The organism is Streptomyces sp. NPDC047886 (assembly GCF_043204435.1).
Taxonomy (GTDB): Bacteria; Actinomycetota; Actinomycetes; order Streptomycetales; family Streptomycetaceae; genus Streptomyces.
Window position 1 is genome coordinate 111578 of sequence record NZ_JBIDCF010000011.1, and the last position, 52738, is coordinate 164315.

Sequence of the window (52738 nt, forward strand, 5' to 3'; positions counted from 1 at the left end):
GGCCAGGGCCTGTGTGCCCATGCCCAGTCCCCTGTCCTCGATCTCCAGGGCGTAGCCGTTGCCGACGGGTTCGCCACTGACCCGGACCTTGGTATGGGGCGGCGAGAACTGGGCCGCGTTCTCGATGAGTTCGGCGAGCAGGTGGGTGAGGTCGGCGACGGCCGCACCGACGACCGCCGCCTCGGGCAGCGGACGGACCTCCACGCGCGCGTAGTCCTCGATTTCGGAGACGGCCGCGCGGACGACGTTGGTGAGAGGGACGGGTGTACGCCACGCCCGGCCCGGTGCGGCCCCGGAGAGGATGATGAGGCTCTCGGCGTGCCGGCGCATCCGGGTCGTCAGATGGTCCAGCCGGAAAAGGTCGCCGAGTTCTCCGGGATCGTCGGCGCGGCGCTCCATGCTGTCGAGCAGATTGAGCTGGCGGTGGACCAGGACCTGGCTGCGGCGCGCGAGATTGACGAAGACTCCGGAGATGCCGTTGGCGAGTTCCGCGCGTTCGGCGGCGGCGCTCAGCGCGGCACGGTGGACGGTGCCGAGCGCCTCGCCGACCTGGCCGATCTCGTCCACCGCCGGCGGGCCCGGCGGCGCCTCCGCGTGGATGTCGATCTCCTCGCCGGCCCGCAGCCGCCGCATGGCCTGCGGGAGCTTGTGACGGGCGATCTCCAGGGCGGTGTTGCGGAGGCTGACGAGTTCGACGACGAGCGCGCGGCCGATGCGTACGGAGATGACGAGGGACGCGGCGACGGCCACGAGACCGAGGAGGACGGCCGCGCCGGCCGGGGTGAGGGTGCCGCCCGTGAACGGGTCCGCGTGGTCGGCGGCGGCGCGGCGGGCGTCGGCCTCCAGGTCCGTCATGGCGGCCCGTACGGTGTCGTGGGCCTGGTCCCAGGTGGCCGCGGGTACGGCGGTCGCTGCCGCGCGGCCGGGTGGTGCGGTGACGATCCTGTCCTCGGCCGCCGTGATCCGCCGGTAGGCGTCCTGTTCGGTCAGTCGACGCCAGGTGGCGCGTTCGGCGGTGCCCAGGTCCGCTGTCGCGGTTTCCACGAGCGTGCGGCGTGTCGCGGCGGCGCCGCCGAACGCCCGCAGACGCGGCGCGGTGAACGATCCGGTCAGCCTGGCGGAGGTGAGCAGGGTGTCCTCGCGGGCGAGCATCTCGCCGGCCCTGGCGAATTCCAGCAGCACGCGCGCGCGGGCGCCGCCTTGTACGTCCTGGATGCCGGTGAGGGCGCCGTGCACGCCGAGGCCCGCCGAGATGGCGGTGGTGTACCGGTCGTAGACGGCGTCCCAGTCGGCCTTCGTTCGCTTCGGCGGTTTCCTCCCGTCCGGGTCGGCGGTGGATGCCGGTGTGATCGCGGTCCGCACGGAGGTCAGGCCCTCCGCGCGGGTGACGAACTCCCGGAGGCGTGAGGCCACTTCGGAGGGCATGTCGCCGGTGTCGGCGACGGTGTGCCCTTCGCCGAGCCGCAGCCGGGCGACCGCCGCGTCGGTGTCGCGTGCGCGCTGCCCGAACTCGCCCGCGTGGACGGTACCGGGCGCCGTCACCTGCCGTGCGGCCGCTCGGCGTTCGGCCTGGAGCGCGCTGACGGCGGCGGTCACGGGCGCCCGTACGCGGTCGTCCACGCGCTCGGCGTCCCGCAGTCGTGCCACCTCCTGGGCGGTGGTCACCGTGGCGAAGCCCCACAGGGCGAGCAAGGAGATGACGGGCACCATCAGCAGCGAGATGATTTTCGCCCGCACCGTCCGGGCTCGCCCGCCTCCGTATCGCACCGATCCCGTCCGCACGGAACCCGTCCGTACGGAACCCGTCCGTACGGAACCCGTCCGTACGGAACCCGTCCGTGCGGATCCCGTCCGTTCGGTCCCGGCATTGCCGGGCTCGGAACGTGGTCGTGGGCCGTCCCCGTGCGGGGGCTGCCTCCTGTGGTCACCCGCGGGGGCTTCGTCGGCAGCCGGTCGGCCGGCGTGCGCGCGGCGCCCTCGGGCCGATGCCGCCGGAGGGTGCGGTGGCGGTGGTGCGCCCTGGGGTGTACGGGGAGTGGGCATGGCCTCCTCGTTCCGGAGAGTGGGTGGGACGCGGTGTCGGGTGGTCCGGTTACGGCACGGCCGCCGGTTCGGTGACGCGCTCGGCGGAGGCGGAGGCGGCGCGTTCCCCGGCCGTCGGGGACAGGGCGACGAAGGCGGCGGTGACGAAGAGGTAGGAGCCGAGGCCGACCGCGAGGGGGAAGATGAACTGCGTCGCGGTCGCCCCCGGCAACCCGCCGCCGGACGGGACGACCGTGACCTCGACGGCGAGCATGCCGGTGTAGTGCATGCTGCTGACGGCGGCGCCCATGACGAGGGACGCGACGGCGACCGCGGCGGGGGACGTGATGTTGAGCGCCGCCCAGAGCGCGGCGGTCGCGGCCACGACGGCGATGACGATGGAGAGCGCGACGAGGAGCGGGTCGTACCGCACGCCGCCGTGCAGCCGCAGGGCCGCCATGCCGAGGTAGTGCATGCTGGCGACGCCGAGGCCGGTCGTGAGGCCCCCGATCAGCAGTGACAGGACGCGGTCACGGCCGTACCCGACGGCGAACACCCCGGCGCCGACCACCACCATGGCGACGAGCAGACTGAGCAGGGTCAGGGGAACGTCGTAGCGGATGTCCGTCCCGGTCACGGCGAAGCCCAGCATGGCGACGAAGTGCATCGTCCAGATGCCGGTGCCGATGGCGGACGCGGCGGTGAGCAGCCAGTTGCGGCGGGCGGCGCCGGTGGTCTGAAGCGCGCGTACGGTGCAGCGCAGTCCGAGGGCGGCGCCGATGCAGGCCATCGCGTACGACAGCACGGGCGTCAGCCAGCCGAACGCGGCGTGGTCCAGGTGTCCCATGGGCCCGGGACGCTAGTCCTCATGGGGGCGCACACTGGGGGCGCGTTTCGAAAGCTGATGGAATATGACAGAGAGACGCTTTCGAGCGATCGAAGCCCGGTCGAACGTGTGCACCTCGGTTCCCACGAACGAATGCGGTGGGATCCCACCGACGAGTGAAGGATCATGTGTGTATGGCCGACGACCACACAGATGTCCAGGAGTTCTTCGCCGCGCGGGCGGACGCGTGGGACAGCCGCTTCCCGGACGACGGCCCGGCGTACGCGTCGGCCGTCGCGGACCTGGGTCTCCGGCCGGGTGACGTCGTGCTCGACGCGGGCTGCGGCACGGGACGCGCCCTGCCCGCGCTGCGGGCCGCCGTCGGCCCGACGGGCACGGTCATGGGCCTCGACCTCACGCCCGAGATGCTGGCGGCCGCCGTCCGCGCGGGGCGGAATCGCAGCGGATCGCTGGTGGCGGGGGACGTCGCGCGGCTGCCCCTGCGCGACCGCGCATTGGACGCGGTCTTCGCGGCCGGGCTCCTGTCCCATCTGGCGCGACCGGCGGAGGACCTGCGGGAGTTGGCCCGGGTCGTACGGACGGGCGGGCTGCTCGCGCTGTTCCATCCGATCGGACGGGCCGCGCTGGCCGCGCGCCACGGGCGGCAGATCACCGACGAGGATCTGCGTGCCGAGCCCAACCTCGGCCCCCTGCTGGCCGGTTCCGGCTGGCGGCTGATGTCGTACGTGGACGAGGACACCCGTTTCCTCGCCGTCGCGGTACGCCAGGACTGACGGCCCCCGCGACCCCGACCGGCCCGGGGGTCGGGCCCTCTCGGCCCTCTTCTGCCGGGGCCCCGGGGACTCTACGTTGGAGGTGCACGCCAAGAGGCCGGCGGCGGTGCGCACCGCCGCGCACGGGGAAGGTGGGGCCGATGCTCAGCAGACTCCGTACGATCTTCACGTTCCCCTCGCGGGCGATGGAGGCCCGCGCGGCACGGCACGACGGTTCCGCGAAACGCCCCCACAACATCTTCGAGGCGGCCTCCGCCTATGTGGCCGCGTGCGCCGAGGACGATCAGGAGGCGATGGACGAGGCGGCGTCCTGGGTGTCGCCGGAGGCCCTGTCCTTCGGGGTCGGCGAGCTCGCCTGCCGCGCGGTCATCACCCTGGCACGCGAACGCGACGAATCCCCGCAGACCGTCGCGCGCAGTCTCCTCGGCCTGCCCGCCGCCTGACCCGGTCCCGACTCCCCCGGCATCACCCGCGCCTCACTCGGCCATACCGGTGCCTACCCGCCCCGCCCCGGTGATGGCCGCCGTTTACGCCGGCCCGATTTCGATTGCCCCGATTTCGGGCGTGCGGACCCTCGACGTCCGGGTTACCCGCTGGTTAGGGTGCGCCGACGGACCAACGGAATCGGACGGGAGGGCACCGTGGCCGGGACGGACGACGACGACCCGCTGTACGTACTGACCGCGGTGCTGCTCACGCCCGCGCAGTTCCCCAGCGTCCTCGGTGACGACTATCCCGAGGCCTGCGCGGCCCTGGGGCTGGAGCCGTACCCGAACGGCTACGGCCTCGTGCTGGGCCAGGACGGCGACGGGGCGCGCTGGACGGTCGCCGTCGACGACGTGTCCCTGGTGGCCGTCGCGATCGCCTCCTGGGACTGCGGGATGGAGTACGACCTGTCGCCGGACGAGCGCAGCGTGGTCGCCGCGCTGCCCGGCTGGCCCCTCGCGCTCGGCGTCGCGGCGCCGGGGCTTCCCGCACCGCACGACCCCGAGACGGCTCCCGGCGAGCAGGCGCCGCTGAGCCCGCCCGACGACGGCTCCTGGGGCCCCGCGCAGCGCCGCCTGGGCGCGGACGAGATCGCGCTCCAGTGGTCGACGTGGCGGGATCAGCTGGCCGACGGCGACTTCACGTCCGCCCAGGCCCCGGCCACGCCGGCCGGAGGGTACGCGACCGCTCCGGTACCAGCGGTCCAGGCGGCGGCGACGGCACCGGACGGGGCGGCCGCAGGTCCGGGCGCGCCGCCCGGGCCCGCTCCCGCCGCCCCGGCGGGCGCGCCGGGTCCCGCCGGCGGTGCGCACGCCGGCGTCCGGCGCGTACTGGAAGAGGTGCGGGCGTACCTCCAGGAGCCGCCACCGCCGGGGAGGGTGCGTTCCAGCTTCGCGCCCGGCGGGGCGCGGACGCTGCGCGCGGACGGCCCCGGCTGGTCGCTGGTCGCCAGGACGGACGACATCGCGTTCGTCCTGCTGGACGACTATCCGCGCGAGGTTCTGCCGGTGGGCCGGGGAACACGGCTCCCGGGCCTCCTCGCGGCCCTCGACGCGATGGCGGTACGTCCCGCCTGACGCTCCTTCGCCCTGACGCTCCTTCGCGTGGCGGCCGGGATCCGCGACGACCCGGCCGGGACAGGGGAACCGCCCGGACCGACCCTGATTCCCCACGGTGGGGACCGGTCGGCCCGGCGGACGGAGCGGACCGGTCAGCCCGGCGACTCGTCCGCCACCGGGCTTTCGGTGGGGCCGGTGTCGTCGGAACGTTCCTCGGAGCCGGTCGGGGCTGTCCCGCCCTCGGCGGAAGACCCGGCGGCGCCTGGACCGGCTCGGCGGCCGGTTCCCGCTTCGTCGGTGTCCGGGACGTTCTCCGCCTCCGTACCCTGCTCGGCCTCCCCCTTGGCACGGGCGGCACGCGCCGCCCGGGGAATGTCGGCGTCCCAGTGGTCGGGCCCCTGGCCTGCCTGTTCGTCGGGCAGGTCCCTCGGGACACCGGCGTCGCGTTCCTGCGGGCCTTCGAGCCGCTTGTCGTCCATGCCTCTCCTTCCGGGCGTCCGTCCGGCGACCGGAGGACCGGGTACCCGGGTGGTCGCGGCACATGCCCGACCGGGAGCTGTCAGCGGCCCAGCTCCTTGCGGGTGACACGGCGGAGCCTGCGCCGCTGGCCGGGGTCGAGCGCCAGATACGCCACCACAGGTACGCCGATGACCACCAGCAGGGACATCCAGAATCCGATCAGCGGCATCAGGAGCAGGCCGACGGCCACTCCCCCGATGACGATCTTCGCCCTTGTCGACATCTCGACGCCTCCCTTTCACGGCCGAGGCCGTGTTCACGGCCCGAGGCCGTCTCCTGTCCTGGGAACGCACGATCGCGCCGAACGGTTCCGGACGACTCCCCGTCACCCGCGCAGCGGCTCGCCGACCTCGTGGAGGTGGCGCAGCGCCTGGCGGTACGAGTCGACCGGCCCGGTCTCCGTGTAGGGGACGCCCAGCGCGCGGCAGTGGGCGCGGACGAGGGGCTGGACCAGCCGCAGGTGGGGCCTCGGCATGCTGGGGAAGAGATGGTGCTCGATCTGGTAGTTCAGGCCCCCCAGGAACCAGTCGGTCAGCGCGCCGCCCCGGATGTTGCGGGAGGTGAGGACCTGTCGGCGCAGATGACCCCACCGCCGACCGTCCTCGCCGGGCATCTCCATCCCCTTGTGATTGGGCGCGAACGCCATCCCCAGGTGCAGGCCCAGCAGCATCTGGTGGAGCAGCGCGAACAGCAGGGCACGACCCGGGGGCATCGTGGCGAGCAGCAGCCCGGCGTAGCCGACGACATGGACGAGCAGCAGTCCGCCCTCGACGGCACGGTCATGGGAGGACCGGTACGGACCGTCCTTGGAGATCAACGCCTGGAAGCCGTACAGCTTGAGGGCCAGGCCCTCGAGGGTGGTCAGCGGGAAGAAGAGCCATGCCTGGTGGCGGGTGAGCCAGGCCCGCGGTCCGCTGCGGTCGCGCGCCTGGTGCCGTGCGAACACCAGGACGTCGGCCGCGACGTCGGGGTCCTTGTCGAGGTGATTGGGGTTGCCGTGGTGTCGGTTGTGTTTGTCGTTCCACCACTCCTTGCTCATGCCGAGCAGCAGGTTGGCGTGCACGAGCTGGATGAGACGGTTCGTCCGCCGGCTCCCGCCGATCTGCGCGTGACCCGCGTCGTGGCCTATGAAGGCCGTGCGGGCCGACAGGACGGCGAGCGGTACCGCGAGGAGCAGCGCCCACGCCGAATGGCCGTACCGCAGCAGTCCGACGGCGACCGCCAGGAGCGCCAGCAGGTTGACCGTGATGCCGACGGCGTACCAGCCGGTGCGCCGGTCCAGGAGGCCCTGTTCCTTGACCGTGCGCAGCAGCGGCGCGAACTCGCTGCCTGAGACGCCGGGCGTTCCCGAGGCGGGGGACGTTCCCGAGGCCCCGGGCGTTCCCGAGGCGGTGACGGTGGCGGTGGCGGACGGCGGGCTCTCGGGCAGGGCGACGGTAGGCGGCATGGGCTCTCCGGGTCTGTGCGACGGGAAGGGGAGGAAGCGGCGGGAAGACCGTGCCGACGACGCTACGGAGGACGCTCACCCACAGCCATGGCGCCACCACCCGGGACCTGAAGGGGGCTGCCCCCACAGCCGCGGGGTGGCGGCACCACCACACGGACGGAAGGAGTGATCCGGATCACGTCACGACGGCCCCCATCACGTGATCACGTCCGGTACCCTCGGCCGCTCCGACTCTTCACTAGTCAAATTTGAGGAATGCGTCAGCACTGTGCTCAGGGACTCCGACATCTCCGACCTTGCTCGCTGCTCCACCGTCTTCCTGCCCGCCGAGCCCGCCCGCTCCGGCCGCGTCGCCTTCTGGGCGCCCGACGGCGGCCTGCCCGGATCCGGCCCCCGCGATGAGCTGACCGTCGTCGCGGACGACGCCCTCCCCCAGGCCGTTCCGGCGCTGCTCGTGCCCGTGCGGGACGCGTTGCCCGTCCTCACGCGCGCGTGGGCGGCGACCCGGTCGTCCTCCCCCGCCGCGCACCCAGCGGCGGCCTTCTGGGGGGCCGCCGCACTGGTCGCCCTGGACCTGGTGGCGCGCGGCAAGCTGCTGCCGGGGCTCACTCCGGCCGATCACGACGCGTGGCGGGTGGGCCCGCTCGCGGCCGAGGACCTGGAACGGGTGCGGGTGCTGGCCGCGTCGATGCCGCCGGCCGCCCACGCGGTGCCCGTGGGCACGGCGGCCGACGGCACGGTTCTGCTGCCCGAGCCCGAACGGCTCCTGAGGTCCTTCCTGGACGCGGTGGCCGACACCCTGCCACGCACCCCGGCGGCTCCGCTCGCGGCCGGCGGTCCTGCCTTCGCCGCCGACGAGCCGGTGCGGCTGCCCGAGCAGCGGGCGTGGGCGGCGGACATCGCCGCGGGCCACGACGCGGGCGTACGACTGTCGTTGCGCGTCGAGGTGACCGGGCTCGGGGACGGCGAGGCCCCGGTCTTCCGTGCCGTCCCCCAGCTGCACAGCGTCAGCGATCCGGCGCTGGTCGCGGACGCGGCCGCCGTCTGGTCCGGCGCCGCGGCGGAGTCGTTCGGGCCGCGCGCCCGGATGGACGCGCTGCTCGCGCTGCGCCGGGCCGCCCGGGTCTGGCCGCCGCTGACACCGTTGCTCGCCGCGGCCGTTCCCGACGCCGTCGAGCTTGCCGACGAAGAGGTCACCGAACTGCTGGGCGAGACCACGCGCACGCTCGCCGCGACGGGGGTGCTGGTGCACTGGCCGCGCCACCTGGCCAGGGGGCTCACCGCACGCGCGGTCATCGGCCCGCCGGACCACGAGGCGCACTCCCCGGACGAGCGGACCGGGGGCTACCGGCCCGGTCCCGGCCCCGACGCCCCCGGCGAGGCGCGGGCCACCGGCACCGGCGCCGACGGCGGCACAGGTGCGGCCGGCTCCGGCGCGTTCGACACCTCCGCGTCCGGCATGCCGTCCTTCCTGTCGGCGGACGCCCTGTTCGCGTTCGACTGGCGCTTCGCCCTGGGCGACCGGGAGCTCAGCCGTACGGAGTTGGACCGGCTCGCCGAGGCGGCGCGGCCCGTGGTGCGGCTGCGCGACCAGTGGGTGCTGATCGACCCGGAGGAGGCGCGGCGGGCGCTCGACGCCCGGGACCGCAAGGTGACCACGGTCGACGCGCTCGGCGCCGTACTGACCGGGACGGCGGACGTCGACGGGCGGCAGGTCGACGTGCAGCCCACCGGGTGGCTCCGCGAACTGCGCGACCGGCTGGCCGATCCGGAGGGCGGCCCGCAGGAGGCCGGGCAGCCCGCAGCGCTCGCCGCGACGCTCCGTGACTACCAGCTGCGCGGCCTGAACTGGCTGCACCGTATGACGTCGCTCGGCCTGGGCGGCTGCCTCGCCGACGACATGGGCCTGGGCAAGACCATCACGCTCATCGCCCTGCATCTGCACCGGCAGACCGACGCGTCGGCCGCCGGTCCGACGCTGGTGGTCTGCCCGACGTCGCTGATGGGCAACTGGCAGCGGGAGATCGAGAAGTTCGCACCGGGCACTCCCGTGCGCCGCTTCCACGGGCCGTCGCGTGACCTCGACGCGCCGGCCGACGGCGAGTTCGTCCTGACCACCTACGGCACGATGAGGCTGGACGCGCCCCGCCTCGCGCGCGTGCCGTGGGGCATGGTCGTCGCGGACGAGGCACAGCACGTCAAGAACCCGTACTCGGCGACCGCCCGGCAGTTGCGCACCATCGGCGCGAAGGCGCGCGTGGCGCTCACCGGCACGCCCGTCGAGAACAACCTCTCCGAACTGTGGGCGATCCTCGACTGGACGACGCCGGGGCTCCTCGGGCGTCTGGGGACGTTCCGCGGGCGCTGGGCGCGGGCGGTCGAGGACGGCACCGACCCGGCCGCCGCGGCACGGCTGGGGGCGCTGGTACGGCCGTTCCTGCTGCGGCGCCGCAAGTCCGACCCGGGGATCGCGCCGGAGCTGCCGCCGAAGACGGAGACCGACCGGGCCGTGTCGCTCACCGCCGAGCAGGCGGGCCTGTACGAGGCGGTCGTGCGGGAGACCCTCGCCGCGATCGCGGAGGCCGACGGCATGGAGCGGCGCGGGCTCGTCATGCAGCTGCTGACGGCGCTCAAGCAGATCTGCAACCACCCCGCGCAGTACCTCAAGGAGGAGCGGCCCCGGCTCCTCGACCGCTCCGGGAAGCTGGAGCTGCTGGACGAGCTGCTCGACACGATCCTCGCCGAGGGAGCGAGCGTGCTCGTGTTCACGCAGTACGTGCGGATGGCGCGGCTGCTGGAACAGCATCTGGCGGCCCGGGGTGTACCGACGCGGCTGCTGCACGGAGGCACACCGGTCGCCGAGCGGGAGGCGATGGTGAGCCGCTTCCAGGACGGCGACGTCCCGGTCTTCCTGCTGTCGCTGAAGGCGGCCGGCACGGGGCTGAACCTCACCCGCGCGGGCCATGTCGTGCACTTCGACCGGTGGTGGAACCCCGCCGTCGAGGCGCAGGCCACCGACCGCGCGTACCGGATCGGGCAGACCCAGCCCGTGCAGGTGCACCGGCTGATCGCCGAGGGCACGATCGAGGACCGTATCGCCGACATGCTGGCGCGCAAACGGGAGCTTGCGGACGCGGTGCTCGGCTCCGGCGAGGCCGCTCTCACCGAACTGACCGACGCCGAGCTCGCGGAGCTGGTGGAGCTGCGGACCACGGGCGCGACGGGGCCTGTGGGCACCACCGGGCTCGCGGGCGCCACGGGCACGGCCACGACGACCACCGGGGGGAACGGACGATGAGTACGTACGACGAGGAGCGGACCTTCGACGCGCTGCCGCCCGCCGGGGGGCGGGGCTTCGCGGAGAGCTGGTGGGGACGGGCGTGGCTGAAGGCCATGGAGGACACCGCGCTCGACGGCCAACAGGTGAAGAAGGGGCGCGCGCGGGCACGCGCCGGCGCCGTCGGGGCGGTGTCGGTGCGCCCCGGCCGGATCACCGCGGTCGTCAAGGACCGGGACGGTACCGCGCGGCGCAGCGACGTCCTGCTGCAGGAGCTCACCGAAGAGGAGTGGGACCGGTTCCTGGACATGGCCGTGGAGCGGGCCGGACACGTCGCCGCGCTGCTGGACCGTGACATGCCGCCGCACCTGGTGGAGGACGCGGCGGCGGCCGGTGTCGAACTGCTGCCGGGCATCGGGGACCTGGAGCCCGAGTGCTCGTGCGACGCCTGGGACCACTGCCCGCACACCGCGGCGCTCTGCTACCAGGTGGCCCGGCTCCTGGACCGCGACCCGTTCGTGCTGCTGCTGATGCGGGGGCGCGGGGAGCGACGGCTGCTGGACGAGTTGCAGGCGCGCGGAACGGCCCGGGCGGCGGGGGCGGCCGAGGGCGGCCGGGACGAGGAGGAGCACGGCGGTGCACCGGACGGCACGGCCGTGGACGGGGTCCGCGCGGACGAGGCGTTCGCGGCGCGGGACATCCTGCCGCCGCTGCCGTCCCCGCCGCCGCTGCCCGCGGTGCCGGGCGATCCGCCCGCGCTGGACACGGAGAACGGTCCCGCGCCTGGCGTCGACGCGACCGCGCTGGAGGCACTGGCGGCGGACGCGGCCGCACGTGCCCACCGCATGCTCGCGGACGCGCTGGCGCCCGGGCACGAGGACCGGCCGGAGGAGGCGGAACTGACGGTGGACCAGGACGCGGTACGGCTGGCCGCCGCCCAGGGCGCCTCGCCGGGCGTCGCGGGACGGCTCGCCACCGGCACCGGGCGCCGGCGGGCGGACCTGGACCTGGCCGTACGGGCCTGGCACCTCGGCGGTGCGGCCGCGCTCGCCGTACTGGAGGACGACGAGGCACCGGACCCGCGGCTGCTCGCCCGGGCCGAGGCACGGCTCGCCGGGGCGTGGGACGACGCGGAGCGACCCGTGCTGACGCCCGCCGGGCCCGGGCGCTGGACGGTGCGGGGCGCGGGCGTCCAGGTGCGGTTGGGGCGGGACGGCCGCTGGTGGCCGTACCGCGATGAGTCCGGCCGCTGGTCCCCGGCCGGTCCGGCCGACCAGGACCCGGCGGCGGCCCTCGCGGCGGTCCTGGCGGGCGACGAGGGCTGACCGGCGAGGGCTGACCGACGGGTGCGGCCGCGCCCGTACGGTGTCACGAGACCGTACGGGTGCGGCCGCGGGCCCGTATGAAGGGGGCCGTACAGCCCGACGACCGACCGTGGCGTCGTGTCGACCGCCTACCGCCTACCGCCTACCGGCGTCTGCCCCGGGCTGCCGCTCCGCCGCGTCGACGGTCTGCGCGAGCAGTACGGCGATGGTCATCGGGCCGACGCCGCCCGGGACCGGGGTGATCAGGCTCGCCCGGGCGGCGGCGGACTCGAAGTCGACGTCGCCGACGTTGCCCGGGTTGTAGCCCGCGTCGATCACGACAGCGCCCGGCTTGATGTCCTCGCCCTTGATGAAGCGCGGCCGGCCGACGGCGGCGACCACGATGTCGGCCTCGCGCAGCGCCGCGGAGAGGTCCGCGGGCGGGGTGTACGAGTGGCAGTAGGTCACCGTGGCGTTGCGGGCGAGCAGCAGCATCCCGGCGGGCTTGCCGAGGATGGCGCTCCGGCCGACGACGACGGCCCGCCTGCCGGCCGGGTCGACGTCGTACGCGTCGAGCAGCCGCATGATCCCGGCGGGGGTGCAGGACACGAAGCCCGGCAGGCCGAAGCTCATCGTCGCGAAGGAGCTGGTGGTGACGCCGTCGACGTCCTTCTCGGGCGCGATCGCCTCGAACGCGGCCCGCTCGTCGATGTGCGGGCCCACCGGGTGCTGGAGCAGGATGCCGTGCACCTCGGGGTCCCGTGACAGGCCCTCCAGGGTGGCGACGAGTTCGGCGGTGGTGGTCGTGGCGGGCAGCTCGATGTGACGCGAGCGGATGCCGGCCTTCTCGCAGCGGGCGCGCTTCATCCGTACGTACGTGACGGACGCCGGGTCCTCGCCGACCAGGACGGTCGCCAGACAGGGCTGCGTGCCGGTACGGCGGGTGATGTCCTCGGCGCGGGCGGCGGTCTCCTCGACGATTCGGCGCGCGAGCGCGCTGCCGTCCATGAGGCGGGCGGTGCTGGTGCTGGACATGGGTCCTCCCGGGCGTCGTGGTGGTCACAGATCGCCCAGGCGCGCGGCAGACGGCGGAACCCGTACGGAACGGGGCCGCCGGGCCGCTCCCCGGTGGTACTCCACCCAAGCGCCAGTCACGGCCCGCCCCCACTGTACGTCAGCCCCGGTGACCGGACCAGGCCAGGTCGGGGCCCGGTCGCCGCCCGGTGCGGCAGGCGGCGATGGCGACGCGGGGCCCGTCGGAGCAGTTCCAGGACATCGCGCGCGGGGCGCGGTTGTGGGTGCGGTGACGGGGCGGCCACGATGAGCGGCACCGAAGACGTGGACGGGGAGGACACCTTGAGCGACACGTGGGTGGCTCTGGAGCACGGCGCGGACCCTGTGGCGCGCGCCCGGGCGCTGCGCCGGGCGCATGAGACGTTCACCGCCTCCGGCCAGGTACCGAAGCCGGTGCGGCCGGTGGTCGCGGAGTCGTGGCGGCGTTCCGCGCGGGCGCTGGTCTGCCCTGACGGGGTGGCGCGGGTGGAGCTGGGCGAGGACGAGCTGACGGCCTATCGGGAGGCGCATCCGCTGGCGGCGGCGATGCCGGTCGTACGGGAGTTGACGGGCGCGTACGCGACGGACGGGGAGCACCTGGTCGCGGTGTGCGACGCGCACGGGCGACTCCTGTGGGTGGAGGGGCATGCGAGGACGCTGCGGCTCGCGGGACGGATGAACTTCGTGGCGGGGGCGCGTTGGGCGGAGTCCGCGGTCGGCACGAACGGCCCAGGTACCGCGATCGCGGTGGACCGCCCCGTACAGGTGTTCACGGCCGAGCACTTCCGGCGGCCGGTGCACGACTGGACGTGCGCCGCGGCGCCGGTACACGATCCACGGACCGGGCGGCTGCTGGGCGCGGTCGACATCACGGGCGGCGACCGGCTGGCGCATCCGCACAGCCTGGCGTTCGTGCAGGCGGTGGCGCGGGCGGCGGAGTCGCAACTGGCGCTGCTGGAGCCGGTGCCGGCCACCGCCGACCGGGTGCGGCTCTCGGCGCTCGGCCGGGACCAGGCGGTGCTGGCCGCCGGTGACCGCACGGTGCGGTTGAGCCGTCGGCACAGCGAGATCGTGGTGGTGCTGGCCGGCCGTCCGCAGGGCGTCGGCGGGGACGAGTTGCTGACGCTCCTGTACGAGGACGAGTCGGTCACGTCGGTGACGCTGCGGGCCGAGATGTCGCGGCTGCGGGCGGTGTTGCGGCCGCTGGGGCCGCTGGGGCCGCTGGGGCGCGAACTGCTGGGCTCGCGCCCGTACCGGCTGACCGCCCCGGTCGACGCGGACTTCGACGTGGTGGCGCGACGGCTCGCGTCGGGAGCGGTGACGGCCGCGCTGGCCGGCTACGCGGGCCCGCTGCTGCCCGGCTCGGACGCGCCGGCGGTGGCGCGGCTGCGGGGTCGGCTCGCCGACCAGTTACGGGCGGCGATCGTCTCGCGGGGCGACGCGGGGCTGCTGGCGGACTGGGTGCACAGCCCGTGGGGCGAGGACGACGTGGAGGCGTGGCGGGCACTGGCGTCGGCCGTTCCGGGGCGTCGGCGCCCGGCGGTGCAGGCACGGCTGCGGGCGCTGGACGCGGAGCTCACGAGGGACGTGTGACGGGGGCGGGCGGCGGGCGGCGGGGGCACGTGACGGGGCGGACGGCGCTGGCGCGTGACGGGGGGCGGACGGCGGGGACGGCGGACGACGGTGGCGCGTGACGGGCGGCGCGGGGAGAGCAGTTCACGCCCCGGGTGCAACCCGGTCGCAACGTTCGGCTCGTTAGCCTCGTCGCGAGCGCCGGCCGGACGGCGGCCGGCGCTCCTCGACGTACGGCCGGTGCTGCTCGGGCCGGCGCGCTTCCCATAGCCGCTCAGCAGGGCAGTCCGCGCGTTGCCGCCCGGGGCGGCCCGGCCGCCCGTCGGCGCGGGGGCCGTCACGCTCGGCGGAGCCCGGCCTCTCGACGGTGTTCCTCCAGGGAGGCGACGGCAGAGATGACCCGGTACGCGGCACCCGGCACGCAGGGCGCGCTCATCACGTACGAGTCCCGGTACGACCACTGGATCGGCGGCTCCTACGTCCCGCCGGCCCGGGGCCGCTACTTCGAGAACCCGAGCCCCGTCGACGGCCGCACCTTCACGGAGGTGGCCCGAGGCACCGCCGAGGACGTCGAACGCGCCCTCGACGCCGCGCACGCGGCGGCGCCCGCGTGGGGCCGGACACCGGCAGCCGACCGTGCGAACATCCTGCTGCGCGTCGCGGACCGGATGGAGGCGCGGCTGGAGGCGCTGGCGGTCGCGGAGAGCTGGGAGAACGGCAAGCCGGTCAGGGAGACGCTGGCGGCCGACATCCCGCTCGCCATCGACCACTTCCGGTACTTCGCGGGTGTGCTGCGCGCCCAGGAGGGTTCGCTCAGCGAGCTCGACGACGACACCGTCGCGTACCACTTCCATGAACCGCTCGGGGTCGTTGCGCAGATCATCCCCTGGAACTTCCCGCTGCTGATGGCGGTGTGGAAGCTGGCCCCGGCGCTGGCGGCGGGCAACGCGGTGGTGCTGAAACCGGCCGAGCAGACCCCCGCGTCCATCCATGTCCTGATGGGCATGATCGCGGACCTGCTGCCGCCGGGCGTGGTCAACATCGTGAACGGCTTCGGCGAGGAGGCCGGCAAGCCCCTGGCCTCCAGCCCGAGGGTCGCGAAGATCGCCTTCACGGGGGAGACGTCGACGGGCCGGTTGATCATGCGGTACGCGGCGGAGAACCTCGTACCGGTCTCGCTGGAGCTGGGCGGGAAGTCGCCGAACATCTTCTTCGACGACATCTGGGCCGTGGACGACGCGCTGCGCGACAAGGCCCTCGAAGGGTTCACCATGTTCGCCCTCAACCAGGGCGAGGTGTGCACCTGCCCGTCGCGCGCGCTCGTCCAGCGCGGACACTACGGCGACTTCCTGGACGCGGGCATCGCGCGTACGGAGCGGATCGTGCCGGGCCACCCGCTCGACACGGACACGATGATCGGCGCGCAGGCGTCCGAGGAGCAGCTGAAGAAGATCCTCGCGTATCTGGACATCGGCCAGCAGGAAGGCGCCAAGGTACTCACGGGCGGTCAGCGCGTCGAGTACGGCGGCGACATGGCGGGCGGCTACTACGTGCAGCCGACGGTCTTCGAGGGCGACAACCGGATGCGGATCTTCCAGGAGGAGATCTTCGGCCCGGTCGTCGCGGTCACCTCGTTCGCCGACCTGGAGGAGGCCGTGGCGACCGCCAACGACACGCGGTACGGCCTGGGCGCCGGCGTCTGGACCCGAGACGTCAACACCGCGTACCGCGCGGGCCGCGCGATCCAGGCCGGCCGGGTGTGGACCAACTGCTATCACGCCTACCCGGCGCACGCGGCGTTCGGCGGCTACAAGCAGTCCGGCATCGGCCGCGAGGGCCACAAGATGATGCTGGAGCACTACCAGCAGACGAAGAACCTCTTGGTGTCGTACTCGACAAAGGCGCTCGGCTTCTTCTAGAGGCACAGAAAGAGGCGCCTGACCTGGGAATCTGCCCGTCAGGCGCCTCTCACTCGCCCCACCTGAGGCGGAGCCGCGTTTGCGTCGAAGCTCCTCTTTCCTCCCACCGGTGTCCCATTCCTGACCAGCCCTTCCGGACCAGCCACGGCCCGAACACCGACTCACCACGCAGCCGCCCCGCCCCGCCCCGGCTGAAACGGTCCCACTCCTCCATGGGCTGATCCATGAGGCGGTTGGCCTGTTCCCGGACGCCGTCCAGGAACCTGGCGTAGAAGCGGAAGAGGATCTCGATGCTCTGACCCGCGCGACGAACGCATTCGGCCGGGTCAACCCCTGCACCGATGACCGACACCGAACGCGCCGCCGCCCAAGCCCGAACGTCCCTGGCCCTACACGTCGTCGAGCCTGGGCCTTCACAGTTCGAGCCGGAAACGGTCCCCGCATACGCCGCTGACGCCGACGACCACGATGCCCTGCTGGACTCGTTCCCCGAAGCCCACGGTGACTGGGAGCCCGTGGCCTCGCAGCGCTGAGCAGATTCTAAGGATGGGCGGCCGACCGCGAGTACGTCGCCGTCAACCCGACCACGATGCGAACCGTGACGGGTCGGTACGGCGAAGCAGTGTCGGTGCCGACCGCTCGTACAAAGAACGCGAGGACCAGCAACGTCCGCTGGCTGACGCCGCGGGCTTTCCGCCGGTGGTTGGACGTCGGGCTGCGAGGCCGGCGAGCAACGTCACCCAGACCGCCAACCCCAGCGCGGCGACAACCCTCAGCCAGGGCGCGGTGCCGCTACTGGTTGCTGTCCACCCGTAGAACAGGATGCTCAAGCACATCCTGCCCGGGCCGTCGAAGAACTCGCGCCTGGGGTTTCGTGACACTGCCCTGTTCCCCTCTGCCCTTGCACGTCTTCCGAGCAGGCCGCGCTGGACCCTGCTCAGGATCCGTCCCATATGCCCAGGCGCTTGAGCCTGCGCTGCCGGAGCCGTTCCGCGACGGCCGTGAGACCGAAGATCACTCCCATGGCCAACCCCGCGAACACAGCGAACAGGAGGTCGTCGGGCTCCTCCTCCCGCGACAGCGCCAAGCAGAGGATCGTCAAGGGCACTGCCGCGCAGAGACCGGCGCCGATGGGGCGCCGGGCCACCCACTTCTGGATCCGGGAAGGACGCCGTTGCCCGCCCAGGACCTGATCCCAGGTCCAGAACGCATCAGCAAAGGACCGCTTCCAGTTCGCCACGGCGGCAGGATATGGCAGCTGATGATCCGGCCTTCGGCCGGGCCAGCACCTGCCAATCGTCATCGGGCCGACACCGATGTCGTTCGGAGACGTCCACAAGCGGCGCGATCACCAGATGCTGCCTCGACCGGAATGCGAGGCTGTTCGCAGGATACGAGGCGAGGGCCGCCGTCACGCACATTGCCGGGTTCCGGAAAGTAGCCGGGCAGGCCGACTGCCGTGCGCGATGGATGAGCGGCGATGTCCGGACAGCCATCATGACGAGCCGGGGGGACCTGCTGTTCTGAGGCCCGCAAGAAGTGACAGGTGAAGGGAGGGGGGGACAGATGCTCGGGACCGTGGCCGAGGTGTTCGACAGGGTGAAGGGCAGGCGGCGGGCGTGAGACCATCCGGCTCATGGAGGGAGGCTGCGCTGGTCGCTGCGGCCTGCTGGGCGGTCAGCGTCCTCGGGTACACCGCGAGCGCGGCCCTTGACGAGCCGCAACTGTCCGTTGCTCCCCTCGTCGGCGCCGGGCTCATGCAGTGGTTCTGGGCGCGCCACCGTTCCTGGCCGGCAGGGGTCGCGGCCTGCCTTGTGGGGGCTGCCGTGCTGTTCGCGCTCGTCGACAGCCTGCGGCCGGAGCTGGGCCGGTACATCGCGGACGCGCTGGCCACAGGGGCAGCGGCGACCATCTCCGTAGCCGTGCTCACCCTGGTGGGACGGGTGAGGGAGCGCCGTCATGCCGCCGCACGGTGACCCGCGCGTGGGCCACCGCCTGAGCCTGCCTCCGGAGCCGGGAACCGTCCGTCGGCTTACTGTCCGGCGTCGTGTGTGGGGCTGTGCGCGGCGCTGCCCGGTGTCGTGATGCTCCTCGTCGGTACGGCGGGGCTGGCCGTCGTGCGGAGCCTGATCGAGGAGACGACGCTTCCAACGAGCAAGGGAAGCGGGTGGCACCACCGGTCAGGGTTCGCAGGCTGATCGAGCGGGAGGGACAGAAGCGCCCTGCACGCCTGCCTGCGCTGGCGCAACCGAAGCGCCCGCCACCCTCGACGTCCTGGCCGCCCACCCCTCACTGCAGCCGCCTGACGGACCACCCCGGTTGGAGATCAGTCCGAGTGCAGAGGTGGGACATTCCTCGCGATGGCAGCGGCGTGCAGCAGGATGCTCGGCTCGTCGCCGGGGTCCTCGTCCACGACGACGCCGGCCGCCTGGATGTCGAAGCCTGTCGGCCAGCTGGTGACGTCGCTTGCCAGGGCCCCCTCCAGCTTCGCTCCTGTCAGGTCGGCACTGGTGAGATCGGTTCCTCGGAGGTCAGCCAGTCTCAGGTCCGCGCCGGTGAACTTGGTTCCATGGCCCCGCGCCTTGCGCAGATTCGCCTCCCGCAGGTCGGCCCCGGAGAAGTCGGCCTCGCGGAGGTCGGCCCTGACCATGCGAGCACCGCGCAGGTCGGCTTCGATGCAGCGGCTGTGGCGGAGAACCGACGTCCCGAGCTCCACGTGCCGCATGTTGGCCGCGATCAGGGACGCCTTGGTCAGGTTGACCTGGTAGATGCTCGCCGCTTCCAGACACGCGCCGTCGAAATTGATGTGATGCAGCCACAGCCCATCGCAGTCGGCTCGACGCAGGTCGGTATAGCTGACGTTGAGCCAGCCGGGCTGGCGTTCCTGGCACAGGACTCCGAGGCCGGTGAGCGCCACCTGGGCATCGGGGGCACGACTCTCCAGCGGAGGAAGGGAGTTGATGGGCATTTCCGCCGTCGGCGAGCCCTCCCCTTGCGCAGGCCACGGCAGGTGAGTCCGGAGAAACGCGGCCTTGATCGAGATGACCGACTCCCGGTCGTGAGCCGAATGGTCCGCGATCCGCCACAGGGCGTAGAGCCCACCGATCCGCACATCCGTCTTCTCGCTGCCGAGCTGGTCGACCGCCCTGCTGAAGCGGTCGGTGATGTGCCCCTCCCGTGTGGCGTTCAGTCCCTCCTGGTTGACCCTCAACTGCCGCCAGGTGGAGTACGCGCCGAAGAGGAGCACAGCACCACCGACCGCCTGTATGAGCGTCGTCCGTACGTTGTTCACAGCTCCGAGCCGTTCAGCGGCCGAGATCCGATCCCCACCGAGATCGCGCTCCACCACAAGGCCAGGCAGCACCACGACCACTACCGCCAGCGCGGCGAGCACAGCCAGCATCGCCGCCAGCCAGGAAAGAGCAGAGCTGAATCGACGCCGCCGAGAGACGACCGGCATGCGGCGGCCCTGAAGAGATTCCCCCGTATCCATGCGCACATGATCGCAGGGCGACGTGGAAGCCGGTGTAGCTCGACGGTGGTCACGCCGTCAGACCTTCAAGGCGGCCGTCTCGGACGATGTGGATCACGGTGCCGTCTCAGCAAGGATTGATCGTTCTTACGGAATGTCGGGGAGCCGGTAGGTTGTCTCCTCGGCGCCGGTTCGGAGAGGGGCTGCTGGGGTGCTTACGCTGACGGAGATTGCTGAGCATCCCCATCGCCTGACGAGTCGTCTGCAACCTCATGACGGTTCGGATGTCATCCTCCGCCCCCTGACGCACGCCGACACGGGGCCATTGGGCGCGTTCCTCGATGCCCTGTCGTCCGAATCGAGGCGCTTCAGTACGTTCGACGGGTACGATCTCGCGACCGCCCGGGAGCTGTGTGACGCGATCGCGCGCTACGACAAGCTCAGGTTGGTGCTCGAGGACGTCCCGTCCGGCAGGATCGTCGGCCTTCTCGAATTCAGCCTCGCTCTGACTCCTGCGGACATCGCGCGCTACCAGGACGCGGGCATCCGCCTCACCGAGACGACTGACTGCCGCTTCGGCCCCACTCTGGCTGACGACTACCAGGGCCGAGGCGTCGGGACGCTCGCCTTCCCGCTTGTCACGGAGGTCGCACGACTGCTCGGCAGGACGAGAATCATCCTGTGGGGCGGCGTCCGCGCCGACAACCCCCGCGCCATCCGCTACTACGAGAAGAACGGCTTCCAATCGGTCGGCTTCTTCACCGAGGCGGACGGTTCCCTGTCGCTCGACATGATGCTGGACCTGCACCCCACGCCGGATCCGGCAGGGCCCTCGACCCGACGCGGTGCATCGGATGCGCGTACAGCCTGGTGACGTCTTGTCCATGCCGCCGGGCCATCCGCGCCGAGGCCGACGGCACCTGGTCCCTGCACGTCTCCTTCGCCTCGGCTCCCACCTGCCTGCACGCTGGTCACCGGGCGGCGACCCGGTCATGGCCTCCGTGGTCGAGGCGCTCACGGCGCGGGTTCGGTGTCCTCAAGGTCCGGAAGGAGTTCAGCGGAAGACGAGCGGGGCGAAGAGACCACAGACGTGGAGGACGCGCCTGTCCCCGCCTGACCGCTCGGCTCCCGCCCGCGAGCGGAGCCGGCCTCGGCCCCGTACCCGTCGAAGTCCCGGGTGCGCGGTTCCCCCGGGCGGGAAGCCGACCCCTGCACGGATGAGTTGGCAGAAGACGCAGTCCATGTGCTCCACTCTGTCAGGTCACCCGACGCCGCGGCGCCGCAGCGCTGTGGGGCTGTGGGGCTGACGACCCAGCACGGAGCACCTTGGGCCGCGGGTTCCACAGAAGTCGAGCCAGAGCCGAAACTCGTGAACGGAGCCACAGGGCGCGTCAACCGCCCTCCGCCTTCACATCGATGACCGGTCGGCATGAGGCGTCGGCGCAGCAGCGCAGGGGCTCACCCGGAGTGGGTTGATCCCTGCGCTGCCGTGGGAAGTCCTGCAACCGCCCAGTCGGCCGGGCCGTGCTCATAGGGCCAGGGTTTGGACGAGTTCTGCTGCGGCCGGGTACCGACAGGGTCGTCAGCGGTTGTCGTTCAGTTCCTGATGCATCTGCGGCTGGTCGTCCTGCCCCTGGGTCAGGGCCGCCTTCTCCATGTCGCGGAAGGCGGTCGAGGCGATGCCGAGAATGTCCTTGTAGGGGTTGACCCCCGTGGCCTTCTCCGCTCCTGCGCCGAACAGGCCGCCGCCGAGCCCGCTGGCGAGCTTGTGGCCGGCGGCGAGCGGCTTGCCCGCGGTGGCCAGGACGCTGTCGGGCAGGCCGGCCATGTCCGCGTACTTGTCAGTCAGCGCGGTGCGGACCATGGCGATGAACGCGTCATGGGAGGGGCCGGGGAAGAACTTCTTGTAGTAGTCGACGGCCTGCTTGGTCATGAAGACCCCGTCGTCGGTCTTCTTCCACTCCTTGTCGCGCTCCTGGGTCCACAGCCGGTCCACCTCGTCGGCGTCCTTGGGCAGCACCCACTTCTCCGGGGTGCCCAGGTAGTGGTTGACGTAGTGCCACGCGCACATGAAGCCGTGCGCGTCGTCCTTGGAGACATCCAGACCGAGGTTGCGCATGCCCTGCAGGACCTGGACGGAGAAGACGCAGGCGGCACCGGTGGTGTACTTCTGGGACACCGGCTCCCCCCACTTGGCGTAGTCCCACTCACCGGACTTCTTGTGCAGCTGGCGCACGGAGGCGTGGACCAGGCGGACTTTGGTGACGTTCGCCCTCAGCGTGCCGTCGGTGTAAGCACCGTTCTTGTCCATGTCGACGAACAGCCGCGAGGACTGCGACAACCGTCGGCCGGGCCCCTCGACGCCGCCGAGGCGGCCGGTGGAGCGCAGGGTGAACGCGCCGGTCGGGGACAGGTAGGTGCCGATCAGGCCGACCGTGCCCTGGAGCATGGCGACCTCTCCGCGGTGGCGGTCGAAGAACTTCTCCGCAGCCTTTACGTCGGCGTTCGTCCAGCCCGGCGGGTCCGCCTCGCAGCTCTTGAGGAACGCGGCGAGCTTGGGCGGCAGGTTCGAGTGGTCCTGGCCGGGCTTGAGGGTGGCGATCGTACGAAATAGGGCGTTGACCCCGTCGATCTCCTTGTTGTCGATCAGCTCCGAGACCAGCTCGTCGGCCTCCTGGTCACCCACCTTGCTCGCGGCCTCGAGCTCCTGGGCAACATACTGGGCAGTCAGCGGCACAGCGCATCCTTCCTCGAACTACGGGAACGGGCCGCTCGCCAGAAGGGCAGCGCACGAGGACCCCGGGGGCAGGTTCCGCAACCGGCGAGCACTCACATGCTCCCGGCCCCGCCCACACCGCATCACCCCCAACCAGGCAGCGGATCGTTTCCTCCTCACCCGAACGGCGCATCCCCACGACGAAGGCGCTGGTCCAGGTCGGTGGTCCTGGTCCGGGAACGGGGAGGCGGAGTGCTGCTCTTCACCGACACCTGGCTGTCCCCCGTGTCCAGCCGAGCCGATGTCGTGCTGCCCTGCCGGGTGACGGCTCCCTCCCCCCCCTACGACAGTCTCGTGCCCACGCTCGCCCTGATCGAGACGGTGGTTGCCGGAGTGGTCGAGACCCTGGGTGAGGCGGCTCATGAACACCTCCGCACGGCGGAGGACGTCGCCCAGCGCATCGGCCTGGTGTGAGCCGGCAGCCGGTCACATGAGCGTGTCGCGGCCGGTGCCTGTGGCGTTTCGCCGACGGGCCGACCGGGCGGGCCGTTCTGACCCGCTCGGCCCCGCCCCGCCCCGGCCCGCCCCGGCCCGGCCCGGTCAGCGGCCGGGCGGCAGGCCCAGCACCGCGCAGGCGGCGCGTGAGACACGGTCGGGCGCGTCCGCAGTCAGCTCGGAGGGCAGCAGCATGTGGCTGATCGTCAGACGAACGGCGAGATCGGCCGCCTCCAGACGGCGTTCCTCCGCCACCCCCGGCACCGCCTCGCCCAGCCAGTGCGCCAGCAGACGCGAGGAGCTCGTGAAGACCGGTTCGGGTCTGCTCGTGAGGAACGGCAGCAGCGCGTCCGTACCGCCGCGGGCCGCGGTCAGCACCGCACCGACGAAGGGGTTGGTGCCCGCCTCGGTCAGGGCGTGGGCGACCGCGGCCCGCAACGCGGCGGCGAGGTCGTCCCGGCGCTCGTCCAGCACCGCGGCGAGACCCCGCAGGAAGTCCTCCGTCTCGCGCAGCACCAGTGCCTGCGCGATGCCCGCGCGGTCACCGAACTCCTTGTAGATCGAGGGCCGGGAAACATCCGCCCGCAGCGCGAGATCGGCCACCCGGACCCGGTCCCAGCCGCCCTCGGCGGCGAGGGCACGGGCCTGTTCGAGCACCCGCTGCCGCATCTGCTTGCGCCATGCCACCCGGGGCGGATCGGGGCGGGCCCCGGGTGGGACGGGCGGACGGTGGTTGCGCACACCGGCAGTGTGCCATCGACCCGTGCCCGCACGCGGCCGCCCCGACCCGCCGAATCACCTGACTTACCATCAGAACGTTTACACGGTGCCCCCTTTGTCAGCGCTCTGCTCCCCGTGGCACTGTCGGCCCACCCCCGATACACGCTTCCGCCGTTCCCCGACCGGTGCGGCGGAAGCGTGTACGCCCTCGTCAAGGAGCCCTCATGGAGCCAGCGCCCAACGATGCCCGCGCCTGGCGGGATCCCAAACGTCCTCTGTGGCTGCTCGCCCTCGCCGTACCGACCCTTCCCTTCCAGGCGGGCGGCCTCGTCTCCCTCACAGAGATCGGCCTCTTCTGGTGGTGGGGCCCGTTCTTCGCCTTCGGCGTCGTCCCGCTCGTCGACTGGCTGACCGGGCGGGACGGCGCCAACCCTCCCGACGAGGCCATGCCGCGCCTGGAGGCCGATCGCTACTACCGCTGGTGCACCTACCTGTACCTGCCGCTCCAGTTCGGCGCCCTGGTATGGGCCTGCGGCCAGTGGGCGACCGGCCGGCTGTCGGTCACCGACAGCCTGGGGCTCGCCGTGACGACGGGCGTCGTGGCGGGCGTCGCCATCAACACGGCCCACGAACTCGGTCACAAGCGCGAGCAGTTGGAGCGGCGACTGAGCCGTATGGCGCTCGCGCAGACGTGGTACGGACACTTCTGCGTCGAGCACAACCACGGCCACCACGTGCGGGTCGCCACGCCGGAGGACCCCGCGAGCAGCCGCATGGGCGAGAGCTTCTGGCGTTTCCTGCCACGCACGGTCCTGGGCAGTCTGCGCTCGGCCTGGGACCTCGAACGGCGCCGGCTGAGCCGCCGGAGACGTCCGGTGCTCAGCCCACACAACGAGATCCTGTCCGCGTGGGCGCTCTCGGCCGCGTTGTTCACCGTGCTCACCGCGGCGTTCGGCTGGCGGGTCCTGCCCTACCTGCTGCTGCAAGCGGTGCTCGGCTTCTGTCTGTTGGAGACGGTCAACTATCTGGAGCACTACGGACTGCTGCGGCAGCGGCGGCCGGACGGGCGCTACGAGCGAGTAGCCCCCCGCCACAGCTGGAACAGCGACAACACGGTCAGCAACCTGTTCCTCTTCCAGTTGCAGCGGCACTCCGACCACCACGCCAATCCGCTGCGCCGCTACCAGACTCTCCGCCACTTCGACGAGGCGCCCCAGCTCCCCTCGGGCTACGCCACCATGATCGTGCTGGCCTGGCTCCCGCCGCTGTGGAGGAAGGTGATGGATCACCGGCTGCTGGCGCACTACGACGGTGACCCGTCCCGGGCCAACCTCCATCCGCCCCTGCGGCACCGAACGTGAGGGGTCGGCTGCCGCTGTCCGCGAGGGCCACGGCCCCGGCCTCGCCCTGTTCCTCGTCCGCCTGACCGGTGTCGGGCATGGCCCACGGGTTGGCGTGGCTCGTAGACGCCGGAGTAGACGCACCTGCCCATGTGCTCGACGAACGAGCCGAACAGTCGTCGGTCAACGGTCCCGACCGGGAAGGCCGGGTCCAGGGTGAGGCGGGCCGTGGGCATGAACCAGAGCTCCTGGGTGTTCCGTCGGGCCGGTGGCGCGTGACACTGCCGGCCGGCGTCGCACGCGCCCCGGACGGAATACGGGAACAGCGCATCGACGGGCTGATCTTCAGCCCGATCGCGGTGGGCGGCGACGAGCTGGCCGCCCGCACGGACACCACGGCGCTGGTGCTGCTCGGTGAACGTGTGCTGGACGGTCCGACCCACCACGTGGCCATCGACAACCAACGTGCCGCTCGGGACGTCACCGAGCACCTGATCGCGGGCGGTCACACCCGGATCGCCGCCATCGGCAGGCAGGACAACCCCAGCGCGAACACCGCACACCTGCGTCTGGCCGGCTACCGCGAGGCCCTGGAGGCAGCGGCCCTGCCCTACGACGAGATCCTGGCACCGCCGACCCCGACCTACCACCGTGCCGACGGTGCACGGATGATGCGGCAGCTGCTGGAGCTGGCGGAACCTCCGCAGGCCGTCTTCTGCTTCAACGACCTGCTGGCCCTGGGCGCTCTGCGCACCGCGCTGTCCTCCGGACTGCGCGTGCCGCAGGACATCGCGCTGGCCGGCTTCGACGACATCGAGGACGGCCGCTACAGCACCCCCACCCTCACCACCATCTCCCCGGACAAGGCACAGATCGCCCAGGTCGCCGTGGACATGCTGGACGCCCAACTGAACGGCGCCCGGCGCATCGGCCGGCGACGCGCGGAGGTACGGGAGGTGGCCGCGGACTACCGGTTGCTCGTACGGGAGAGCACCGGGTCGAACCGGTCAGCTCCGCGCCGCTCGCCGACCGGGGTCCTGAACGGGTAGCCGGTCCCCGCCGCCGGACGGCGGCTTCCGGCGCGTGCGGCTTCCGGCGGCGGGGGCGGGGGCGGCTGTGGAGCGGGGTGCGGCCGCGCGGCGGGTACGCGGAGCCGCACGCGCGGGCACCGGTCATGCTGCCGGAAAGCGGTCCCAGACCCGGTGGCGGCCGAGGAGGCCGAGCACGTCGGTGAGCGCCTCCTCACCGGTGCCGGCGCGGATCACGCCGGGAGCTCCGGCCGGTACCCCTGCCGCGTCCAGTACGGTGTCGGCGCCCGCCCAGCAGCCGATGGCCTTGGCGTGGCGGTATGCCTCCGACACCATGAGCAGCACCCTCGGGTCGTCGCCGGTCTTCCCGGCACCGGCCTCCCGCGCGTCCGCTCCGTACCCGGGGTTGCCGGCCAGCAGGAGGGCGTCGAACTCGGTCGACCGTGCCGTGGCGAACGTGCGCTGGACGGTGACGGGCTCCTCGTCCGTGCCGAGAGTGCCGCCCGCCGGGGCGACGACGAGCGGGACGAGTCCCGCGTCCAGGGCTCCCTGGCGGACCGCCCGTACGCCGTCCAGGTCGCCGTCCCGGCCCGTCACGATGCCCAGGATCCGGCCCTGGACCGGCCAGGTGGCGCCCGTCTGGGACAGCGCGGGGCTCGGTTCGACGCCGGTGAGCGGCACGGTGGGATGCGGGGCGGGCAGGCCCAGTCCGGCCGCCACCCGTCCGCAGAGTTCCGGGTCGATGTTGGCCAGCACCCCCAACGCCCGCTCTTTGACGGCCTGTTCGTAGCACTTGCCGAGCTCGAAGGTGTAGGCGGCGGCGATGTGCTCCCGCTCGACGTCGGACATGCTGAGCCAGAAGCGGCGCGGCTGGCTGAAGTGGTCGGCGAAGGACTCGGGCGCCTCGCGAACCTTGTGGGCGGCGGGCACGGCCACCGGGGCCTCGATATAGGCGGCGGTGTCGGCGCCTGCCAGGAAGGGGCAGCCTCCGTCGAGCGAGTTGGGCCGGTAGGGGGCTACGCCCCGGTGGACGGCGGTCTGGTGGAGGCCGTCGCGCAGCATGTCGTTGACGGAGGCATGGGGGCGGTTGACGGGGATCTGGGAGAAGTTGGGGCCGCCGAGGCGGCTGATCTGCGTGTCCAGGTAGGAGAAGAGCCGGCCGGCGAGGAGGGCGTCGTCGGTGATGTCGATGCCGGGCACCAGGTGTCCGGGGTGGAAGGCGACCTGCTCGGTCTCGGCGAAGAAGTTCGAGGGGTTCGCGTTGAGGGTGAGCAGGCCGATCGGCTGTACCGGGGCCAGCTCCTCGGGGACGATGTTGGTCGGGTCCAGCAGGTCGATGCCCTCGAAGGTCTGCTCCGGGGTGTCGGGGAACGTCTGGATCGCCAGCTCCCATTGCGGGTACGCGCCCGCTTCGATGGCGTCGGCCAGGTCGCGGCGGTGGAAGTCGGGGTCGACGCCGCCGATGATCTGCGCCTCCTCCCAGAGCAGGGAGTGCACGCCGAGCCTGGGCTTCCAGTGGAACTTGGCCAGCGTGGTGGTGCCGTCGGCGTTGACGAGGCGGAAGGTGTGGACGCCGAAGCCCTCCATCATGCGGAAGGAGCGGGGGATGCCTCGGTCGGACATGTTCCACAGGGTGTGGTGCGTGGCTTCCGTGTGGAGGGTGACGAAGTCCCAGAAGGTGTCGTGGGCGCTCTGTGCCTGGGGGATCTCGCGGTCGGGGTGCGGCTTGCCCGCGTGGATGACATCGGGGAACTTCACCGCGTCCTGGATGAAGAAGACGGGGATGTTGTTGCCGACGAGGTCGAAGACCCCCTCGCTGGTGTAGAACTTCGTGGCGAAGCCCCGGGTGTCCCGTACGGTGTCCGCCGAGCCCCGGGAGCCCAGCACGGTGGAGAAGCGGACGAAGACGGCGGTTTCGGTGTCCTTGCCGAGGAAGGCGGCCCGGCACACCCCGGCCGCCGTTCCGTAGCCCCGGAAGACTCCGTGGGCGGCGGCGCCGCGAGCGTGGACCACGCGCTCCGGAATGCGTTCGTGGTCGAAGTGCGTGATCTTCTCGCGCAGGTGGTGGTCCTGCAGCAGGACGGGCCCGCGCGGGCCGGCTTTGAGGGAGTGGTCGGTGTCGTACAGGCGGGTGCCCTGGGCGGTGGTGAGGTAGGGACCGGCCTGCGCGCTCCGCGAGGGGTCGGCGTCGGTGGTCTGCCCGGTCGGGCTGACCGTCTCCGGTCCCGTCTGGTCCGCCTTGGGCGGCAGCGGGCCTCGCACCTCGGCGGGCTCGGTCCGCGAGGGGGGCTCGGGGGCGGGGGCGCCGGGAACGGGCGGCTGGTCGGGCATGAGGACCTCCGGGAGACGGGGACAGGGATCGCCTGAGCCATGACCGCGGGCGGTGGTGGCGTAACGGTTCGGCGGCACTCGTCCGCCCATTGACGCACCGCACCGGCGCGTCGTTCCGTCAACCGGTCGCCGACTGCGGGCGTACGGCCGAGCAGCACCTCGACGGCGGCCGCGTCGCCGGCGCCCACCGCCTCACCGTGAAGCAGGCGTGTGCCCGCCACGAGAAGGCGATCACGACTTGGTCGTGTGACTCAGTCGATATAGTGACCGATGTGGCACATGTTTCCGCGGCTGAGCGCCGCCCCCAGCTGATCAAGGCGGCCATCGACCTCATGACCCGGGAGGGGGTCGCTGCCGGGAGTACCCGCGCCATCGCCGCGGAACTGGGCGTCGCGCAGGCCACGGTCCACTACACCTTCGGTACGAAGGAGGGCCTGTACCGCGCGGTCATGGACCAGATCACCGACGACCTGGTCGCGCGGGTGCAGCGGGCGGCACCGGAGGGTGCGGGGTTCGACGAGACGTTCAGCGCCTTGGCGGGGGCGTTGTGGGGCAGCATGCGCGAGCCGGCGTCGCATCACCAGCTGCTCAGCGAACTGACCATGTTCGCCCTGCGGGTGCCCGGTCTGAGCGAGGCCCTCCGGGGTCACTACCAGCGGGTCGTCGAGGTGACCGCACAGCTGATCACGGAGACGGCGGACAGGACCGGGCAGGAACTGGCCGCACCTGCGGAGACGGTCGCCCGGTTCTTCCTCTCCGGGGTCGACGGACTCACCCTGCAGGTCCTGTGCCTTCCGGACGAGGCCGCCGAGCACACGGGCCTGCGGGCTCTCGTGGCGGGGACCGTGGCCCTGGCCAAGGGGCGCCTCGACCTTCCGGACATCCCGCTCGCCTGAAACCGGACGGCAACGGCTGCGGGCGCGCCCCCGGAAGGGCGCGCCCACGGCCGTCTCCGTTCGACGCGCGGGGCGCTCAGCCGGCCCAGACGTCCTCGACGTACCGGCCGGTCCCGACGAGGCCCGCCAGCCAGGCGGCGGCCTCCTCCTCGCTCGCGCCGGTGTGCTCGCGGTGGACCGTCATGAAAGCTTCGCGGACGGCCGGGGCCATACGGTGGCCGTCGCCGCAGACGTGGACGCGGCCGCCCGCCTCCAGCACGGCCCAGACCTCGTCGCTCTCGCGGGTGATCCGGTCCTGGACGAAGCGGGCGCCGTCGACGGGCGCGTGCGTGAAGGCGGGGCGCATGCTGACCGCGCCGGCGGCCTCCGCTGCCTCGAAGTCCGCTCGGTGCAGGTAGTCCACGTCAGGGTGGTCGCAGCCGAAGTAGCACAGCAGCGTGCCGGTCGATCCGGTGTGGTGCCGGTCGAGGACCGCGCCGCGGAAGGGCGCGAGGCCGGTGCCCGCGCTCACCAGGATGACCGGCACGGAGGTGTCTTCGGGGAGGCGGAAGGCATCACCGCACGGGAGGACCCGCGCCTGGAGGGTGTCACCGGCGCGGACGGTCTGGAGGTGGTGCGAGGCGACACCCCGGAAGGTGCCCTCCCCTGACCGGTGTGGTGCGGCGAGCAGCGACACCATCAGGTCCACCTCGCCCGGCTGGGCCACGGCGGACGAGGAGATCGAGTAGTGCCGGGGGCGTCGCACGGGCAGCAGTTCCAGGAAGCGCTCGAAGGGCAGTTCGCAGGCGGGGTACCGCTCCAGGAGGTCCAGGACGCCGAGTCCGGCGGCGGTCACCCGCTCGCGGAAGGTGTCGGGACCGGCGGCGGCGAGGGCGGCGAGCGGCCGTCTCTCGGGTGGGCAGGAGGTGTGCTCGGCGAGCACGGCGACCTGCTCCCGGGTGGCCGCGTCCTGGAGTTCCACGAAGTCGGCGAGCAGGCGGCGCAGGGTCAGCGGCCGGTCGACGGGCAGGGTGTCGCGGGGCCGGCGGCGGGCGCGGAGCCGGACGGTGCGGTCGAGGTCGAGGCCGAAGCGGTCGGCCACCCGCCGAACGAGGGCCTCGGGATTGCTCGGGAGGACGGCGAGGTGGTCGGCGGTGCGGTAGGTGACGCCTTCGGGCAGCCGCAGGCGGAGGAACCGCTTGGAACGGCCGAGCTCGTGGGTCGTGTCGACCAGTTCCCCGGCTTCGAGCACCTCCATCGGCTGGACCCCGTACCGGGCGGCGAGGCCCCCGGTGACGGACGCGGACGCGTCTTCCAGTTCGTACAGGCCCTGCCCTTCTTCCGGTGCGGAGTGGGCCACGACGCCGGCGACCGGCTCGCCGTACTCGCTCAGCAGGGCCGTCCACAGGTCGCCGGTCCACCGGTCCACCGTTCCGGCGAAGTCGCCGGCGGCGTCGGCGCTGCCGCGCTCCAGCAGGGGGACGGCGCCGGCGGCGGCGAGGCGTTCGTCGATGAGGGTGGGGACGCGCTGGTAGGTGGCGGCCCAGTTGCGGTCGCCGACGCCGAGGACGGCATACCGCAGCCCGTCGAGCGAGCCGGGGGCGAGGTCTTCCAGGGAGGCGACGAACCGGGCGGCGTCGTCGGTGGGCCGGCCGTTGTAGGAGGCGGCCACGATGACCACGGGGCCCTGGGCGTCGGCCAGCATGCCGGTGTGGCCGTCGAGCGGGGCGACGGACGAGGTGAAGCCGTGGTCGCCGCCGTCCGCCGCCAGATCACGGGCGATGCCCGCGCAGGTGCCGAGGTTGGAGCCGTGCAGCAGGGTCAGCGCGGTGCCGCTCGCGCGGCGGGCGACGGCCGCTTCCCGGCCGGTGCCGACGGGGTTCTCCAGCGCGGCGGGCGGCCGCCGTTCGCGGCTGGTGCGGCGAGCGAGCCGGAGGCTGAACCCGTCGGGCTTGATGGTCAGCGTCGACTTGATCTTCAGCTGGTAGTCGGTGTGGTCGATCAGGCGGTAGCGGTGGAGCAGCAGACCGAGCAGCAAGGTGGCCTCGTGGAGGGCGAACTGGCGGCCGATGCAGGCCCGTTCGCCGCTGCCGAAGGGTTTGAAGGCGTGGACCGGGCGGGCCGCCTCACGCTCGGGGGTGAAGCGCTCGGGGTCGAACAACTCGACGTTCTCCCCCCAGACGGAGTCGCGGTGGAGGGCCGAGACGAGCACCATCAGCGATTCGCCCTTGCGTACGGGGTATGTGCCGCCGATGACGGTGTCCTCGACGGGTTCGACGGCGAACGCGGGAGCCGTCGGCCACAACCGCAGGCTCTCGTTGAGTACCCGGCGGATGTAGGTGAGCTTGCCGATGTCGCCGTACTCGGGATCGGGCTCGTCCGTGTCGCCCCACAGGGCGTCGACCTCGGCCTGGGCGCGGGCGAGTACCGCCGGGTGCTTGGTCAGGTGGTACAAGGCGAAGGAGAGCGCGCCGCTGGTGGTCTCGTGGCCGGCGATGAGGAACGTGATGACCTGGTGGCGGATGTTCAGGTCGTCCAGGGGCTCGCCGGTCACCGGGTCCTGGGTGTGCAGCATCAGCCCCATCAGGTCGTCCGTGCCCGTGTCGCCCGAGGCGCGGCGCCGCCTGATCACGTCGTCGACGAGGCTCGTCATCAGGTCGACGTCCCTGCGGAACTGTTCGGTCTTCTTCCGCTTGAACAGCTCGGAGCCGGGGATGGACTCGCCCTTCTCCTGGACGAACGCGAGCGCCCTCGCCATCGCCTCGACGAACGGGTGCGGGTCGTCGCGGCGGAAGGACTGGAAGTCGTGGCCGAAACCGCACAGGCCGATCGTGTCGAAGGTCAGCCGGGTCATCTCGTCGGGCACGTCCACCGAGCGCACACCGGCGAGCCGGTCCCAGGTGCGGATCAGCGAGCGGGCGGCCTGGAGCATGGGGGCGTGGTAGCGGCGCATCGCACCGAGCGAGAACGCGGGCAGGAGGATGTCGTGCGCCTTGCGCCAGTTCGGTTCGTGGTCGTAGGCGGTGAAAAGGCCGTCCCCGGCCAGAGCGCGGATCTCGACCAGATCCGGGTGGACGTTCTTGCGGAAGCGGGTCCCGTCCGACAGTTCGGTCACCAGGTCCAGCCCGCCGATCATGACGGTGTCCTTCCCGAAGACCCGCAGTCGGTACACGGGGCCGAACTCCCTGAACTCCTTCATCAGGTGGACCAGGCCGTCCGCACCGGTCGGAATGCTGAAGGCATGGCCTGCGAGGGGCAGCGGGGGACGCTCGGGGATCGCCCGCGCCGCACCGACGGACACCTGGGTCATGAGCGTGCCTTTCGTTTCACACCAGCGGTCGCCGACCAACGTACCCTCGACTTTGTCAGTCGAACATGTCGATCGACTGTGTTGGTGGACACGGTCGTGAGATGGAACCCGATGGCCGCCTCGATCGTTCGCCGCCCACCGTCGGGGCCCCATCGGGTACGACACTGTGACCCATGTCACACGCGGTATCTGTCAGCAATCGGGGCGCTGCCCCGCTCAACACAGCGAGGGAGCAAGCGATTCGACAGGAGCATCACATGAAGCACCGCATCGTCGTCCTCGGCGCCGGCTACGCCGGGGCCTACGTGGCCGGGAACCTGGCCCGCCGGCTGTCCCGGGCGGACACCGAGATCACCGTGGTCAACGCCGTGCCCGAGTTCGTCCAGCGGCTGCGGCTGCACCAGTTCGCGGCCGGCCAGGAGGTCGAGACGCGGAAGCTCGCCGACGTCTTCGCGGGCACGGGGATACGGCTGCGCCTGGCCCGGGTCACCGCCGTCGACCCCGAGCGCCGGATCGTCGCCGTGGCCGACTCCGACGGCGGCGGCGAACTCGGCTACGACACGCTCTTCTACGCGCTCGGCAGCCACGTCGCCGACCACGGCGTCCCCGGTGTCGCCGAGCACGCCTTCGACGTCGCCGGCCGGCCGTCGGCGCTGCGCCTGCGCGAGCGCCTGGACGGCCTGGACAGGCGGGGTGAAGGCGGGAGTGTGCTGGTCGTCGGCGACGGGCTGACCGGCATCGAGACCGCGACCGAGATCGCCGAATCCCGGCCCCGGCTGTCGGTGACGCTGGTCGCGCGCGGCGAGCTGGGCGCCCGGCTCTCCGCCGGGGCCCGCGGCCATCTGCGCCGGGCCTGCGACCGGCTGGGCATCACGGTCCTGGAGCACATCAGCGTCGAAGCCGTCGAAGCGACGCGGGTGCTGTGCGCCGACGGCACCGCCCTGGCATCCGACGCGACCGTGTGGACGGCCGGGTTCGCGGTCAGCCCCATCGCCGCCGCCGGCGGGCTGGAGGTCACCGGGGACGGCCGGATCGTGGTCGACCGCACCATGCGGTCGGTCTCGCACCCGAACGTCTACGCCGCCGGCGACAGCGCCTACGCCATCGGCGACAACGGCCGGCCGCTGCCGATGTCCTGCGCCTCGGCCGGCTACACCAGCAAGCAGGCGATCGACGCCATCGTGGGACACCTGACGGGCCGTAGGATCCCCCACACCAAGCTGGTCTACCCGGGCAACCACATCAGCCTCGGGCGGCGGGACGGAATCCTGCAGATGGTCGACGGCGAAGAGCGGGCGAAGCCGAAGTACCTCGGCGGCCGGAAGGCCGCGCGGATCAAGTCCGGCATCCTCAAGACCTCGCTGTGGGCCACCTCGCACCCGACCTTCTGCCTGCCCAAGCGCAGGCGCCGCCTGGCCGCCGCGACGGGCGCGCCCGCCGTGACGGCCGCCACCGGCCGCCTGACCGCCTGACCGCCTAGCCTTGCCGCCGCCTACTAGGGTGGTCCGCGTGGACGACACCACGAGCGATCGCTTCGACACCAGCCGGTTCGAGGCCAGCCGGAACCGGCTGGCCTCGCTGGCGTACCGTCTGCTGGGCTCCGCCGCCGACGCCGAAGACGCCATGCAGGACGCGTTCCTGCACTGGCAGGCCGCCGACCGGCAGCGGATCACGGTGCCGGAGGCATGGCTGACCAAGGTCGTCACCAACCTGTGCCTCGACCGGCTCCGCTCGGCACGGGCCCGCCGCGAACGCGCCGTCGGCGCCTGGCTGCCCGAACCGCTCCTCGACGGCGACCCGATGCTGGGCCCGGCCGACACCTTCGAGCAGCGCGAGTCGGTCTCCCTGGCCGTGCTGACCCTCCTGGAGCGCCTGTCGCCCCTGGAGCGGGCCGTCTACGTCCTGCGCGAAGCGTTCTCGCACAGCCATGCCGAGATCGCCGAGATCCTCGACATCTCGGAGTCCGCGAGCCAGCAACACCTCCACCGGGCCCGGCACCGCGTCACCGCCGCGCGCCGCCTCGGCGCCGGCGAGGTCGACCCGGCATCCGCCCGCAGGGTCGTCGAGGAGTTCTTCGCCGCCGCCTCGTCCGGCCGCACCGAACGGCTGGTGGCGCTGCTCACCGACGACGCGACCGCGATCTCCGACGGCGCCGGCCTCACCAGGACGCTGCTGCGGTACGACACTCCGGAGCGCATCGCCGCCGTCGCACGCGCCGGCTTCAAGCCCACAGCCGCGAAACAGCGACTCGCCGGCGGCACGTCCGCCATTCACTACGCGCTCGTCAACGGCGCCCCCGCCCTCCTCTTCGTGGTCGGCGACCGGGTCGCCGGCGCCGTGACGTTCGACGTCGCCGACGGCAGGATCGCCACGGTGCGCGGCATCGCCGCCCCCACCCGCCTCGCGCGTCTCGCCGACGCCTGGCGGCAGTACGAACCGGACTCTCCGCTCGTCAGCCAGTGGTGACCCGCAACCGACCGCGCGCGGGCGCGGCGCCCGCGCGGCGGCGGTGGTCCTGGCCCTCCCGGGCACCGGATCCCTGTCCCAGCTGGGCCTCGCCCGGCGCGGGCCCCGCCCGGCCCCGTAGACGAAAGGCGCCCCTGTCATGAAGCTGTTGATCCTCGGTGCGACCGGCCCGACCGGTCGTCATGTCGTCGACGTGGCCCTCCGATCGGGCGATCAGGTCACCGCCTTCGTCCGTGACCCGGCGGCGCTGGGCGACCTGGCGGACCAGGTCACCGTGGCGACCGGCGACGCGACATCGCCCCGCGACGTCTCCGCCGCCACGGCCGGGCAGGACGCCGTCATCTCCGCCCTCGGCCGCGGCCGCTCTGTGGTCGCCGACGACTTCTTCACCCGCTCTTCGGCGGCCGTGATCGCCGCGGCGCGGGAAGCGGGCGTATCCCGCCTGGTGTGGCTGTCGTCCTTCGGCGTCGGCCACACCTTCCCGTGGTCGAGCCTGCCGCAGAAACTGAAGTACGCCACGCTCCTGCGGTCCCTCTACGCGAACAAGGAGATCGCCGACGAGCGCATCCGCTCCAGCGGGCTGGACTGGACCCTGGTCTACCCGACGAGGCTGACCCACGGCCCGGCCAGGGGTGCGTACCGCGCGGCCGACCGGCTGCCGATGAGGGGCGACCCGACGATCAGCCGGGCCGACGTCGCCGCCTTCATGCACCAGGCGGCACACGGAACCGAGTGGGTCCACCGCACCGCCGTGATCTCGGACTGAGCGGTCAGCGGGGCGCCTTCACAGACACCGGGGAGCGGGGTGTCAGGACCGCTTCGGCGGCTGGATCCATCCCAGGGACCGCTCGACGGCTCGTCGCCAGCAGTCGTACTCGCGCTCCCGCCGTCCGGGGTCCATGGCCGGCAGCCACTGGGCGGCCCGATGCCAGTTGCGGCGCAGGACCTCCATGTCGGGCCAGTAGCCGGCCGCGAGGCCCGCGGCGTAGGCGGCGCCGAGAGAGACCGTCTCGGCGACCATGGGCCGTACCACCGGAACGTCGAGCACGTCGGCGAGGAACTGCATGAGCAGGTTGTCGGACGTCATGCCTCCGTCCACCTTGAGCTGTTTCAGGGCGAGCGCGGAATCGGCGTTCATGGCGTCGACGACCTCCCGGGTCTGCCAGCCGGTGGCCTCCAGGACGGCTCGCGCCAGATGGCCCTTGGTGATGTACGAGGTGAGGCCGACGATGACGCCACGGGCGTCGCTCCTCCAGCGGGGTGCGAACAGGCCGGAGAACGCGGGGACGATGTAGCAGCCGCCGTTGTCCTCGACGGTGCGCGCCAGGGTCTCGATCTCGGGTGCGCTGCTGATCAGGCCCAGTCGGTCGCGGAACCACTGCACGAGCGAGCCGGTGACGGCGATCGGCCCCTCCAGGGCGTAGACGGCGGGCTGCTGCCCGATCTTGTAGGCGACGGTGGTGAGGAGCCCGTGGCGGGAGCGGACGGCATCGGTGCCGGTGTTCATCAGCAGGAAACTGCCCGTCCCGTAGGTGCACTTGGCCTCGCCGGGCGAGAAGCAGGTCTGCCCGAACAGGGCCGCCTGCTGATCGCCGAGGGCGGCCGTGATGGGGACCCCTGGGAGCACGGAGCGGGCTTCGCCGTAGGTGTCGGCCGACGGCCTGATCTCCGGCAGCATCTGGCGCGGGACTCCGAAGAACTCCATGAGTTCGCCGTCCCAGGTCAGCGTCCGCATGTCGATGAGCATGGTGCGGCTGGCGTTGGTCGCGTCGGTGATGTGCAGGCCGCCGGCCGTTCCACCGGTGAGGTTCCAGACCAGCCAGCTCTCCACCGTGCCGAACAGCACCTCGCCGTCCCGGGCACGCTGCTCCAGCCCGCCGATGTGATCGAACAGCCAGCGGATCCGGGGCGCGGAGAAGTAGGTCGAGGGAGGCAGGCAGCAGCGTTCGAGGAAGAACTCGTCCCCGGGCCGGTCCCTCAGCTCGTCGACGAGCGGAGCGGTGCGGGTGTCCTGCCAGACGATCGCCCTCCCCAGCGGGGCACCGGTCCGCCGGTCCCAGAGCACGGTGGTCTCCCGCTGGTTGGCGATCCCGACGGCGGCGATCTGCCCGGCGTCCACGTCGGCGTGGGACAGCGCCTCGGGCACCACGCGCCGCAGGTTGCGCCAGATCTCGACGGCGTCGTGCTCGACCCACCCGGGCTGCGGGAAGTACTGGCGATGCTCTCGCTGGGCGACCGACACCAGCCGTCCGCGGTGGTCGAACAGGATGCATCGCGTGGAGGTGGTGCCCTGGTCGATGGACATCACATACCGAGCGACCATGATCGGACCTGCCTTCCGATTGTGGCGGAGCAGCGGGTGCCTACCAGCGGGCCGCGCCCAGGTCCCTGGAGATCGCCCGTGCGGCCTCCCGGAGCAGGGTGATCAGGGCCGGCCGGGGCCGTCCTCCCGTGTCGCAGATCCGCTCGACCGGGCCGGATACGCCGATCGCGCCCACCACGAGGCCGCCGTGCCCCCGGATCGGCGCGGCGATTCCGGCGTCGCCCATGCTCATCTCCTGCACTTCGGAGCCCCAGCCGAGCTCGCGGATCTCGCCGAGCGTCCGGTTGAGGTCCTCGGGGAGTACCAGGGTGTGGCGGGTGTACGCCTCCAGTCCGGCCTTCAGCAACGGCTCGACGGGTGCGGTCCCGAAGGCCAGCAGGACCTTGCCGAGCGAGGAGGCGTGCAGCGGCAGCAGCGCGCCCACGTCGAGGGTCTGGAGGGTGTCGTCGGGGCGGAACACATGGTGGACGACGAGTACCCGTCCCTCCAGGGGGGTGCCCAGGCGGACGGCCTCCCCGCTGCGGGCGGCCAGGGCGTCGGCCCAGTTGATGGAGCGCGACCGCAGCTCGTTGACGTCGAGGTAGCTGGTTCCGAGATGGAGCAGTGCCCCTCCGAGCTGGTACTTCCCGGTGGCCGCGTCCTGCTCCACGAAGTCCACGTGCTGCAGGGTACGCAGAATGCCGTGGGCGGTGCCCTTGGCCAGCCCGAGCGAAGACGCCACCTCGCCCAGTCCCAGCCTGCGGGGACCGGTGGCGAGCAGACGCAGGATCGCCGCCGCCCGTTCGATGGACTGGACCGGGCCGACCATAGGAACGATCGTAGTCCGGACCGTCGATTCGAGACTCCCGTTCGGTAATGCCGACCACTGTTCATTGACCGGCCACCGCTGCCTCCTTACCGTTTCTTCACGGCCGGCCCCCGCCGGCAGCGCTCCCGGAGGAGGAGGGCCCATGACAGTGACGCAGCTCGGCTCGGCGCTTCCCGAAGACGTCACGTACGTCCTTCCGCTGCCGCACGTCCCCGAGGCCGCGTCGGTCGCGCGTCGACGCGTACGCGCGGTCCTCACCGACTGGCGCCTGTCCACGGACGTCGCGGACGAGGTGCTCCTGCTCGCCTCGGAGCTGCTCACCAACGCCATCACCCACGCCCTGCCCCCCGCGACGCTGCGGCTGTCGCGGGTCCTGGTCGACGGGCGCGAAGCCGTACGCGTCGAGATGACGGACGCGGGCCCCGCGACTCCGGCCGCCCGGCCGGCCTCCGGGTTCGACCCGGACGAGCACGGCCGGGGAATCGGCATCGTCATGGCGCTGTCGGCCAGGTGCGGCGTGCGCGAGCGCGCCGACGGGACCAGTCGGTGGGCGGACGTGGTCGTACGGTGAGGTGAGCCGACGGCCCTGGTGGCCCCCGTCCGCCGCCGACGGCCCCGGCGGCGTCGGCCCCGCCGGTCAGTCGGGCGTGGCGGCGTCGGCGGCCGCGGCCCCGCCTCGTTCGTGGGTCTCCGCACCGAGCCGGTCGATGACGAGCATCGCCACGTCGTCCGCCAACCGGCCCCCGGTGTGGCGGAGCAGTTTCAGGTGCAGCCCCTCCAGGAACTCCTGCGGGGTGCGGGTGTCGCGCAGCGATTCCGCGGCCTCGGGCAGGGGGAAGAACCCGCCGTCGGCGTCGCGGGCCTCGTTCACGCCGTCCGTGTGCAGCAACAGACGGTCACCGGGTGCGAACGCGTAGCGTCCGACCTGGGATGGGGACCAGGTGATGAAGTCCTCCAGGCCGAGGGGTGGCAGGGGGCCTGCGGGTATCAGCTCCCGAGCGGTGCCCCGGTGCAGCCGCAGCGGAGGCGGATGCCCCCGGTTGACCACGTGGACGACGTGTTCGTCCGACACCTGGGCCAGCAACGCGGTGACGAAGCTCTCCGCCTCGTCCTCGACGAAGCTGCCGCCCGGACCCGGACCCTCGTCCTCCTCACCCGGCCGGGCGGAGCGCGCCACGGCGCCTTCCCGCCGGAATGCCGCCGCGCAGTGGTTCATGACCTCCGCCAGGTCGTCCTCGTAGTGCACAGCCTCCCGGAACGCGCCCAGTACGGCCGCTGCCGCACGCACGGCGGGCAGCCCCTTGCCGCGGACGTCCCCCACGATCATCCGGACGCCGTAGCGGGTCGCCACGGCCTCGTACAGGTCACCGCCGATCTGCGCACCGGTCTCGGCCGCGAGGTACATGCTGGCCGCCTGTACGGGCCCCAGCCGGGCGGGGACGGGCCGCAGGATGGACTCCTGTGCCGCCACCGCGATCCGGCGGACCTGATCGAGCTCGCTCTGTCTGCGGCTGCGCACGGCGTTGCTCGTGGTGACACTCGCGACGGAGACGACGAGCAGGCCGAGGATGTTGCTGAGGGCCTGCCCCTCCCCCCACGAGTCGTGCAGGGTGGCGCTGATCGTGGTCACGGACAGCGCCCCGGCCGCCGCCGCGAGGATCCCCCGGGGACCCATCGTGAGCGAGGCCAGTGCCGGCATGGCGGTGAGAAGCGGGCCGGTGTACACGGCGTGTACGGGTGACAGCTCGACCCCGAGCCCGAGCAGGATGAGCACGAAAGGCACCCACTGCGCGAGTCGGAACAGGACCCGGCTGTGACCGCCCGTCGCCGGTGGCTGCGCGGAGCGGAAGAGCGACCGCATGCGTACAGCCTGCCTCGTGGGCCCCAGGGATACCACCCGCGGCGGACCTTGCCGTCTGCCGCCCGATGTGGTGTGCCGTGCGCGGGAGCCGACCGGCGTACACGAGGGCGTCGGCGAGCCCGGCAGCCACCCGTCGGCGGTCCTGCCGGGCCGACCGTCCTCCCGGCAGGCCGTCAGCATTGCCTTCAACGCCACCCATTGCAACGCGATACATTGCGTTCAAGCTCAGTCATTGCATCAATTTACAGCGGCCCACCTGCCTAAATACGGTCTGGTCGATTGACATTCATTCTCAGTGCAACGTAGCTTTCGGGAGTCGCTAAACACGTCATATCGCGAGCCGAGGAATGGTCATGAGTGAATCGCTCCACACCGTCACGACGCTGCCGACGGCGCGTCGTTCCGGCTGCCCCTTCGACCCGCCGGCCGAGTTGGTGGACGCCCGCCGACACGGCCCCATCAGCCGCTACACCCACCCCGGCGGAAGGCCCGGCTGGCTGATCACCGGATACGACCTGGTCAGGTCGGTCCTGGCCGACCAGCGGTTCAGCTCGCGCAAGGAACTCCTGAACGTGGGCGACTTCGAGGTTCCTCCGGCGCCGCCCGGCGAGTTCCTCCTCATGGACGACCCGCAGCACAGGCGCTACCGGGAACCGCTGATGGGCAGGTTCACCGTACGGCGCATGCGGCTGCTCACCGAGCGCGTCGAGCAGATCACCGCCGACTGCCTGGACGCCATGGAGGAGGCCGGGCCGCCTACGGACCTGGTGACCGCGTTCGCCAAGCCCATTCCCACCATCGTCATCTGTGAGCTGCTGGGAGTGCCGTACCAGGACCGGGGCTCCTTCCAGGAGCAGATCGACACGTTCATGGGCGGGGAGACGAGCGACGACGAGCTGATAGCGGCCTACACCGCGACCCAGACGTACCTGGCGGAGCTGGTCGCCGCGAAGCGCGCGAACCCCACCGACGACGTGCTCAGCGAACTCACCGCCACCGATCTGACCGATGAGGAGCTGCGGGGCATCAGCCTGATCCTGCTGGCGGCCGGGTTCGACACCACCGCGAACATGCTGTCGCTCGGCACCTTCGCGCTGCTGCGGAACCCGGCGCAACTGGCCGCACTGCGCGCCGATCCCGCGCTCGTCGGCCCGGCCGTGGAGGAGCTGCTGCGGTATCTGAGCGTCGCCAAGACGTTCATGAGGACGGCGCTGGTGGACGTCGAGCTGGGGAGCCAGACCATCGAGGCCGGCACGACGGTGGTCCTGTCGTACCACACCGCCAACCACGACCCCGAGCGCTTCGCCGATCCCCATGTGCTCGACATCCGGAGGAAGAGCGGCGGGCACCTCGCCTTCGGCCACGGCATCCACCAGTGCCTGGGTCAGCAGCTCGCCCGCGTCGAGATGCAGGTCGCGTTCCGCGCGCTGGTCGACCGCTTCCCCGCGCTGCGCCTGGCCGTACCCGCTGAAGAGGTCCGCCTGCGCCCGGAGACCGCGGACATCTACGGGGTGAAGAGCCTCCCGGTCACCTGGGACGTGTGACCGGGAGCCGCCCGGCCCCCGCCCATCCGGGGGTCCGCGGCAACCTCGTGCGGTGGTTCGACGACCACGACGGCCCCGCGCGGGGTGCCAGGCCGCCGCCGATGTGCGGGCGGGACACCCGGTCGCGCCCTCACCGTGCTGGACGACGCGCACATCGGCACGACGCGCTACCGCGACTGGCTCGCCGCCTGACCGGCGTCCCACCGGACGCCCCGTACCGTCCAGGTCGCAGCCGACGGTGAGGTCACCGTCCACGATGGTGTGGTACGGCACCCAGTCGTCGTCCCCTCCGGCTCCAGGTGTCCGGGCGTACCCACGCCGCCCGCCCCCATGAAGGCCGATGCCCGCCGATGTCCCACGGGTCTCCACCGCACAGCCCCGGTGGGCCGCGACCACCCGACCGCGATGGGCCGCGGCCGCAGCGCCGGTTCGTCGTCGGCCGCGACGCCGCCCGTGAGCCGTGGCGGCGTGCGTCGCGGCCGCCCGTCACGGGAGCAGCGGCATGCCCGGGCTCGTGCCGACGCGGCGCGCCATCAGGGTGGCCAGGGCCGCGCGGGAGGAGACGCCGGTCTTGCGGTAGACGCGGGCGATGTGGCTCTCGACGGTGCGGGGGCTGAGGCACAGCCGGGAGGCCACGGCCTGGTTGGTGAGGCCCTCGGCGACCAGGCCGGCGATCTCGCGCTCGCGGGAGGTCAGCAGGGACAGCTTGTCGCCCGGCCGGTCCGGTGATCCCGTCGGCCCGCCGAGCACCGCCGGGCCGATCCGGTCGGCCATGGCGACCAGCAGCAGCGCCCCGCCCTCCTCGGCCAGGCGACGCCCGCGGCGCCACATGTCGACGGCCCGGGAGCCGTCTCCGGCCGCCTTCGCCAGCGGGGCGCCGAGCAGCAGGCTCTGCACCTCCCTGAGCGTCGCGCCGGACCGCGCGCTCTGCCGGGCGGCTTCCGTGAAGACACGTGCCGCCTCGGCCGGGTTTCCCCGGTGGGCCTCGACCTGGCCCATGGCGCGTAGCGCCGCCGACCGCCGGGTCCCCAGGTCGAGGCGCTCGGCCTCCTTGTGGGCGCGCTCGGCCCAGTGTTCCGCTTCTTCCAGGTCGCCGACGGCCAGCGAGGAGGCGACGAGCAGTTCCAGGTACTCGGGGAGCAGGGAGGGCTGCAGCCCGGACAGATCCTTGCCACCGCCCGCGTCCAGGAGCACGTCCCTGGCGCGGTGCGGGTCGCCGGCGCCCATGGCCGCGAAGGCGAGCAGGGACCGCGACAGCGTGGACCACCAGCTCCGCCCCGTGCCCTCCACCGCCGCCGTGGCCTCTTCGGCGGCGGCCAGTACGCCCGGGTCGCCCGGCGGGCTGCCCTGCTGGAGGAAGAGGGCCCGCACCGCGAGGGTGAAGCCGAGCAGTTCCCCGCTGCCCAGGGCGCGCGCTATGGTCGCGGCCTCGTCGGCGAGCTCCAGGGCCGTGGTGACGCGGCAGGTCAGGAAGTGGGCGTACGCCTTGCTCAGCAGGAGCTGGGAGAGCATGTAGAGACGGCCGGTGCGGCGGGCTATGTCCGCGCCGCGGTCGGTGTGCCGTTCGGCGTCGGCGAAGTCGTCCAGCATCACCTCCGTCCAGCCCAGTCTGACCAGGGGTTCGCACAGCCCGGCGAGGTCGGTGTCGGTCAGCGCGTCCGCCAGCCCCGCCGCGGTCCGGGCGAGGGCGCGGGCCTCGGCGGTGCCGCCCTCGTACGCCTCACCGATGGCGGCCAGCGTCAGGGCACCCATCTCGCCGAGGCTGTCGCCCAGGTCGCGGGCGCTCTCCAGGGTGCGGGCGAGTTCCTCACGGACTTCCGGGAAGCGGGCCACGAACTGCGCGCGGCAGCTCCATTCGATGACGAGGCCGATCCGCTGGGACGGCGACGGCCCGGGCCGCCGGTCCAGCTCGCGGCGCAGCAGGGCGTCGGCTTCGGCGTAGCGCCCGAGTTGGCGTTCCATGACGGCACACTGCACGACGGCGGAGATACGGAGCGCGTCGTCGTTCACGAGGTCGTGCGTGCCGTCGTTCACGAGGTCGTGCGTGTCGTCGTCGTCCGCGTCGCCGTCCGTGTGGCCGGCCGTTTCTCCGGCCGTGCCCCGGCACGGCATGTCGATCACCTGATGGAAGAGGTCCCGGCTCTCCCGCAGCGCCCCGGTGGTGCCGAGCGCGGCGGCCCGCGCCAGTGTCAACTCACGGCGGGTGTCGAGGTGTTCGGCGGTGTCGGGCAGGATCTGGAGGACGACCTGGAGCCAGTGGGCCGAGGTGGCCGGGGCTGTCACCGCGGTCTGCTCGGCGGCCTCGGTCAGTACGGCGGCCGCCTCCGGGTCCCAGCCGGTCAGCGACCGCTCCACGTGGTGCGCCTGCTCGGCGAGGGGGGCGCCCATCCGTGCGAGTTCGGCTGCCGCCCGGCGGTGGTAGTCCTGGCGCCGCCAGGGGTCGGTGCTCTCGTGGACCAGTGCGCGGATCAGTGGGTGACGCAGTGTCAGGCGGCGCCCGTCCTGGTCGGGGCGGACGAGGTCGCGGCCCATCACCTCGCGTAGCGCCTCGACGACGTCGGCCACGGGTGAGCCGGTGAGGACGGCGACCAGGTCCGCGGTGGCACGGTCGCCGAGAACGGCGACCGCCTCGACCGTGCCGCGCTGCAGCGGGTCCAGCGGTGCCAGTTCGTCCAGCAGGACGGCCCCCAGTCCCGATGGCAGGCCGTCCGGGACCGCGTGGGGCGCTCGGCGCGGCGGTGCCTGGGGAGGCGTCCCGGGTCGGTCCCCGGGCCGGCGGGCTTCGCGATGGGCCTGCAGCAGGGCGAGGAAGTACAGCGGGTTGCCCTCGCTCGCCGCGTACATCTCTGCCGCCCGCTGCCGTGGCAGCTCGTGGGCCAACTCCTCGACGCAGTCCCGCTCCCCCAGCGGGCCGAGGGCGATCCGCAGCACCGCGCCGGTGTCGGCGCCACGGGCGAGCGCCGTGGCGAGTGTGATCGGCGCCTGGCGGTCGCGGCGTGCGAGGACGAGGAGGAACGGGCCCGATACGGGGTGCCGTATGAGGTGGTCGAGCAGTTCCAGCGACCCCGGGTCCGCCCAGTGCATGTCGTCCAGTACGACGACGAGCCGGGCGGCACGGACCCGGCGCAGCACCGCCGCGGTCGTCCGGTAGAGGCCGAACCGGTCGCGGGCCCACGGCTGGCCCGTCGGCTCGGTCCCGCCCCGCAGCACCGGAGGGAGCTCCATGAGTGACGGGAACACCCTGAACACTCGCTGGTCGAGGTCGGCGAAGGCGTCGGCGAACGGCTGGAAGGGGCTGTGCCGCTCGTACTCCGTGGCCCGTCCCCGCAGCAGGGTGACGCCCCGTTGGCGGGCGAGTGCGGTGAACTCCGCCAGCAGCCGGCTCTTGCCGATGCCCGCTCCCCCGGTGATGTCCACAACGGCCGGGCCAGCGCCGTCCATACGCTTCAGGACCGCGTCGAGCCGGCCGAGCTCCACGGACCTGCTGACGAACGGCACTCTCTCCGCGCGCCCCGGAGACACTCCGTACGACTCGACCACCACGAACTCCCTCGGAACGTACCGGTTCCCCCTCGACACGTTCTACAGGACGCCTACGACAGCGTGGTCCGCCTCCAGGTTCCAGGCGCGCACGCCGAGCAACAGCAGTAACAGGCACAACATGGGTCACATCACCGACCGGTCGGAAGGACGCGATGCCTCCTCGCGCGCCCCGTCAGGTCGCCCTGCCAGGCCGCTCCGCCACGTCGCCCCGCCACCTCCCCCCCGCCACCTCGCTGCGCACACGTCGCTCCGCCAGGTCGCTCCACCTTGAGCAATGAATTGGATACATTGAGTTACCGAATTGGGCGAGGAAGGCGGCTGAGCATGGCGGTAAGGGAAAGGTCCGGCATTCCGACGTGGGCGGCAGGCGGCGATGCCCGCGTGCGGGCAGTGGACTTCGCCTGATGTCGGCGCCATCGAATACGACGGACAACGCTGCGGAATCTCTCGTTTCGCCGGTCAGTTCACACAACGAGTGGGACCCGCTGGAAGAGATCATCGTGGGGCGTCTCGATGACGCGACGATCCCCTCCGACCACCCGGTCGTGTCCTGCAACATCCCACCATGGGCTGCACGGTTGCAGGGACTTGCCGCCGGCTACAGGTTTCCGCGCATGCTGATCGAGCCCGCGCAGCAGGAACTCGATCAGTTCGTCACTCTTCTGCAGTCCCTCGGCGTCACTGTCAGGCGTCCGGACGCGGTCGACCACAAGCGACGCTTCGGCACCCCGGACTGGTCGTCGCGCGGCTTCGGCAACACCTGTCCGCGTGACAGCCTGCTCGTGATCGGCGACGAGATCATCGAGACCCCGATGGCCTGGCCGTGCCGATATTTCGAGACCCACTCCTATCGCGCGATCCTCAAGGACTATTTCCGGCGCGGCGCGCGCTGGACGGCGGCACCGAAGCCGCAGCTCACCGACGAACTGTTCGACGGGGACTTCCGGATCCCGAAGGACGGCGAGCCCATGCGCTACATCCTCACCGAGTTCGAGCCGGTGTTCGATGCGGCGGACTTCGTCCGCGCGGGACGCGACCTGTTCGTCACGCGGAGCAACGTCACCAACCGCATGGGCATCGACTGGTTGCGCCGCCATCTCGGGCCTGGCTATCGCATCCACGAGATCGAGAGCCGCTGCCGCACGCCCATGCATATCGACACGACACTGCTCCCGCTCGCGCCCGGCAAGGTACTGGTCAATCCCGAGTACATCGACGTCGACCGCCTGCCCGCCGTCTTCGACACGTGGGACGTCCTGATCGCCCCCGAGCCCCATGTGATCGACGAGCGTCTGCTCAAGATCACCTCGATGTGCGGCAAGTGGCTCAGCATGAACATCCTCGTGATCGACGACAAGAGGGTGATCGCGGACCGGCACCACACGGGCATGCTGCGCGCCCTGGAGAAGTGGGGGTTCGAGCCGATCCCGTGCGACCTGTTGCACTACGCGCCGTTCGGCGGCTCGTTCCACTGCGCGACGCTCGATGTCCGGCGTCGCGGCACGCTCGAATCGTATGCCGACTGATCGGTCCATCCGCCGTCCGTGCCGGACATCCCGATGCGTGTGCGCGGCGGTTTCCCGAAGGCGCGCACGGCGCAGCGCCCGGTAACGGGCGGTTCGGCACCCGGGTGGTCATGGTGGAAGTCGGCGGAGCCGATGCCCTGCCGACGTTCGGCAGGGTGCGGCGCGGGCGTCTCGACCGGGGCTTACACGGCCCAGGGCAGGGAGCGGGTGCCGTCCGTGCCGGGGACCGAGATCATACCGTCGGCGCGCATGGCGACATGGGCTTCGGCCGGCTGTGGGGCGTGGACCTGGCGGAGCAGGTCCGGCGGGAGGACGATGGTCTGGCCGGTGGTGATCTTCTCGGTGTGGCCGTCGCAGGTGATGTGCAGGGCTCCGGAGGTCACCGTCCACACCTGTTCGCGGCTCGCGGCGTGCTCGGGACCGGTCTGCCCGGCGTCCATGGCGAGCGTCCAGGTGCTGAGTTCGCGGCTGCCCCGGCTGGGAGCGGCCAGGCCGGTCATACGGGCGTTGGGCGTCCGGGTGATGTTCTCGGCGGTCGGAGTGATCACCGGCGCGACGGCCTCCGGCTCGGACGACGGGGCGTCCTGGGGCTCGTCGGACTGGGTTCCGGTGGTCCATTCGACGAGCTGGACCACGATGCCGTTCGGGTCGGTCATCTGGAAGAGCCGCTCGCCCCACGGCTCTTCGCGCAGGGGCATGGTGATCGGCGCGCCCGCCTCGCGCAGCCGACGCTCCTCGGCGTCGAGGCCGGTCACGGTGAAGGCGACGATCAGGCCGGCGGCCCGCTGATCCCGCTGTTCGGGCGGGAGGACCTCCATGCCGCGCCGCAGCAGCACGATGTCGTGGGCGGCGTCGCCACGGGTCAGGGACGCGAAGCCGTCGTCGGCCATGGCGACCTGGTAGCCGAGGTGGGTGCAGAAGAAGTCACGCGAGGCGTCCACGTCGGCGACGGTGAGGGACAGGGTGGCAGTGGTGACCTGCAAGGCAGCTCCAGGATTCGGTGAGCGTGGGGTTCGGCGGGTTCGGGTGAGCGGTGCGGGCGCCCTGGGGCCCGGCGGGGTCAGTAGGTGCGGCGCGGCGCCCGGTACGTGATGCGGACAGCGCGCGTGCGGGCCGGCGGGAGCGGGTCGCGGTCAGGGCGCCGGGCGGCCTTGGGCTTCGAGCTCGAAGCGATGGGGATCGAAGCGAGGGAGGTCGGGGTGATGGATGTCGGGGCGGCGGGGCTCGAAGCGAGGGGCGTCGGGGCGGTGGCGAGCGCCGCGAGGGGGAACGACGGGGAACTCGGGCGGCGGGTCGTACGGGCACGGGATGACATAGGCGGGAATCCTTCGTCTGGGCGAAACTTGCGACGGGCGTAAACTTAGTCCAGGGCGGGGCGGGGTGCAAGGGTATTTTTGCGCCGGGTGTAAAATTTCCTCATGGGTACCGAGATGGGGCTCCGTGAGTCCAAGAAGCAGGAGACCAGGCAGCTGATCTCCGACTGCGCCACCCGGCTCTTCATCGACCAGGGCTTCGAGCCGACGACGATCGCCGACATCGCGGCCGCCGCCCGCGTCGCCAAGAAGACCGTCACCAACTACTTCCCGCGCAAGGAGGACCTGGCCCTCGACCACCACGAGGCGTTCACCGCGAGCCTGGCCCGCGCCGTCGCCGAGCGGGCTCCCGGGGAGCCCCCGCTCGTCGCCCTGGGGCGCATGTTCCGTACGACGCTGGTGGAACACAGCCCCGTCGCCGGGTTCACCGGTCCGGTCTTCGCGCGCATGGTCGCCGACAGTCCGACCCTCACCGCCCGCCTCCGCGAGCTCCACGAGCGGCGCGAGGAGGCGCTCGCCGCAGCCCTGGCCGAGGCGGCGCCGGAGGGCTCCCCCGCCATCGCGCCCCGGGCCGCCGCCGCGCTGATCGCCGCGGCGGACCGCCTGCTGTTCCGCCGCATCCAGGAACTCACGCTGGCGGGCCGGACGAACGACGAGATCGAGGCGACCCTCACCCCCGAGGCGGACCACGTGTACGGCCTCCTCACCGCCGCCGTCGGGACCGTCCCCGCGTCGAGCTGACGCGAGTGCCGCCGGGACCGGGGCCGGCGCCCGGCAGCGCATCCCGGCGCCCCGCGCGCCGGCCGACGGCAGCGGGTCCGGAACGGCCCGCGAGCCGCTCCGGCGGCGCGGGCGGGAGTGGCCGAGGCGGCGGCCGGCGCGGGCCTCCCGCCCGACAGGTGCGTCGCGAACCGCGCGCACGAGTGGTGCGATCAGCTCGGAGGCGACCGGGGCGATCCGGGTCACCACGTCCAGGCGCCAGCTGCGCGCCGGCTTCGCCTGTCCCGTCGAGGCGGCCGTGCCCTGGTACGCACCCGCCGGTCGCCTCCAGACCGAACACCGGCGGCGGGAGGCGTGCGGCGCACGGCAGGCCCTCACTCGTGACGAACCGTCACCGCCTCGCGCGACAGCGAATGTTCTCGGTCGAAAGCGGTCCCGTGGGAGCGGCCGCCGCGTCCCGGGCGGGGTGCCACTCCCCTCTGTCCGGCGTCTCCTGAACCTTCGTCCGGGCTCGTGTCCTCTCCGTGTTTCGCCTGCAGGGACGGAACGTTTCCCCTCCAGCCACCGGAATGATCTCCCTCCATTTCCGCGCGCACTCCACCATGTCCTGTCGAGCGGCTCACCAGAGGAATTCGGCCACCCCGGACGGGGCCTTGTCGCGCGTCTTCCAGCGTGATTAGGATCCCGCTCGTTTCGCTTTCCCCACACTTTCTGCACGATTTCGCCAAATCGGTGAGGTGCTCCGTGGAACGGCCCGCGTCAACGGCACCACCGTCCCAGCACCGCCGGGAACGACGGGACTTCAGGCTCTTCTGGTGGGCCAACGCCGCCGACGGGCTCGGCACTCAGGCGTCGGGGGCCGTTCTGCCGCTGCTGCTCCTCGGGCTCGGGAACTCTCCCCAGGTCGTCGGCCTCATCGCCGGTGCCTCCACCGCCGTCGGGCTTCTCCTGGCGCCGCTCGTCGCCGTTCCGGCGGACCGGGGGGCGCGCAAGCGGGTGATGATCGGGTCGGCCACCGTCTCCGCGCTCGCCATGGGATGCGTCACGCTCGCCCTGGCCTCCGACGCCCCACCACTGGCGCTGATCCTCACCGCCGTCCTGGTCGAACGGTTCGCGACCGCCTGCTTCGACGCCGCCTCGCGCGGTACGGTCGCTCTGGTCTGCCCCGGCCGGGAGCAGCCCCGGGCGATCGCGCGTCTGGCCGCCGCCGATCAGGGCGCGATGATCGTCGGTCCGGCGCTCGGCGGCGTCCTCTACCAGGCCGCGCGTGCGCTGCCGTTCCTCGCCGACGCACTCTCGTACGTCGTCACCGCCGTGTGCGTACGGGCGATGCGTGCGGACCTCACCACGCCGACACCCCCTGTGCGGGCCGGGGGTCTGCTGCGGGAGAGCGCGGCCGGGCTGAGGCTCGTGCGCTCGTCGCCGCTGCTGCGCCTGGTCCTGGTGTGGAGCGCCACGGTGAACGTCGTCGTCGTGGCGCTGTACTACGGGGCCGTCTTCACGCTCCAGCGCGGCGGCCACGGCGGCGCCCTGCTCGGCGTCGTCCTCGCCGTCTCGGGCGCCGCGGGCCTGGCCGGGGCGCTCGCCGCGCCGAGGGTGGCGGGCCGGGTCGGCGCCCCGTACCTGGTGACCGGCGTGACCTGGCTGCTCGTGCCGCTCACCGCCGCGCTCGCCACGGCCGCGGGGCCCTGGGCGTACGGGGTGCTGTTCAGCCTGGTCTGCCTGCTGATGCCGCTCGCCTCCGTGGTGCTCCAGGCGCGGGCCCTGCAGGTCACCGCGCCCGCGCTGCAGGCCCGTACCGGCGCGGTCCTGGCCACCGCGACGACGGGCGCCGCCGCCTTGGCACCGGTCCTCGCGGGCGCCCTCGCCGACCGGGTGTCGCCGGCCGCGCCCGCCCTCGTCTGCGGTGTGACGCTGGCCCTGCTCGCGGCGCACACCTCCCGGCGTTCGGTGCGCGGCACACTCACCGAGGCGGTGGCCGGATGACCGGCGGCTACCAGGTGTACCGGGCCGCCCTGCCGGAGGTGTGCGCCGCCGACCCGACCAGGATGGTCTTCACCGCGGACGCCGGCGGCCGTTGCGAGGTGTTCACCTGGGACGCCGCCCGGCGCCGCGCCCGGCAGGTGACCCGGCGTCCGCTGGGCACCCTGCACGGCGCCATCGACCACGACGCGTACGTGTGGTGGTTCGACGAGGACGCACACGGGCGCGGGCTCTGGCGGTACCAGCCCTTCACCGGCGGCGCGGACCTGCCCGGGTTGACGGACGTCCCGCCCGGTCTCCCCCGGGGCCTCGCGGTCGGCGACCACGCCACCGTCGCCGTCGCCGTCGGCGACGGGCACGCCACCACCGTCCACATCGGCCGTCGCGGCGGCCCCGCACGGGCGGTGGCCCGCGTCGACGGTCACGCCACGCTCACCGGCATCACGCCCGGGGGGCACCTGCTCGCCCTCGCCGGCGCCGACACCGTCACCGTCCTCACCCGTGACGGAGCCGTCCGTGCCGTCCTGTCCGGTGGCCGGGGTGAAGGACGTCTCTGGTCCCTGGGCTTCGCCCCCGCCGGGGACGGCGACGAACTCCTTCTCGTACGCGAGCGCGACGACCGCTACGTCCTGGAGAGCTGGCGGCCGGCCACCGGGGCCGTCACCCACGACTGGTGCGCCTTCGACACCGAGATCACCGCCCGCTGGGTCGGCGACGGCCGGTCCGTCCTGGTCCGGCAGGACCGCCGCGGCAGGTCCATCCTGCACCGTGCCCGCCTGACCGAACGAACGCTCACCACCGTCCCCACCCCGGCGGGAACCCTGCTGGACGCGGCCATCCGCCCCGGGGGCGACCTGCACTGCCTCTGGACGGCCACCGGCCACCCGCCCGCCCTGCGTTCCACGCGGGGAACCCCGCTGCCTCCGCTGCCCACCGTCGCCGAACGGGTTCCCGGCGACCACCGCGACCTGTGGACCCCCGGCCCCGACGGCCCCGTGCACACCCTGCTGAGCCTTCCCGACGGGACCCCGGGCCCGGTGCCGGCGGTGTTCCTCGTCCACGGTGGACCCGCCGACCACGACCGCGACGCCTACGACGGCGTCGTGCACTCCCTGGTCGCCTCCGGTTTCGCCGTCGCCCGCGTCAACTACCGGGGCTCGACCGGTTACGGTCCCCGCTGGCGGCGGGCCTTCAGCCGGGGTGTCGGCCTCACCCAGGTCGACGACCTGGTGTCCGTACGTGCCGACCTCACCGCCCGCCGGCTGATCCGGTCCGACGCCGTGGGGCTGTGGGGCACCTCCTGGGGCGGCTATCTGGTCCTGCTCGCTCTCGGTACCCGCCCGGACCTGTGGCAGGCGGGGATCGCCGTCAAGCCCGTCGCCGACTGCGTGGCCGCCCACCGCACGACCACCCCCGCCCTGCGCGCCCTGGACGAACGGCTCTTCGGCGGGACGCCCGACGACGTCCCGGAGCGGTACGCGCGCAGCTCACCGATCCACTACGCCGCCGCCGTCCGCGCACCCCTGCTGGTGGCCGCCGCCACCCATGACGTCAAATGCCCGCCCGGTCAGGTCCGCGGCTACCTCGCCGCGCTGCGCGCCGCCGGAGTCCGGCACGAGGCGCTGTGGCTCGACTCCGGTCACGACGGCTACGACGGCGGCGACCACGTCGCCGTACTGCGCCGCGCCGTCGCCTTCCTGGACCGGGAGCTGCGCGGCCCCACGAGGGGTACCACGCGCGGGCTCACGCGCGGCCCCGCGGGTGGGCCCGACAGCCGCCCCGCGGCCCGCCCCCAGACGCCCCGTTCCGGCCGGAGCGGGGAGCACCACACCACCGCACAGCCCACGGAGAGGAGATAGGCCCATGCAGAAGGACATCATCCACAACGACCCGCTCGCGGGTGACGAGGAGAACCGCAAGCCGGGCGTCGGCATCACCGTCACCATCCCGTTCCGCAACGCCGAGGACGCGGAAGAGGACTGACTCCCGGCGCCGGGCCGCCCCGGGGGGGCCCCCCCCGGCCGCCCGGCCCCCCCCCCCCCCCACCCCCCCCCCCCCCCCCCGCCCCCCCCCCCCCCCCCGCCCCG

Annotated in this window: 40 protein-coding genes and 1 riboswitch (1 of these 41 only partly in view); of the genes, 23 read left to right on the forward strand and 17 right to left on the reverse strand. The window is 72.5% G+C overall.

Annotated elements, in window-relative coordinates; all coding sequences use genetic code 11:
- Positions 1 to 2043, reverse strand: the 5' portion of a protein-coding gene (locus ACGF5U_RS28275; protein WP_392716510.1) for a nitrate- and nitrite sensing domain-containing protein. 897 nt of this gene lie to the left of the window's left edge; 2043 of the gene's 2940 nt are visible here — the first part of the coding sequence; its start codon is at positions 2041 to 2043; its stop codon lies beyond the left edge, outside the window.
- Between the two features lie 49 nt (positions 2044 to 2092).
- A complete protein-coding gene (locus tag ACGF5U_RS28280) occupies positions 2093 to 2869 on the reverse strand; it encodes an MHYT domain-containing protein (RefSeq protein ID WP_392716512.1) in 777 nt (258 codons plus the stop codon).
- Positions 2870 to 3042: 173 nt separating this feature from the next.
- Here ACGF5U_RS28280 and ACGF5U_RS28285 point away from each other — a divergent pair, with 173 nt between their 5' ends.
- The 3 genes from ACGF5U_RS28285 to ACGF5U_RS28295 all read left to right on the forward strand — a co-directional run bounded on the left by ACGF5U_RS28285 (position 3043) and on the right by ACGF5U_RS28295 (position 5204).
- The gene (locus ACGF5U_RS28285) at positions 3043 to 3642 is read left to right on the forward strand and encodes a class I SAM-dependent methyltransferase (protein ID WP_392716514.1); all 600 of its coding nucleotides are present in this window, start codon (positions 3043 to 3045) and stop codon (positions 3640 to 3642) included.
- 185 nt (positions 3643 to 3827) lie between these two features.
- On the forward strand, positions 3828 to 4085 hold the full coding sequence (locus tag ACGF5U_RS28290) for a hypothetical protein (RefSeq protein WP_392716639.1): 258 nt from the start codon (positions 3828 to 3830) through the stop codon (positions 4083 to 4085).
- Positions 4086 to 4283: 198 nt separating this feature from the next.
- On the forward strand, positions 4284 to 5204 hold the full coding sequence (locus ACGF5U_RS28295; protein WP_392716516.1) for a hypothetical protein: 921 nt from the start codon (positions 4284 to 4286) through the stop codon (positions 5202 to 5204).
- Between the two features lie 134 nt (positions 5205 to 5338).
- On the opposite strand, the gene ACGF5U_RS28300 is transcribed toward ACGF5U_RS28295, so the two are convergent.
- From ACGF5U_RS28300 to ACGF5U_RS28310, 3 genes are all read right to left on the reverse strand, one after another.
- Positions 5339 to 5665, reverse strand: coding sequence for a hypothetical protein (locus ACGF5U_RS28300; protein WP_392716518.1), 327 nt, complete (start codon positions 5663 to 5665; stop codon positions 5339 to 5341).
- 80 nt (positions 5666 to 5745) lie between these two features.
- Entirely contained in the window at positions 5746 to 5928 is a 183-nt protein-coding gene (locus ACGF5U_RS28305) for a hypothetical protein (RefSeq protein WP_392716520.1), read from the reverse strand.
- 102 nt (positions 5929 to 6030) lie between these two features.
- The gene (locus tag ACGF5U_RS28310; RefSeq protein WP_392716522.1) at positions 6031 to 7152 is read right to left on the reverse strand and encodes an acyl-CoA desaturase; all 1122 of its coding nucleotides are present in this window, start codon (positions 7150 to 7152) and stop codon (positions 6031 to 6033) included.
- Positions 7153 to 7420: 268 nt separating this feature from the next.
- Between ACGF5U_RS28310 and ACGF5U_RS28315 the strand changes: the two genes are divergently transcribed.
- Together ACGF5U_RS28315 and ACGF5U_RS28320 are read left to right on the forward strand one after the other, a co-directional pair.
- On the forward strand, positions 7421 to 10450 hold the full coding sequence (locus ACGF5U_RS28315) for a DEAD/DEAH box helicase (RefSeq protein WP_392716524.1): 3030 nt from the start codon (positions 7421 to 7423) through the stop codon (positions 10448 to 10450).
- Positions 10447 to 11754 carry an SWF or SNF family helicase gene (locus ACGF5U_RS28320; protein WP_392716526.1) on the forward strand — a complete coding sequence of 436 codons (1308 nt, stop codon included), beginning with the start codon at positions 10447 to 10449 and terminating at the stop codon, positions 11752 to 11754. Before ACGF5U_RS28315 ends, ACGF5U_RS28320 begins: the two co-directional genes overlap by 4 nt.
- Positions 11755 to 11889: 135 nt before the next feature.
- Here the strand turns inward: ACGF5U_RS28320 and ACGF5U_RS28325 are convergent, their stop codons facing one another.
- Positions 11890 to 12768, reverse strand: coding sequence for a bifunctional 5,10-methylenetetrahydrofolate dehydrogenase/5,10-methenyltetrahydrofolate cyclohydrolase (locus tag ACGF5U_RS28325; protein WP_392716528.1), 879 nt, complete (start codon positions 12766 to 12768; stop codon positions 11890 to 11892).
- Between the two features lie 26 nt (positions 12769 to 12794).
- Positions 12795 to 12898: riboswitch (ZMP/ZTP riboswitch) on the reverse strand.
- A gap of 155 nt (positions 12899 to 13053) precedes the next feature.
- On the opposite strand from ACGF5U_RS28325, the gene ACGF5U_RS28330 reads away from it, so the two are divergent.
- From ACGF5U_RS28330 to ACGF5U_RS28340, 3 genes are all read left to right on the forward strand, one after another.
- Positions 13054 to 14379, forward strand: coding sequence for a GAF domain-containing protein (locus ACGF5U_RS28330; protein ID WP_392716530.1), 1326 nt, complete (start codon positions 13054 to 13056; stop codon positions 14377 to 14379).
- Between the two features lie 374 nt (positions 14380 to 14753).
- Positions 14754 to 16277, forward strand: a complete 1524-nt coding sequence (locus ACGF5U_RS28335; RefSeq protein ID WP_392716532.1) for an aldehyde dehydrogenase family protein — start codon at positions 14754 to 14756, stop codon at positions 16275 to 16277.
- 341 nt (positions 16278 to 16618) lie between these two features.
- Positions 16619 to 16810: a hypothetical protein gene (locus ACGF5U_RS28340; protein ID WP_392716534.1), complete on the forward strand. Its 192-nt coding sequence runs from the start codon at positions 16619 to 16621 to the stop codon at positions 16808 to 16810.
- Positions 16811 to 17214: 404 nt separating this feature from the next.
- Here ACGF5U_RS28340 and ACGF5U_RS28345 read toward each other — a convergent pair whose 3' ends face one another.
- The gene (locus ACGF5U_RS28345) at positions 17215 to 17517 is read right to left on the reverse strand and encodes a hypothetical protein (protein ID WP_392716536.1); all 303 of its coding nucleotides are present in this window, start codon (positions 17515 to 17517) and stop codon (positions 17215 to 17217) included.
- A 379-nt stretch (positions 17518 to 17896) separates the two neighbouring features.
- Here ACGF5U_RS28345 and ACGF5U_RS28350 point away from each other — a divergent pair, with 379 nt between their 5' ends.
- A complete protein-coding gene (locus tag ACGF5U_RS28350; protein ID WP_392716539.1) occupies positions 17897 to 18253 on the forward strand; it encodes a hypothetical protein in 357 nt (118 codons plus the stop codon).
- 350 nt (positions 18254 to 18603) lie between these two features.
- Here the strand turns inward: ACGF5U_RS28350 and ACGF5U_RS28355 are convergent, their stop codons facing one another.
- Complete coding sequence (locus ACGF5U_RS28355) at positions 18604 to 19770, reverse strand: pentapeptide repeat-containing protein (protein WP_392716541.1); 1167 nt, start codon at positions 19768 to 19770, stop codon at positions 18604 to 18606.
- A gap of 190 nt (positions 19771 to 19960) precedes the next feature.
- Between ACGF5U_RS28355 and ACGF5U_RS28360 the strand changes: the two genes are divergently transcribed.
- Entirely contained in the window at positions 19961 to 20623 is a 663-nt protein-coding gene (locus tag ACGF5U_RS28360; RefSeq protein ID WP_392716543.1) for a GNAT family N-acetyltransferase, read from the forward strand.
- Between the two features lie 708 nt (positions 20624 to 21331).
- Here ACGF5U_RS28360 and ACGF5U_RS28365 read toward each other — a convergent pair.
- Entirely contained in the window at positions 21332 to 22486 is a 1155-nt protein-coding gene (locus ACGF5U_RS28365; RefSeq protein ID WP_392716545.1) for an oxygenase MpaB family protein, read from the reverse strand.
- 96 nt (positions 22487 to 22582) lie between these two features.
- Here ACGF5U_RS28365 and ACGF5U_RS28370 point away from each other — a divergent pair, with 96 nt between their 5' ends.
- Positions 22583 to 22939 carry a MurR/RpiR family transcriptional regulator gene (locus ACGF5U_RS28370; RefSeq protein ID WP_392716547.1) on the forward strand — a complete coding sequence of 119 codons (357 nt, stop codon included), beginning with the start codon at positions 22583 to 22585 and terminating at the stop codon, positions 22937 to 22939.
- Positions 22940 to 23065: 126 nt separating this feature from the next.
- Here ACGF5U_RS28370 and ACGF5U_RS28375 read toward each other — a convergent pair whose 3' ends face one another.
- Positions 23066 to 23701, reverse strand: a complete 636-nt coding sequence (locus ACGF5U_RS28375) for a TetR family transcriptional regulator (RefSeq protein ID WP_392716549.1) — start codon at positions 23699 to 23701, stop codon at positions 23066 to 23068.
- A gap of 203 nt (positions 23702 to 23904) precedes the next feature.
- Here ACGF5U_RS28375 and ACGF5U_RS28380 point away from each other — a divergent pair, with 203 nt between their 5' ends.
- Complete coding sequence (locus tag ACGF5U_RS28380) at positions 23905 to 25041, forward strand: alkane 1-monooxygenase (RefSeq protein WP_392716551.1); 1137 nt, start codon at positions 23905 to 23907, stop codon at positions 25039 to 25041.
- A gap of 254 nt (positions 25042 to 25295) precedes the next feature.
- A complete protein-coding gene (locus ACGF5U_RS28385) occupies positions 25296 to 26069 on the forward strand; it encodes a LacI family DNA-binding transcriptional regulator (protein WP_392716553.1) in 774 nt (257 codons plus the stop codon).
- 123 nt (positions 26070 to 26192) lie between these two features.
- Here ACGF5U_RS28385 and ACGF5U_RS28390 read toward each other — a convergent pair whose 3' ends face one another.
- Positions 26193 to 28379 (reverse strand): catalase, encoded by a 2187-nt coding sequence (locus ACGF5U_RS28390; protein WP_392716555.1) that lies wholly within the window; start codon positions 28377 to 28379, stop codon positions 26193 to 26195.
- 272 nt (positions 28380 to 28651) lie between these two features.
- Between ACGF5U_RS28390 and ACGF5U_RS28395 the strand changes: the two genes are divergently transcribed.
- Entirely contained in the window at positions 28652 to 29275 is a 624-nt protein-coding gene (locus tag ACGF5U_RS28395) for a TetR/AcrR family transcriptional regulator (RefSeq protein WP_392716557.1), read from the forward strand.
- A gap of 76 nt (positions 29276 to 29351) precedes the next feature.
- Here the strand turns inward: ACGF5U_RS28395 and ACGF5U_RS28400 are convergent, their stop codons facing one another.
- Positions 29352 to 32564: a bifunctional cytochrome P450/NADPH--P450 reductase gene (locus tag ACGF5U_RS28400; RefSeq protein ID WP_392716559.1), complete on the reverse strand. Its 3213-nt coding sequence runs from the start codon at positions 32562 to 32564 to the stop codon at positions 29352 to 29354.
- Between the two features lie 257 nt (positions 32565 to 32821).
- Here ACGF5U_RS28400 and ACGF5U_RS28405 point away from each other — a divergent pair, with 257 nt between their 5' ends.
- From ACGF5U_RS28405 to ACGF5U_RS28415, 3 genes are all read left to right on the forward strand, one after another.
- A complete protein-coding gene (locus ACGF5U_RS28405) occupies positions 32822 to 34036 on the forward strand; it encodes an NAD(P)/FAD-dependent oxidoreductase (protein ID WP_392716561.1) in 1215 nt (404 codons plus the stop codon).
- 37 nt (positions 34037 to 34073) lie between these two features.
- Positions 34074 to 35030, forward strand: a complete 957-nt coding sequence (locus ACGF5U_RS28410) for a sigma-70 family RNA polymerase sigma factor (RefSeq protein WP_392716563.1) — start codon at positions 34074 to 34076, stop codon at positions 35028 to 35030.
- A gap of 139 nt (positions 35031 to 35169) precedes the next feature.
- On the forward strand, positions 35170 to 35796 hold the full coding sequence (locus ACGF5U_RS28415; protein WP_392716565.1) for an NAD(P)-dependent oxidoreductase: 627 nt from the start codon (positions 35170 to 35172) through the stop codon (positions 35794 to 35796).
- Between the two features lie 42 nt (positions 35797 to 35838).
- Here the strand turns inward: ACGF5U_RS28415 and glpK are convergent, their stop codons facing one another.
- Entirely contained in the window at positions 35839 to 37353 is a 1515-nt protein-coding gene (glpK, locus tag ACGF5U_RS28420; RefSeq protein ID WP_392716567.1) for a glycerol kinase GlpK, read from the reverse strand.
- A gap of 40 nt (positions 37354 to 37393) precedes the next feature.
- Positions 37394 to 38161: an IclR family transcriptional regulator gene (locus ACGF5U_RS28425; protein WP_392716569.1), complete on the reverse strand. Its 768-nt coding sequence runs from the start codon at positions 38159 to 38161 to the stop codon at positions 37394 to 37396.
- 142 nt (positions 38162 to 38303) lie between these two features.
- Between ACGF5U_RS28425 and ACGF5U_RS28430 the strand changes: the two genes are divergently transcribed.
- A complete protein-coding gene (locus ACGF5U_RS28430) occupies positions 38304 to 38732 on the forward strand; it encodes an ATP-binding protein (protein WP_392716571.1) in 429 nt (142 codons plus the stop codon).
- A gap of 66 nt (positions 38733 to 38798) precedes the next feature.
- On the opposite strand, the gene ACGF5U_RS28435 is transcribed toward ACGF5U_RS28430, so the two are convergent.
- A complete protein-coding gene (locus tag ACGF5U_RS28435) occupies positions 38799 to 40022 on the reverse strand; it encodes a PP2C family protein-serine/threonine phosphatase (RefSeq protein WP_392716573.1) in 1224 nt (407 codons plus the stop codon).
- 353 nt (positions 40023 to 40375) lie between these two features.
- Here ACGF5U_RS28435 and ACGF5U_RS28440 point away from each other — a divergent pair, with 353 nt between their 5' ends.
- Complete coding sequence (locus ACGF5U_RS28440) at positions 40376 to 41566, forward strand: cytochrome P450 (protein ID WP_392716575.1); 1191 nt, start codon at positions 40376 to 40378, stop codon at positions 41564 to 41566.
- Between the two features lie 486 nt (positions 41567 to 42052).
- On the opposite strand, the gene ACGF5U_RS28445 is transcribed toward ACGF5U_RS28440, so the two are convergent.
- Complete coding sequence (locus tag ACGF5U_RS28445) at positions 42053 to 45064, reverse strand: AAA family ATPase (protein WP_392716577.1); 3012 nt, start codon at positions 45062 to 45064, stop codon at positions 42053 to 42055.
- A 449-nt stretch (positions 45065 to 45513) separates the two neighbouring features.
- Here ACGF5U_RS28445 and ACGF5U_RS28450 point away from each other — a divergent pair, with 449 nt between their 5' ends.
- Positions 45514 to 46635, forward strand: a complete 1122-nt coding sequence (locus ACGF5U_RS28450; RefSeq protein WP_392716579.1) for an amidinotransferase — start codon at positions 45514 to 45516, stop codon at positions 46633 to 46635.
- 182 nt (positions 46636 to 46817) lie between these two features.
- Here the strand turns inward: ACGF5U_RS28450 and ACGF5U_RS28455 are convergent, their stop codons facing one another.
- Positions 46818 to 47618 (reverse strand): VOC family protein, encoded by an 801-nt coding sequence (locus ACGF5U_RS28455; RefSeq protein WP_392716581.1) that lies wholly within the window; start codon positions 47616 to 47618, stop codon positions 46818 to 46820.
- 447 nt (positions 47619 to 48065) lie between these two features.
- Here ACGF5U_RS28455 and ACGF5U_RS28460 point away from each other — a divergent pair, with 447 nt between their 5' ends.
- The 3 genes from ACGF5U_RS28460 (at position 48066) to ACGF5U_RS28470 (ending at position 52510) form a co-directional block, all read left to right on the forward strand.
- Entirely contained in the window at positions 48066 to 48689 is a 624-nt protein-coding gene (locus tag ACGF5U_RS28460; protein WP_392716641.1) for a TetR/AcrR family transcriptional regulator, read from the forward strand.
- A gap of 723 nt (positions 48690 to 49412) precedes the next feature.
- Positions 49413 to 50654: an MFS transporter gene (locus ACGF5U_RS28465; protein WP_392716583.1), complete on the forward strand. Its 1242-nt coding sequence runs from the start codon at positions 49413 to 49415 to the stop codon at positions 50652 to 50654.
- The gene (locus ACGF5U_RS28470) at positions 50651 to 52510 is read left to right on the forward strand and encodes an alpha/beta hydrolase family protein (protein ID WP_392716585.1); all 1860 of its coding nucleotides are present in this window, start codon (positions 50651 to 50653) and stop codon (positions 52508 to 52510) included. Before ACGF5U_RS28465 ends, ACGF5U_RS28470 begins: the two co-directional genes overlap by 4 nt.
- The last annotated feature ends 228 nt before the right edge of the window (positions 52511 to 52738 follow it).

What these genes read in the sequence shown, in the direction of transcription:
- ACGF5U_RS28290 (WP_392716639.1), top strand. Translation starts at nt 3,828, where the DNA reads ATGGAGGCCCGCGCGGCACGGCACGACGGTTCCGCGAAACGCCCCCAC.
- ACGF5U_RS28400 (WP_392716559.1), bottom strand. Translation starts at nt 32,564, where the DNA reads ATGACCCAGGTGTCCGTCGGTGCGGCGCGGGCGATCCCCGAGCGTCCC.
- ACGF5U_RS28460 (WP_392716641.1), top strand. Translation starts at nt 48,066, where the DNA reads ATGGGGCTCCGTGAGTCCAAGAAGCAGGAGACCAGGCAGCTGATCTCC.
- ACGF5U_RS28430 (WP_392716571.1), top strand. Translation starts at nt 38,304, where the DNA reads ATGACAGTGACGCAGCTCGGCTCGGCGCTTCCCGAAGACGTCACGTAC.
- ACGF5U_RS28470 (WP_392716585.1), top strand. Translation starts at nt 50,651, where the DNA reads ATGACCGGCGGCTACCAGGTGTACCGGGCCGCCCTGCCGGAGGTGTGC.
- ACGF5U_RS28425 (WP_392716569.1), bottom strand. Translation starts at nt 38,161, where the DNA reads ATGGTCGGCCCGGTCCAGTCCATCGAACGGGCGGCGGCGATCCTGCGT.
- ACGF5U_RS28280 (WP_392716512.1), bottom strand. Translation starts at nt 2,869, where the DNA reads ATGGGACACCTGGACCACGCCGCGTTCGGCTGGCTGACGCCCGTGCTG.
- ACGF5U_RS28370 (WP_392716547.1), top strand. Translation starts at nt 22,583, where the DNA reads ATGCTCCCGGCCCCGCCCACACCGCATCACCCCCAACCAGGCAGCGGA.
- glpK (WP_392716567.1), bottom strand. Translation starts at nt 37,353, where the DNA reads ATGGTCGCTCGGTATGTGATGTCCATCGACCAGGGCACCACCTCCACG.
- ACGF5U_RS28380 (WP_392716551.1), top strand. Translation starts at nt 23,905, where the DNA reads ATGGAGCCAGCGCCCAACGATGCCCGCGCCTGGCGGGATCCCAAACGT.
- ACGF5U_RS28340 (WP_392716534.1), top strand. Translation starts at nt 16,619, where the DNA reads ATGACCGACACCGAACGCGCCGCCGCCCAAGCCCGAACGTCCCTGGCC.
- ACGF5U_RS28325 (WP_392716528.1), bottom strand. Translation starts at nt 12,768, where the DNA reads ATGTCCAGCACCAGCACCGCCCGCCTCATGGACGGCAGCGCGCTCGCG.
- ACGF5U_RS28450 (WP_392716579.1), top strand. Translation starts at nt 45,514, where the DNA reads ATGTCGGCGCCATCGAATACGACGGACAACGCTGCGGAATCTCTCGTT.
- ACGF5U_RS28440 (WP_392716575.1), top strand. Translation starts at nt 40,376, where the DNA reads ATGAGTGAATCGCTCCACACCGTCACGACGCTGCCGACGGCGCGTCGT.
- ACGF5U_RS28405 (WP_392716561.1), top strand. Translation starts at nt 32,822, where the DNA reads ATGAAGCACCGCATCGTCGTCCTCGGCGCCGGCTACGCCGGGGCCTAC.
- ACGF5U_RS28285 (WP_392716514.1), top strand. Translation starts at nt 3,043, where the DNA reads ATGGCCGACGACCACACAGATGTCCAGGAGTTCTTCGCCGCGCGGGCG.
- ACGF5U_RS28330 (WP_392716530.1), top strand. Translation starts at nt 13,054, where the DNA reads ATGAGCGGCACCGAAGACGTGGACGGGGAGGACACCTTGAGCGACACG.
- ACGF5U_RS28300 (WP_392716518.1), bottom strand. Translation starts at nt 5,665, where the DNA reads ATGGACGACAAGCGGCTCGAAGGCCCGCAGGAACGCGACGCCGGTGTC.
- ACGF5U_RS28305 (WP_392716520.1), bottom strand. Translation starts at nt 5,928, where the DNA reads ATGTCGACAAGGGCGAAGATCGTCATCGGGGGAGTGGCCGTCGGCCTG.
- ACGF5U_RS28390 (WP_392716555.1), bottom strand. Translation starts at nt 28,379, where the DNA reads ATGCCCGACCAGCCGCCCGTTCCCGGCGCCCCCGCCCCCGAGCCCCCC.
- ACGF5U_RS28320 (WP_392716526.1), top strand. Translation starts at nt 10,447, where the DNA reads ATGAGTACGTACGACGAGGAGCGGACCTTCGACGCGCTGCCGCCCGCC.
- ACGF5U_RS28355 (WP_392716541.1), bottom strand. Translation starts at nt 19,770, where the DNA reads ATGGATACGGGGGAATCTCTTCAGGGCCGCCGCATGCCGGTCGTCTCT.
- ACGF5U_RS28415 (WP_392716565.1), top strand. Translation starts at nt 35,170, where the DNA reads ATGAAGCTGTTGATCCTCGGTGCGACCGGCCCGACCGGTCGTCATGTC.
- ACGF5U_RS28310 (WP_392716522.1), bottom strand. Translation starts at nt 7,152, where the DNA reads ATGCCGCCTACCGTCGCCCTGCCCGAGAGCCCGCCGTCCGCCACCGCC.
- ACGF5U_RS28435 (WP_392716573.1), bottom strand. Translation starts at nt 40,022, where the DNA reads ATGCGGTCGCTCTTCCGCTCCGCGCAGCCACCGGCGACGGGCGGTCAC.
- ACGF5U_RS28335 (WP_392716532.1), top strand. Translation starts at nt 14,754, where the DNA reads ATGACCCGGTACGCGGCACCCGGCACGCAGGGCGCGCTCATCACGTAC.